Genomic DNA, 57,003 nt, shown 5'->3' with positions numbered 1-57,003 from the left:
CGCCGCTCGACGCCCATTAACGCACCCGAAGGATTGTTAGTGTCGTTTCCGCTCGACTTGCATGTGTTAGGCCTGCCGCCAGCGTTCAATCTGAGCCATGATCAAACTCTTCAATTTAAGATTTTGTGACTCAACGAATACTGACTTCAAAACTAATATTCATGTAAACATGAACATGTAATTCTAAAGCTATTACCATTCCAACAGAATGGTAATGAATTGACTGTGCCGCTTGTTGTTTTCACTTTTTAATAAAAAGCAAAACCAAAAAGCATTCGAACTTTTTCTAGTTCAGGTCACTCAGTTCATTGAAATCATTTTGTTACCGAAGTAACTGTTACTACCTAAGTAATAACGTTTTGATATTCATCAACGAGTGCCCACACAGATTGATAGGTTTAAATTGTTAAAGAGCTTTACTTATTGAGCGTTCCTTTTAGTAAGGAGCCTCTCTAAGTGGACGGCCATTCTAGCGAATTGGGTTCCAGTGTCAAACACTTTTTCCAGCTAATTTTTCAAAGCATCTTAAATGCTTAATGTCGTCTCGTTGCTTAGTTCAAACCGCTTAGTTATCCCTGGCAACGGAGGCGCATTATAGAGAGAATCCCCCTTTGCACAAGGCCAAAAACGAAAAAAGACCGCAGCAGGCGATCGTTCGGACACTATTCACACAAAGCGTTCAAAATAGGTACGATTACGTCTTAATTTCGACTAATCGTACCTATCGTTCTTACCTTGATTATTGGTGAGCAATAATTCGGTCGTTATTCACTAATAGCTGCACTTTCTTGTCCGGATTGATTTTCCCTGCAAGTATCGCTTTCGCTAATGGGTTCTCAACACTCTGCTGAATTGCTCTTTTAAGAGGCCTCGCACCATAGACAGGATCAAAACCGACTTGAGAGATCAACTTCAGTGCTTTGTCCGAAACTTCAAGCTCATAGCCATTGTCTTCCATTCGTTTCTTCAAATGCTCAAGCTGAATAGCGGCTATTGACTCGATGTGAGCTTGGCCTAATGGATGGAACACGACACTTTCATCAACACGGTTCAAAAACTCAGGGCGGAAATGCTTACCTACTACTTCCATCACCTCATTCTTTATTCCTTGGTAATCGAGCGTATTGAAGTTTTCTTGAATTCTCGAAGAGCCAAGATTAGATGTCATGATCACTACGGTATTTCTGAAATCGACCGTGCGACCTTGTCCGTCAGTTAATCGTCCATCATCTAAAACCTGCAATAGAATATTGAAAACATCAGGGTGCGCTTTCTCTACCTCATCAAGCAGAATCACAGAATAAGGTTTTCGACGAACAGCTTCAGTTAAGTAACCACCTTCTTCATACCCAACGTAACCTGGAGGAGCACCAACCAAACGAGCCACTGAGTGCTTCTCCATAAACTCAGACATATCGATACGAACCATGGCATCGTCACTATCAAACATGAAGTTAGCCAATGTTTTACACAGTTCGGTTTTACCTACGCCCGTTGGACCAAGAAATAAGAAAGAACCAATCGGCTTATTTGGATCGGATAAACCAGCACGACTACGACGAATCGCATTCGATACCACTTCTACCGCTTCGGCTTGCCCAATAACCCGCTTATGCAGAACACCTTCCATTTTCAGAAGCTTCTCTTTTTCTGCCTCTAGCATTTTAGAAACCGGAATGCCGGTTTGCTTTGAAAGAACATCGGCAATTTCAGCGTCAGTTACCTTATTACGTAATAAGGTCATTTCTTGCATTTCAGCTTGAGTCGCGAGGTCTAACTGCTTCTCCAACTCTGGGATTCGACCATATTGCAATTCAGACATTCGGTTAAGATCGCCAGCACGCCTTGCAAAGTCCATATCCATACGAGCTTGTTCTAACTCTGATTTGATATGTTGCGTCCCGGAAAGCGCCGCTTTTTCAGCGTTCCAAACTTCTTCAAGCTCAGCAAAATCCCGCTCCTTCTCAGAAAGTTCGCTTTGTAGCGTGCGCAGGCGCTTTTCACTGGCCTCATCATTTTCATTCGTCAGAGCTTGCTGTTCGATCTTCAATTGAATGATTTTGCGCTCGAGCTTATCTAGCGACTCAGGTTTTGAATCGATCTGCATGCGAATGCTCGAAGCCGCTTCATCAATGAGATCAATCGCCTTATCTGGTAACTGACGATCTGAAACGTATCGATGAGATAACGTTGCCGCCGCTACAATCGCTGGGTCAGTAATTTCTACATGATGGTGAAGTTCATAGCGCTCTTTCAAACCACGAAGAATCGCAACTGTGTCTTCAACGGTTGGCTCATCGACTATCACTTTTTGGAATCGACGCTCTAATGCAGGATCTTTCTCTATATACTGACGATGTTCATCGAGTGTCGTTGCGCCTACACAATGCAGCTCACCACGAGCCAATGCTGGTTTCAGCATATTACCGGCGTCCATAGAGCCTTCGCCTTTACCTGCTCCTACCATGGTGTGAATTTCATCGATGAAGAGAATAATGTTGCCCTCTTCTTTCGATAATTCGTTGAGAACTGATTTCAAGCGCTCTTCAAATTCACCACGATATTTAGCACCTGCAATCAAAGAGCCCATGTCTAATGAAAGAACTCGTCGCCCTCTCAAGCCTTCCGGTACTTCATTATTGATAATGCGCTGCGCTAAACCTTCAACGATTGCCGTTTTTCCGACACCAGGCTCACCAATAATGACAGGGTTATTCTTAGTACGGCGTTGAAGTACTTGGATAGTGCGACGAATTTCATCGTCTCGACCAATCACAGGATCTAGCTTGCCTTGCTCTGCTCTTTCGGTCAGATCAATGGTGAACTTCTCTAATGCTTGGCGTCTATCTTCCGCATTCGGGTCATCGACTTTTTGACCACCACGAACTTGCTCGATAGCTTGAGATAGTTTTTGCTCAGTAAGGCCTAACTCTTTAAGTAAGTTCCCTAAAGGACCTTTGTCTTCAATTGCAGCGAGTAGGAATACTTCTGAAGATATGTAACTGTCTTGGCGCTTTTGCGCGACCTTGTCACATAGGTTGAACAATGTTCCCATGGCATTCGAAAGCTGAACATCACCACCGATACCACTTACTTTTGGCACTCGGTCTAATATTTCGCTCAATTTAGAACGCAATTGAACAACATCAATGTTCAGCATAGTAAGCAATGGACGAATCGCACTGCCATCTTGATTAAGCAAAGACACCATTAGATGCACAGGTTCTATATATTGGTGATCACGACCTAATGCGAGCGACTGAGCATCAGATATCGCAATTTGGAATTTACTAGTGAACCGATCGAGACGCATGCCAACCTTCCTACTCTTAGATATGTTTATCTTATGGTTAGAAGATGGATACGGTAACGCGGATTTTCAAGGGATAAGAGTGAAGAATAGAGCTTATATGAAAATATAAATGAGCTGGATGAGTGGTTGTACTAGCCAGAGATTACTCTAACCAAATAAATGTAGCCTGACGCCCAGTAATGCCATCACGGCGATAAGAATAGAAAGCATCTGAATCTGCGTATGTACATAGATTCGAGTCTGTCACTGAAGTCACGCCAACTTTCATTAATCGTTGAGTCGCGAGTTGAGACATGTTTGCCAGCCATTTGCCCGGTTTAGCTTTGGCTTGAAATGCTAATTTAGCTTGAGGGTCAAAACGAACAAAAGCTTCCAACACATCGTTGCCAACCTCAAATGCATCTTTGCCAATTGCAGGGCCAAGCCAAGCCATGATCTGATTATCTGAATCTAGATTTGAAAACTTTGCGACGGCATTTTCAAGAATGCCACCAGCAAGACCACGCCAACCCGCATGAACAGCCGCGACTTGAGTGCCTTTGGTATCGGTAAGAAGTACTGGCAAGCAATCTGCCGTCATCGCTGAACACACAATACCCTTTGCAGAGGTAAATACACCATCAGCATCAAGAACATTCGTCACCGGTTCTAAAACTGTAACGATATCCGTTGAGTGAGTTTGATTTAGCCATACTGGAGCCGTGGGCATCTTAGATTGTTGCTTTAGCCATTCTCGATTGCTTTCAACAAGCGAAGTATCATCCCCAACGTGCATACCGAGGTTTAACCCTTGATAAGCACCTGTAGAACAACCATCGAAACGAGTCGAAGCAAATGCTTTCACGTTTTGAGGAGCGTTCCAGTCAGGGATGATCATTGACATGATTAAATGTCGTCTTCGTGATTTTCGCGAGCATCAACACGTAATGCTTCTGCCATCACAACCATGTCATTTGGAACAGGTGCGTGGAACTCAACTTCTTCACCAGTAATAGGGTGAACAAATTTAAGCATTACAGCATGCAGCGCTTGGCGATCAAAAGAACGAATCATTGTCGTCAGCTCTTCAGATGCACCTTTTGGAATACGTGCACGACCACCGTATGCAATATCACCTAACAGAGGGTGCTGAAGGTATGACATATGAACACGGATTTGGTGAGTACGACCTGTTTCTAGGCGTAGACGAATACGAGTATGTTCGCGGAAATGCTCCGCAACACGGTAGTGAGTTACCGCAGGCTTACCTAATTCATTCACGTCCATTAAAGTACGTTTAGTTGCATGACGGCTAATGCCTTTCTCAACCACACCACCCGCGGTCATTTTACCAATAGCAATTGCTTCATATTCACGAGTGATACGACGTTTAGCAAGAGCACGTACAAGGCGAGTTTGAGCTGGAACCGTCTTAGCCACAACCATAAGACCGGTTGTGTCTTTATCAAGACGGTGCACAATACCCGCACGCGGTACTTCTGCAATCTGAGGGTAATGGAAAAGCAATGCGTTTAGTATGGTTCCATCCGGCGTACCTGCGCCTGGGTGTACAACCAGATCGCGAGGCTTATTGATAACCAATAAATCATCATCTTCATAGACAATGTTTAACGGAATATCTTGTGCTTCCCAGCGCTCTTCATCTGCAAGCTCCGCTTGTAGGATGATCGCTTCACCGCCCAAAACTATGGTGCGCGGTTTAGTGATAACTTCGCCATCCACTTGGATTTTGCCGTCAAGAAGCCACTCTTTAATACGAGAGCGAGAAAAATCGGTAAATAGTTCAGCGACAGCTTGGTCTAAACGTTGACCTAACTGGCTGCTTTTTACTGTGTCTGTTAATGTTATCTGCTGAGCCATATCGAACTTTTTTAAAAACCGTGAGACTAATACCCATTAGTATGGATAAAATAGAATAATTGCATCATTGTATCTGTTACTGGTTAGAAAGTAACGGAAGCTTACGAAATATTTAATTCAAGGAATCGACGCCTGACATGAAACACCTTACTTTATCGGGTCTATTAGCCGTATCACTCTTAGTTGGCTGTTCAAGTACTGAAGAAATAGTACCGGATGTACCACCATCGGTTCTTTACTCTGACGCTCAAGAGTCCCTACAGAGCGGTAGCTGGCTTTCTGCAATCGAAAAGCTAGAAGCCTTAGACTCTCGTTACCCATTCGGCGCCTATTCGGAACAAGTACAGCTAGATCTGATTTACGCGTACTACAAAAATGATGACTTGGCGTTAGGCCTTGCCACCATTTCTCGATTCCTACGCTTAAACCCGACTCATGAAAAACAAGACTGGGTGCTTTACATGCGCGGCCTAACGCACATGGCACAAGACCGAAACTTCATGCACGACATTTTTAATATCGACCGTAGTGACCGAGATCCAGAACCAGTGAAACTCGCGTTTGCTGACTTCAAACGACTACTGGAACGCTTCCCTAGCAGCCCTTATGCGGAAGATGCGCAAAAACGCATGTTCGCACTTAAGAACCGCCTCGCAGAGTATGACTTAGCAACCGCTGATTTCTACCTACGCCGTGAAGCTTGGATTGCAGCTGTAAACCGAACACAAGAACTGCAGAAGACTTACCCAGACACAATTGCTGCACGTAAGTCTTTGGATATTCAGTTAGAAGCTTATAAACAACTAGGTTTAGAAGACGCAGCTTCAAGAACAGAAAAATTGATTGAGTTAAACCCACTGCCTTAATCAACGTTGTCATATTTATTCGAAAACGCGCTAATTTATTAGCGCGTTTTTTTTGAACTTAATTTCGTAAACTTGATGAATCGCATAATACACGGTATCTTCAAAAGATAACTTTTAACAAAACATCAACATGGAGTGTGGATGTGAGTAGGTTGTTATTATTTATCTGGATATCGCTATTTAGCCAATTATCCTACGCATTAGAACTGTCCCCGTTAAGCAACGAGCCTTACATGGGTGACTTAGATGTGCTCAAAACCAAAGGAACGGTTAGAGTGCTCGTGTCTGCTGATCTTGGTTTTTATTATATCGAGGATGGCAAACCAAAAGGCATCGTGGCTGAAATGCTCTACCACTTTGAGAAGAGCCTTCGTAAGAAACACCCTTACCTCAATGTTCAAATAATCCCAGTGCAGCGAGATGATCTACTTCCCTCATTAGAATCTGGTTATGGCGACGTCGCTGTCGCGAACCTGACGATCACCGACAAGCGATTACGAATCATCGATTTTTCCGACCCAATGATTAAAAATGGAAAAGAGCTGATTATCACAGGAAAGAACTCAGCCCCTATCACCGAAATCAAGCAACTGAGCGGTAAAGAGGTTTGGATCCGTGCAAGTTCGAGTTACTTCGAGAGTGTACAAAGAGTCAATAAAGAACTGAATGAATTAGACTTACCACCGCTGCATGTCCACTTTATTGAGGAGTCATTACAAGACTACGAGCTGATAGAGTTGGTCAACCAAGGCTATATACAAGGCACAATCCTAGATAGCCATAAAGCAAAGTTATGGACTGACGTAATGGAAAACATTCAGGTCCATCACGATTTACCCTTACGTGAAAATGGCCAAATAGCGTGGGCATTAAGAAAAAACAGCCCTCAACTAAAAAAAGAGATCAACAAATACGTCAAGACGGCACGAACAGGTACCCTACTTGGAAATGTTATCTATCAGAAATACATCGACAACACTCGCTGGTTAGGTAGAGCGCTCAACCCAAATAAAATAGACCGAGTGGCTAAGCTGTCAGATGTTTTTGAAAAGTATTCGAGTCAATACGAATTCGACCCTTTGATGATGTCTGCACAAGGATTCCAAGAGTCTGGACTGGATCAAAGCCGAGTTTCTCATCGTGGAGCTATTGGTGTGATGCAGGTGTTGCCAAGTACCGCCAAAGACAAAAACGTCAACATCAAAAACATACATAAGGTGGATAACAACATCCATGCGGGTGTGAAATACATGCGTTTCATTAAGGACAGGTATTTTGACGACCCTGCCATTACGGCAGATAACCAAATCTACTTCACTTTGGCTTCTTACAATGCTGGTCCTGCTAAGATCAGAAAGATGAGGCGCATTGCCAAGCAGAAAGGTTACAACCCAAACATCTGGTTTAAAAACGTAGAAATCATCACTCGTAAATACGTGAGCAAAGAACCGGTGACCTATGTCGCCAACATCAACCGTTACTTTGTAATCTATAAGCAGTTACAAGCTATCAATGCTATCCGAGAAAATGGGACAGCCAGACTACTCAAAACAAACGATTAGTTTGTCTTCAACCCTAAGAGCCAGGGGAGCTAAGGCACTAAGGCACTAAGGCACTAAGGCACTAAGGCACTAAGGCAAATTAAAAACACAAAAGCCGCATAAGAAAACTTATGCGGCTTTTGTTTATCTAATTCTGAAGAAGCTTACGTAGCGATCTAGAACGCGAGACCTATATCACAAAACACTATTGAGTAAATTTCAATCAAGCACTTTCCATAGGCTGTAGGACGCCCCTAAAAACTGGTTTAATTTTTAGCGAAGCCTTGCCTCCAAGTTATCGTTTTTCATAGAGATAACAAGCATTTTTCGCCAAAAAGATACTAAGATTTGCGTGAGATCACATTTGATTTTAATGCTTATCCCACCCAACCAAAACAAGATCTAGATCACATTCTTTATTCCTAGAAGTCGTAATCTGAAGTTAACCCATGAGGGATACAACAGAGGAAAACTTCTATGAAAATGAACATCACTGGTAAAAACATCGACATTACCTCTGCAATCCGTGATCACATAGAAAGCAAATTTAAAAAGCTGGATAAATGGCAAGTAGACATCATTGGCTGCCAAGCGAGCTTTAGCGAAGAACCAAACAAGAAGAAAAAATTTGAAGCGGTTCTAACCGTACCAAAAGGCCAACTTGTTGCTTCATCAATCCATGACGACCTCTACGTAGCTATCAACGAAGTAGAACAAAAACTAGAGCGTCAACTCAACAAGCTACGCCATAAACCTGAAGCGCGCCGCGCTGAAAAGCCTGAAATCGAAGAGCTAGAAGCTGAAGTAGAATAAGGAAAGAGAACAGATTAAAAAATAGCGCCTCAGGGCGCTATTTTTTTGCTTGACGCTCGTAGCTCGCTTGCTTATTGTGTTTAAACATTCATAAAACAATCACTTTTTATGCACACTCAATCTTTGTTTATTTTTGACTTCTTTTTTCTTCCGTAAATCGGAGGCTGAGTCGTTTTAGAAAAACAAGTCAAAAACGAACAAGAAGCCTCCCACACTAGGGAGGCTTTTTTATAAGGACACATTTATGACTGACCGCTCAATTTCACTGGATGATATCCGCCTTCGTCTTAATGATTTAGATGACGAACTGCTGAGTTTACTTTCCGAACGTCGCAAACTCAGTATCGAAGTTGCGAAAAGCAAGGTAGAAACATCAAAGCCTGTACGCGATGCCGTTCGTGAGCAGCAGCTTCTGGTTAAGCTGATTAACAACGGTAAAGATAAATATGAGCTTGATGCACAGTACATTACTAAACTGTTTCACACCATCATCGAAGATTCCGTTTTACTACAGCAGTCATACTTACAAAACCTAGCGAACCCGCAAAGCCGTAAACCTCTGGCTCGCGTTGCATTCTTAGGTTCTAAGGGATCATATTCTCATCTTGCTAGCCGTGAATATTTCAGCCGTAAGAATATGGAATTGATAGAGCTTAACTGCAATCATTTCAAAGAAGTGGCATCGACGGTGGAATCTGGTCATGCCGATTACGGTGTGTTGCCGATTGAGAACACCAGTTCAGGTTCAATCAATGAGGTCTACGACCTACTGCAACACACAACGCTTTATATCGTTGGTGAACTGTCTCAACCAATTGAACACTGCTTGGTTGCGAAAAATGATATTCGTTTAGAGGACATCAAAACCCTCTATTCACACCCACAACCTCACCAACAGTGCAGTGAGTTTTTGAGTCGTCTTAAAGGTGTCAGCCTTGAGTCTTGCGCAAGTACAGCTGATGCAATGAAGAAGGTTAAAGATCTGGAAGGCGATGATGTGGCAGCAATTGGCAATGCATCGAGCGGCAAGCTTTATGGGCTTCAGCCAATCCAAGGCAACATTGCAAACCAAACTGAGAACCACACTCGTTTCATCGTTGTGGCGCGTAAACCGGTAGAAGTATCAACTCAAATCCCAGCTAAAACGACACTGATCATGTCGACTTCTCAAGAGGCGGGTTCTTTGGTAGAAACTCTACTAATCCTACAACGCTTGGGCATCAACATGACTAAGCTGGAATCTCGTCCTATCATGGGCAACCCATGGGAAGAGATGTTCTACGTTGATTTAGAAGCACATTTGGATGCAGATAATATGCAGCAAGCGATAACGGAACTAACTGCCATTACTCGTCACCTTAAAGTGTTGGGTTGTTATCCAAGTGAAAACATCAAAGCCACGCAGGTTAAGTTGTCATAGCTTTTAACGAACATAAGCTTTTGGCGAACATAAGTTTTTAACGAACAAACGTTTAAAGCTGGCATAAGTTTAAATCTGCTATAACCACTTGGCCTACAGTAGGCCAAATGCTAAAACCAGCGGCTAGTGGAATAACTCGTACTCAGGAATACTCACACTACGTATTCCTGAGACATGACTCGATTATTTCACTGGCTGTACATGCCTTCTAACCCACACCATTCAACACCTTCTTAACAAAAAACTCATTAGTGGCTTTTTTATCAATAAAGACAAAACCTTACCCCCTTCACAGGAAATCATCGAACTACGTGTAATTAATAGCGAGTAAGTATTAAGTAACATAAACTTACGCGCTTAAATTATAAATAGTGTTGTCATTAACTATGAAGCTAAGTACTAAAATCTTACTACTGATAACCCCTGTGATACTGATCAGTACCGCAGCTTCTAGCTATATTATTTATTCAACGCAGAAAAGCAGTTTTATCAAACGCGAAGACAACGCACTTCAGCTAAACATGGAAAAGTTGGCAGGATATTTTCGACAGTCTCGCTCGTTCCTAAATAGCTACTCTTACACCTTGACCCAAAGTGACATGGTGAAGCGTTACTTTCTCACTGAACAAAACCTATCTCGCGATCTTGAACTGGTTAGTAACCTTAGAGAAGCCATACACTTCTTGCAAGATGACGATGAAAGCTATACCGGGTTAGCGCTTCTCAATAGTCAGCGAAAATTGAGTTATTACGCTGATAATAACAGCGACTCACGCACTCAGATTGACAGCAAAATATTGGATTTTGTGGATCAGTACTATCAAGACACCTTAGCAGCATCAAGTACCAACTATATTCAAAACTCTCAAGGTGAAGGGATGTTGGTTCACTACGAGAAGGTAGACAAGAAAACGATTTTCCCAACCGCAAACAATCACCCCGACGATGTGTTCTTTGTTGTTGTGTCAGTCTCTCTCGATAAATTTAATGCGTTGAGAAAACAGATAGAGTTCGACTACCAAACCAGCTTATTCTTCACATCTATAGCGGTTTCCCTGGAAAATAATGTCACCCACTCAGTCAAGCTTGCGCCAGAACTTTACGCCACAGTTGACCCGGCGCCATTCCTATTGGAAAACAAGCTCGAATCAATTTGGAATAAGCTGAGTTTGTCCTTTGCACTATCCGCGTTTGTGACGGTTGCTCTGCTACTCATGCTTTTGTCTCGCAGTGTGATATCCCCGATAACACGACTCGACCGACAACTGCAGCAAGTCGAAAAAAAACAACGTAAGAACATTGAGCGCTTAGGCACTCGTGATGAGCTTGGCCGCCTATCACAGCGTTTTTATGATATGTACCAAGAGCTAGATAACACCTACCAACAGACCAAGCTATTGGCCGAGAATGATCAATTAACCCAAATAGCCAATAGGCATCAATTTCAAACCTTCGTTCAGCAATCATTACCCAAGCCTAGCTCGAATACCGAAACCTGGGTTCTCTACTTTGACCTAGATAACTTCAAGTTTGTGAACGACAAATATGGACATCAAATCGGCGACTCCATTCTGGTCAGTTTTGCTCAGCGTATTTCCGATATTTGTAGCCACTATAAAACAGAATTTGACGCTCATTGTATGCCCGCCCGACTTTCTGGAGACGAGTTCGTTGTGTACATTAACGCCCCTACTCGCCAAGGGAATATCGCGCATAGATTCTCTGATAGCTTACTGACGCCACTACAAAAAGGCTTTATCACAGAATCAGGGAGCTTTCCGATCACGGTCAGTATTGGTATTGCGACCTACCCCAACGATGGCCATTCCATCGAAAAGCTACTGTCGAACGCTGATACCGCGATGTACCAAGCCAAACGCGCAGGTAAAAACCAATTTGCTGACTATTCACGAGATTTAGACAAAGCGATTCAACGCCAAGCAAATATTGAGCGCGCACTCAAAGACAAGAACTTTGATGATGAATTTAGGCTCGTTTATATGCCGTACATGGATTCAACAGGAACCCATGTTATTGGTGTTGAGGTGTTATTACGTTGGAATTCGGAGCAACTAGGCTTGGTTCCACCTGATGAATTCATTCCAATTGCCGAGCAAACAGGATTATTCGATCAGGTTGATCAGTGGGTCATTCAGAATGCATTTGCTTCTTTTCATCGACTTCAGGCTCAATTTGATCACTCAATTCAGTTGTCGATTAACTTATCTTCTGCTGGGATTGAAACGACTGATCTTGCTGACTTCATCAAAGAGCACGCCGATTTAAATCGAATTCCGCCAAGTTTGATTGATTTTGAAATTACCGAAACCTTTTACTCAAACTCTGAAGGTTTTCCGCTGCTTAACGAACTGTCTGATATGGGCTATCGATTAGCCATTGATGACTTTGGATCTGGCTACACCTCCATCACTCAACTGGTGCAGTATCCAACTCAAAAAATTAAGCTCGATAAAGCCTTTTTAGACACCTTAATTGAGACCGATAATCAGAACATAGTGAAACCGGTTATCGGGTTATGTCATGCTCAGGGTAAGAAGGTCACAGCCGAGGGCATCGAAACTGAAAGCATGCATCAGTGGTTGCAAGAAGCACAGTGCGATATGCTGCAAGGCTATTACTTCGGTAAACCTATGCCATTAGAAGAACTGAGTGATTGGTACCGACAACATCAACTCAATTTAATCGATAAAAAAAAGAATCCAATACATGAAATCTGTAATCATCGCATCGCTGAACCCAGCTAAAATTAACGCCGTTAAAAGTGCATTCTTATCTGCTTTTCCTGATACTGAATTTGATTTCAAAGGCATCAGCGTCCCTAGCGGTGTCTCTGATCAACCGATGAGCAACGACGAGACCTATCAAGGTGCGGTAAATCGCGTTCACAACGCAACTCAAGCTCAACCTGATGCGGATTTTTATGTTGGATTAGAGTCTGGAATAGAAGGAAAGGTTACATTTGCTTGGATGGTCGTTGAAGCAAACGGTCAGCGCGGAGAATCTCGATCTGCAAGCTTGATGCTGCCACCCGTTGTGCTTGATAAACTCCAGCATGCGAATGAGCTAGGTGATGTGATGGATGAAGTATTCGGCACCGACAACATAAAGCAAAAAGGCGGTGCGATTGGCTTATTGACACATAACCAACTATCTCGCAGTTCTGTATATAGCCAAGCTTTAATCCTAGCGCTGATCCCATTTGTTAACCCTAAGCACTTCCCTGCTTAGTCTTGTTTAAGAAACACGATATTTCGCCTCTCTAGAGGTAATATCATTGAGCGGGATAAAAACAAAAAACGCTAACCTATGGTTAGCGTGTTTATCAAGTTCTTAAGGCTTACTGTTTAAATGCTTACTTGAGTAACAGCTCTGCAATTGCCGCTTTCTCTTGCTCAGATTTAGCCTTTAGCTCATTAGAGCCTCGCGTGATCGTAGCCACACCCACACCTAACATTTGGCTCACCTGTCTTTGTGACATTTCCCCTTTCATGAGTTCGCAAAGAATATTCACTCGAGCAACCAAAGCATCTCGCTCATCAGGTGTCATCATCATGGTCAACAACAGTTCATGCTGATCTTTCTCAGCCGCTGTTTTTACCAAATCCATTAGTTGTTGCCAATTCTCATATTCAGGTTGTGATGCCATATCTCTACACTTACTTTTAAATTTTGGCTTGAAGTAGCCGCTTAATGATTGAAAGCGTTTAACACTTTATACCGAAACACTTGCTTTGATCCAATGTAAAAAGGCAGCAAGTGGAACTGGTTCGCACTCACTGCCTTTAATATTACTCAGTTTCGGAGAAAGTACCGACCCCCTAGTATTTCGTTTCGGCCTCATGGGGCGCTAAAAACATCCCTTTCTCGCCCAAGATATCTCGATAGTAAGTCTCAAACATCAAGATATTCTGAACGTAGCCACGAGTCTCTTTGAATGGAATCATTTCGATAAAAGCAAATGCATCGAGCTTTTCATCGCTGCGTGAACGCCATTGTTTCACACGACTCGGGCCTGCATTATAAGCAGCAAATGCAAAAATACGGTTGTTATCATATTGAGCTAATAGGCCATCTAGATAGTGGCTACCAATCTCAATGTTCTTGCCGACATCATAAAGATCATCGCTGCCCTGATATTTAATCTTATGTTTGTTCGCCGTATATTGCGCCGTCTTTGGCATAATTTGCATGATGCCACGCGCGCCAACTGGAGAGCGAGCTTCTGAATCCATCGCACTCTCTTGTCTCGCTAAAGACATTAAGGTAATCGGGTCTATATCGTGCTTTTCGGCGTAGAAGTTAAACCACCACTTATGAGCAACAGGGAAGCGTAGGTCTATGTTGTCCCACATCTTCGCAGAGATGCTCGCTGTCACTGTAAAGTGGTTCCAACGCTGCGTCGCAGCATGAGCTGCGAGCATTGATTTCTGATCTTTATCAGCATTGGTTAACAACCAACGCCACTCACTCTTCGCTGCCGCAATTTTATCTCGGTCAATCAGCTCGCCGATTCGAACCAAAGAGGTCTCAAATGGCTTTACTGTTTCAGCGTTGTATTTGAGTGTCGATGTTGGGTACTGAACTGGCTTACCTAACTGCTTAGCCGCAGCTACACTGTAGAAATTACGCTGACCCAAGATATCTGACAGTCGTTTGTTACCCTTAGCAGTATCACCGAGTGCTATCTCTGCTCTACCTTGCCAATACTGCCAGCGAAGCGAAGCCTGATGCTTATCATCTAAGCGCGCAATCCACTCTTTCAAGCCAGTCCAATCGGCATGCTGAATCGCTAAGCGAGCACGTCTTTCCAACAAGACTTGCTTTGATGAACTCGCGAGCATTTTGTCTCGCCACGCCATCAACTCTTCAGAGTCGGTATTGATCAAGCGGAACGTTAAGTAATCTGCTAGCTCTTGGGATTTTTCTTTCGAAAACTTTTGAGCTTTCACAACATCATCAAAAACCTCTTGAGCGCTGCTTGCTGATTTCCTTGCGAGCTTCTCGAAACCAAATTCGGTTTGAGCTTGGTAGAATTCATTCGCTGGGTGCTTCTTAGCAAACGCGAGTACATTTTCAGGTTTGTTGTACAACGCCTTCATCTGCTTAGCTTGAGCAATTGACTCATCATGATCCAATTGCTTGATCAGATAGGTCATTAACTTGCCGTTTCGTTTATCAAACGCCAATAGCATTCGCTGTAATATCAGCTCATCCGTTCTTAAACCCGCTTCATCCCAACTTTCGAAGAGCGGATCACAGCTATCATCGACACCACTGCCACTCAACCAAAGCTGCTTCGCACCTTTGAAGGCGAGCTCTTTGTTTCCTTGCTCATAATTCGCACGGTAGTAGATACATTGATATTTTTCACCAACAGGCTCTTTGGTTTGAAACTCAAAGATCGTCTTCCACTGTTTTTGAACCGCCAATAAATCTAAATAAGGCGCACGCATACGATTCGAAAATGGTAGGGCTTTATTCTCTTCAATAAAGGCATCCACTTCAGCAGGTGTGCGATCACCTAAGCCTAATAAGAAGGCGCGATAATCAGTGTAAGGCGTTAACGGATATGTTTGAATTTTGTTACGTAGCGCAGAGTAAGCTTCTAGATCACGGTTGTCTAAAACCTCTTGCGCTCTGTCATAAACATCACGCTGCATTTCAAGCTCGGAGGCATTGCTAGCCATAGCCATCGGAGCCAGTGAAAATGAAGACAAAATTGCCGATGCAGCCACAGCAATTTTCGTATTACCAATGCGGAAAAACATTCGCTCTTTCCTTAGTGCGTGTATGAATACGTGAAGTCTATTTACGCCCGACATCACATCAAATGTAAAGAGATTGAGTGTAAATATTATTAATATTTAACACTTCGCCTCAGAAGCTTATTAAATATAGTTTTAATGACCAATGTGACAATAATAGGTAAGGATTAGTTCAAGAATGGCTTTTCTGTCCTAGGAGTAACATCTTTGGGGATATTGGTATAAAATAGACGACAATTTTGAACAATAAATTAGGATCGATCGGCAATGGCTGAATACGTATATACCATGTCTCGGGTGAGCAAAACTGTTCCACCTAAGCGTCAAATTCTTAAAGACATTTCTCTTAGCTTTTTTCCTGGCGCTAAAATCGGTGTTTTGGGTCTAAATGGTTCAGGTAAATCTACCCTACTACGTATCATGGCTGGTATTGATACTGATATTGATGGTGAAGCTCGTGCACAACAAGGTCTTAAAGTCGGTTACCTACCGCAAGAGCCTGTACTAGACGAATCAAAAACAGTGCGTGAAATCGTAGAAGAAGCGGTTTCTGATGTTGCAGACGCACTTAAACGTATCGATGCAGTATATGCAGCTTACGCTGAACCAGATGCAGATTTCGATGCGCTTGCTAAAGAACAAGGCGAGCTTGAAGCACTGATCCAAGCGAAAGACGGCCACAACCTAGAGACAGCTCTAGAGCGCGCAGCTGACGCACTTCGTCTTCCTGAGTGGGATGCGAAAATCGAACTCCTATCCGGTGGTGAACGTCGTCGTGTTGCGATCTGTCGTCTACTTCTAGAGAAGCCAGACATGCTGCTTCTTGATGAACCAACTAACCACTTGGATGCAGAATCAGTTGCTTGGCTTGAGCACTTCCTTGTTGATTACAGCGGTACTGTTGTGGCAATTACCCACGACCGTTACTTCCTAGACAACGCTGCTGGCTGGATTCTAGAACTTGACCGTGGTGAAGGTATTCCATGGGAAGGTAACTACACATCTTGGCTAGAACAGAAAGATGAGCGTCTGAAACAAGAAAAATCAGGCGAAAGCGCACGTCAAAAGACAATCGAGAAAGAACTTGAGTGGGTTCGTCAAAACCCTAAAGGTCGTCAGGCTAAGTCTAAAGCTCGTATGGCTCGTTTTGAAGAACTCACAACTGGCCAATACCAGAAGCGTAACGAAACCAACGAACTGTTCATCCCGCCAGGTGAGCGTTTAGGTGACAAGGTACTTGAAGTTAAGAACCTAACGAAGTCATTTGGTGATCGCGTTCTTATCGATGACCTATCATTCAGCATGCCTAAAGGCGCTATTGTGGGTATCGTAGGTGCCAACGGTGCAGGTAAATCAACACTATTCAAGATGCTAAGCGGCGCAGAACAGCCAGATTCAGGTTCAGTTGAATTAGGCGAAACGGTTAAGCTTGCTTCTGTTGATCAGTTCCGTGACAGCATGGACGACACCAAAACAGTATTCCAAGAGATCTCTGAAGGCGCTGATATCATTAAGATCAACAACTTCGAAATCCCTGCACGTGCTTACTGTTCTCGTTTCAACTTCAAAGGCAACGACCAACAGAAAATCATCGGTCAGCTTTCTGGTGGTGAACGTAACCGTGTTCACCTTGCGAAACTGCTGAAAGCGGGCGGCAACGTACTGCTACTCGATGAACCAACCAATGACCTTGATGTCGAAACTCTACGTGCACTTGAAGAAGCGCTGCTTGAGTTCCCTGGCTGTGCAATGGTTATCTCGCATGACCGTTGGTTCCTTGACCGTATTGCGACCCATATCTTAGACTACCGTGATGAAGGTCAAGTTAACTTCTACGAAGGTAACTATACTGAATACACAGAGTGGCTGAAAAAGACTCTGGGCGCACAAGCGGCTGAACCGCACCGTATCAAGTACAAGCGTATTGCTAAGTAAATTAGCTTGTATTTTGAACAAAGGCCGCGATAATAGCGGCCTTTGATATATCTGGCTTACTATTTACCTATTGATATAGAGAAATTACCTATGCTTGAAAGACGTCAATTTTCACGAGTTATTTATCAAGTCCCGACTGAGATCTCACAAGGACAAGTAAATGTATCAGGCTCGGTGCAAGACTTATCTCTTCATGGTTTACTCATTCAGTGTGATAAATGGCAGCAACTCAGCCACGATGCTCCTGTTCAAGTCAGCTTTAAGCTCACCAACAGTGATATCAATATTCAGTTAGAAGCAACGATAGTCTCTACCATCAATACCTCAATGCGTTTACGCATAGAGCATTTAGATATTGATAGTATTAGCCACCTTAAGCGCCTTGTTGAGCTTAATGTCGGCGACGATGAACTGCTTTTCAGAGAGATTGAACACCTTACCGATTTGGGTAAGGAATAATATCTCCATTACCCTTTTTTCTATTCGAAGCATTTAGTTAATACAGAACCATGTCTAAAAAAATTTCCATTACTATTCCCTCTAACCAAGGGGAACAGACGTTTTACTTCGGCCGAAAAGCCGTGCTCATGTGCACCACTGCCATTTTTTCAGTGCCACTTTTAATTGGCGGAGCTGCATACATGCACTTCGAAGGTAAACAAGAGCTCGCGATGCAAGCAGGCGATGCACAACAGTTGATTGAAACGCTGATTGTTGAAAAAGAGCAAACCGAGTTTCTTTACGCTGAGCAGGTAGAAACCAATCACTCGTTATCGCAAACACTGACAGAAAAAGAAGGCACCATTCAACTGCTTGGTAAGCGTGTATTTGATGTGGAATCCGTGCTGGGTCTTGCTGATGAAGAACTGCTTACCGATGATATCTCTTTAGAAGATCGCATTGATGCTGCGGCGGTAGATTCAGCAGTAAGAGCGACGATGTTCCGTTTGATTCCAAACGACAGTCCTATGGCTTATCAACGTATCTCTTCTTCTTATGGTAGCCGCACTAACCCTATTTCAGGTAAACGCCATGTACATACTGGTATCGATCTAACGTGTAAGCGTGGTGAAGATATTGTAGCGCCCGCAGATGGAGTCATTGAAACGGTACGCCCAAGTAAAAAAGGCTTCGGTAACTTTATTACTATGCGTCACTCGTTTGGTTTCATGAGTTCTTACGCGCACCTACAAAAATTCAAAGTTCGCAGCGGTCAGTTTGTGAGTAAAGGTGATGTGATTGCAAGCTGTGGTAACTCAGGTAACTCAACCGGGCCACACTTGCATTATGAAGTACGCTTCCTTGGTCGTTCACTGAACCCTCAATACTTGATGGATTGGACACCTGAGAACTTCAACTACGTGTTCGAAAAAGAGAAAAAGGTTAAGTGGGGCCCACTGGTTCAATTGATTGATAATGTGGTTCGCTTGCAGATCAATCTGACGAATGTGCCTTACATTAGCTCGACCATCGACACGGTATCGAGTGAAGAGAGCAAAAAACCTATCACGACTAACTAGTTGTTAATAGATAAGATCTGTTAGTTTGGCCTATGATGATCTAATTGCTATTAGCCTACTGTAGGCCAAATGTTTTCATAGCGTTCAGCACAAACAAAAAGAGCGACCAGATGGTCGCTCTTTTTTATGATTTCAAATCAGTATTAGCCACGATGAATCGAGTCATGCGCTTGCTTTAAAAGATTTTGGCTCTCTTGCAAGAACTGCTGCGAGTAGTCGCCAAACCAATCACTGACTTGATTAAAGCTATCAACGAATTTGGCTTTATCTTTCCCATCCAAGATTTCTAATGCTTCACCGAAACGACTATGGAAACGTCGAATCATCTCAATATTCTCATCCGAAGAAAGAATGATATCACCGTATAAGTTCGGGTCTTGAGCAAACAGACGGCCAACCATCGCAATCTCCAGTCGGTAGATTGGCGAACTTAGCTTCAGAAGCTGATCAATGTTTGGATTCTCTTTACTCAGGTGCAAGCCGTAAGCAAAAGAGGTGAAGTGACGAAGTGCTTGAATTAAAGTCATGCCATGATCGTGTTCCGCAGCATCCATCTGGCAAAGGCTCGCGCCCCAAATACCAAATTGATTCAGCAACCATTGGTAGCTTTCAGAACCACGTCCATCACTGTAAACAATCACTTGCTTCGCAAGGCTTGGAACATCAGGACCAAACATTGGGTGTAACCCAACCACTGGGCCTTGGTGCATGTTCATCATTGCTTGTAGAGGCTTTGATTTAATCGACGTCAAATCACAAAGAATACAATCGCTTGGTAGGTTACCCAGCTTCGCAATCACACCTTCTGTCAGGTGAATTGGAACCGTTACAACTACAAGGCCAGCATTATCTAAGATCTCATCGGCTTTATCCCAATCTTGGCTGCCAAGGATTTTCACTTCGTAGCCAGAAAGCTTGAACATACGTCCAAACAGACCACCAAGCTGGCCATTACCACCAACGATAACCACTGAACGCAACTCTGGGTTAAGGCACTTAAAACCAGAATCTTTCTCACTGGCATAAGACTCACGCATAGTACGACGCAAAATATCTTCGATTAACTGTGGCGGAACCCCTATTTTCTCGGCTTCTTGACGACGAGATGCCAACATCGCAGCTTCGCGCTCTGGTACATAAATAGGTAAACCATGTTCACTTTTTACTTCTCCGACTTTCTCTACTAGAGCCAGTCGTTGAGCCAGTAAATCCAACATTTGTTTATCGACAGCATCGATTTGGTCGCGTAATTCGTTCAGTTCAACGGCCATTTTATTCCTTACTAATCTATAAGCCCGTGCTAATCTAAAAGCCCGCACTGATGCAGGTTCGTTAGCAACAGATCTTAAAATGCCCCATTAGATGAGGCACTTAAATTTAAACTCTGACTAACCTTTCAGGCGGTTCTCTAAGAACGGGACTAACTCCGTATGTGCATGTTTCAATAGTGCCTCAGTTGACTCCCAATTGATACACGCGTCGGTAATAGATACACCGTATTTCATCTCATTGAGAGGTATATCTGAAGATTGGTTTCCTTCGTTAATATGGCTCTCAATCATCAGGCCGATAATCGACTTATTACCTTCACGAATCTGATGGATGACATCTTCAGCCACCAGCGGTTGGCGACGGAAATCTTTACGAGAGTTCGCATGGCTACAGTCAACCATTAGTGCCGCCTCTAAGCCAGACTTACCCAGCTCTTGCTCACATTCGTGTACAGATACTGAATCGTAGTTTGTCTGCTTACCGCCACGTAAAATTACGTGACCATTTGGGTTACCTTGCGTCGTTAGTAGTGCAACTTGACCCTCACGGCTGATACCCATGAAACGGTGGCTAGAAGAAGCCGCCTGCATTGCATTGATTGCAGTACCTAGATTGCCGTCTGTACCATTCTTAAAGCCGATTGGCATTGAAAGGCCACTCGCCATTTCGCGGTGGGTTTGTGATTCAGTCGTACGTGCGCCGATTGCTGCCCAGCTGAATGTATCTGCTAGGTATTGCGGGCTGATTGGATCTAGCGCTTCTGTCGCTAGTGGAATTTCCATCTCAGCGAGTTCAACAAGTAGCTCACGACCAACATGCAGACCATGCTCAATATCGAACGTACCATCTAGATGTGGGTCATTGATCAAGCCTTTCCAACCAACAGTGGTACGAGGCTTCTCAAAGTAAACACGCATTACAATATACAGTTGGTCGCTAAGCTGCTCAGATAAATCTTTTAAGCGTTTCGCGTACTCTTTTGCAGCTTCAATATCATGGATAGAACATGGGCCACATACTACAAGCATGCGATGATCTTTCTTATGAATGATATTTGCTATAGTTTCACGAGACTCTTGAATGAAACGACGAGCATTATCACTCAAAGGCAGTTTTGCTTTTAACTCCTCTGGAGTAATCAGTACCTGTTCGTCGATGATATTGACATTGCTTAATTCACTTTTCTGCATAACTCAACCTGTATATTTATTTTTACACCCAACATTTCCATTTGGGCTAACAATCTTTAAAAACACAATAACAGCTACAAAAACGATTGCAAGTGTAAACAATAAAAAACATTTACTGTAAATTAAAATTTACACACCCTCTTTAATTCACTCTGATACACAAACCAGTTTAAACCGCGCCCCACACATACAAAAAAGGCGATATTTCTCATATCGCCTTCTTCAAACTTATAGAGTGTTTATTTATCACCCAGCGTTTAACATTCGCTTAATTTGCTCTGAGGCCTTTTTCCATCGACTATCCGAGTGAAGCGTCGATAAATCAAAGCTGTGCTTTTTAAGCAATGAATTGGCTAAAGGCACCTCTTGAATCGCTAAGTGATCAAGAGCCTCAATTTGTGCATCTCGCTTATTACACATCAGCACCATGTCACACCCTGCATTCAGAGCAGCCTTCGCTCTATCGGCTGGCCCACCCATAATCGCAGCACCTTCCATAGTTAGGTCATCAGAGAACACCAAGCCTTTAAATCCAAGCTGTTGCTTCAATACTTTCTGTAACCAATACTCAGAGCCACTCGCTGGCTGATCATCATAGTGCGAAAAAACCACGTGCGCAGGCATCATCGCATCTAATATTCCAGCTTCAATTTGAGCCTTGAAGATGGCCATGTCGGTTTCAAAGATGTCGTCTCTAGGATCGTAAGGCGTTTCAAGGTGCGAATCAGCAATCACACCGCCGTGTCCTGGGAAGTGCTTGCCTGTTGTCGCCATTCCAACCGATTTCATGCCCTTAATAAAAGCACTACTGTGGCGAACGATGGTATCAATATCTTCACCAAACGCCCGGCTACCAATCGCTTTACAGTCGTGACCTTTATCTAATACAGGCGCAAAGCTCAGATCGATATCATGGGCAATCAATTCCGCCGCCATCAACCAACCGGCTTGTTCTGCTAACTGCTCACCATTATTCTTAGTCGCGAATTCTTGAGCGGCAGGGATAATTGAAAATCCATCGCGGAAGCGCTGAACTCGGCCACCTTCTTGGTCAACACCAATCAAAAGAGGACGTTTCGCTACCTTGCGGATCTCTTTGTTTAACGCCGAAAGCTGTTTGCTATCGTGGTAGTTTCGAGCAAATAAGATGAGACCACCAACAGTTGGATGATCTAAAATTTCTCTGTCTTCAGCTGTTAGCTCATAGCCCGCAACATCTACCCACAACGGTCCCATATTTATCCCTTATTAAACCTAATTTCATAAACTTCCCGAGATTATTCTCTTTAAATTTGCTTTACAATGTTTTTAAACCAATCTGTGGAAGACTTTAAGAATGCAGGGCAAGAGCTTAGGAATGGATCATAAAGAACTGTATATCGGTGTGATGTCGGGAACGAGTATGGACGGCGTTGATACGGCCTTAGTTTCGATAGAAGACACTGGTATCACATTACTCGCTCATGATGAGTTCCCTATGCCAGAGGATATCAAAGCCCGTCTGCTTGAGGTTTGTATTGGTCAGAAAACGGATTTGATTGCCATTGGTGAACTCGACCACCAGCTTGGTCATCTATTTGCTGATGCGGTTCTGCAACTTCTCGACAAATCAGGTACACCTGCATCCTCTGTGACTGCGATAGGTAATCATGGCCAAACGGTATTCCACCAGCCAACGGGTGATTCACCATTTACCATGCAGTTGGGTGATGCCAATATCATTGCCGCTAAAACACAGATTCAAACAGTCGCTGATTTTCGACGTAAAGACATGGCGCTTGGCGGGCAAGGTGCGCCATTAGTGCCAGCGTTTCACCATACGATCTTTCACCCGCAAGACAGCTCGGTTGTGGTGTTGAATATTGGTGGTATCTCGAACATTTCGGTATTGCGCCCTAATCATCCTACGCTTGGCTATGATACTGGCCCGGGCAATATGTTAATGGACGCTTGGGTAGATAAACACACGGGTGAGAAGTTTGACCGTGATGCACTGTTCGCGCTAACAGGCCAACTGAATCAAGCCTTTCTCGAACAGCTTCTAAGTGAATCTTACCTATCTCAAATACCACCGAAAAGCACTGGCAGAGAGCTGTTTAATCTACCGTGGCTAGAGCAACAATTAACAGAATTTAAAGACCTTGCAGCGGAAGATGTTCAGCACACACTTTGTGAATACACCGCATTGACGATAGCCAATGAAGTAGAGGCTTATCGCTTGGGTAACCAACCTGCGCTGTACGTATGTGGTGGCGGGACGAGAAACCCATTGTTGATGAAAAGGTTGGCAGAACTGCTTCCGAGTTGGGACGTTGATTCAACGACCAGTAAAGGCGTTGATGCCGACTACATGGAAGCGATGGCCTTTGCGTGGCTTGCCCAACGTCATGTTCATCAACTGCCAAGCAATTTACCAGAAGTGACTGGCGCAAGCAGAGCGGCCTCTCTAGGCGTTCTCTATCGTGCTGTCTAAACAATTTTAGAACCATCATTTTAGAATTATCATTTAAGGATCATTATGAGTAACGACGCTCTCATATCAGCACTCTCGCACCTCGTTTCGGAGGGGAGAAACCCTGACACTATGGATATTGATCTGCTCACCTCTCTCGAAGTGGTTGAAAAGATTAACCAACAAGATAAACAAGTGCCTTTAGCGATCGAAGCGGAACTGCCACAGATCGCGAAAGCGGTTGATAAGATCGCTCATGCCTTTCAAAACGGTGGCCGACTGATTTATATGGGTGCAGGTACCAGTGGTCGATTAGGTGTGTTAGATGCCTCAGAATGCCCACCGACTTTTGGCGTTTCAGACAAGATGGTTATCGGTCTCATCGCTGGCGGGCCCGAAGCGATTTTAAAAGCCAAAGAAGGCGCTGAAGACTCGCTGACTCTCGGTATTGAAGATCTGAATGCAATTCAGTTTTCAGAAAATGATGTCGTGGTAGGCATCGCGGCTAGTGGCCGCACACCTTACGTAATTGGTGCACTCAACTACGCCAATCAGATTGGCGCGGTGACGGTTGCGCTGTCTTGTAACCCTGGCTCTCCGATTGCTGAGATTGCTCAAATCGCGATAAGCCCAGTGGTTGGCCCAGAAGCCTTAACCGGTTCCACACGCCTCAAATCAGGTACCGCGCAAAAATTGGTGCTCAACATGCTGACCACTGCCAGCATGATTCGTATTGGTAAGAGCTACCAGAACTTGATGGTCGACGTAAAAGCGACCAATGAAAAATTGGTTGCCCGCGCAGCTCGTATCGTAATCCAAGCAACGGAGTGTGACAAAGCCCTTGCAGTTTCGACACTTAAAACCACCGATTATGATGTGAAGCTATCTATTTTGATGATTCTAACAGGGCTAGATTTAGAACTGGCCAAGGCTCAACTTGATCAACAAAATGGCTTCTTGAGAAAAGCAGTCGAGAATAATCAGTAATCTCAGTTTGGTTTGTCGCATCTCATTTAGACAGCTACTTTAACGACATACAAAAAGACCAGTACACATGCGGCACTGGTCTTTTTATTTTCTAATCGCTAATTTGAGCTTAGTAGTCGTTAGAAAACTCATCCCAGCCGCGCTGCCATTCCATACGGAAACGTTGAGCGTCTTCCGTACCTGAACAAACGCCTTCATAAACCTGGCCAGATAAGCCAATTTGATAAGCATGGTTTGGGTTGCAGTATTCAGCAACACCTAGATAGTATCCTTTGCTGTAGCTTGATTGGTCTACCGTTCCAAGCTTAGTCATCTCTTGGTAAGAACGTTGAGTGTTACCTTTGATACCGTCACGATAGCCAATCTCTTGCCAATTGCCTTCGGCCGCTAAATCTTGAACATTGGCGCTGCATCCTGCAAGGCTAAATGCCACGGCGAATAGTGCTATTATTTTTTTCATTTCAATCCTTTATATTGTTACTTCACCACTTCCTGACGAAGCGCTGCCTTTGTGGCGATTCTCCGCTGAACACGTACTGATGTCCACTCATTGTATGTTGTTGTCCTCTCAAGTAAGAGAGCAAACCGCTCAATCAGTTATAACACCACTTAATTAGCTATTCGACCACTCACTCTGATAGCGGAAGTTTCTTCTCATACACTCCTTTAATATACACCCTGACTTAATTAATACATTCAGGGATAACAAATTATGATGTGGTTTCTTACCTGTGTTGCAGCACTCATTGGTGGCTACTTTATTTACGGTGCCTTTATCGAGAAGATTTTCGGTATCAATGAAAAGCGTCAAACACCCGCTCACACCAAGCAAGACGGCGTGGACTTCGTTCCAATGTCGACGCCAAAGGTTTACCTAGTTCAACTGCTTAACATTGCAGGTGTAGGTCCAATCTTCGGCCCTATCATGGGTGCCCTTTACGGCCCAGCAGCAATGCTTTGGATCGTGCTAGGTTGTATCTTCGCAGGTGCCGTACACGACTACTTCTCAGGTATGTTATCTATCCGCAATGGTGGCGCTTCGGTTCCAACCATCACTGGACGTTACCTAGGCAATGGCGCAAAACACTTTATGAACATCTTTGCCATTGTTCTACTGCTTCTTGTTGGTGTGGTATTCGTTTCTGCTCCAGCAGGCATGATCACTAACCTAGTGAACGACCAAACTGATTTCGTAATGTCTACGAGCACCATGGTTGTCATCATCTTTGCTTACTACATCATCGCAACGATTGTCCCTGTCGATAAAATCATTGGTCGCTTCTACCCACTGTTCGGTGCACTGCTTATCTTTATGTCTGTTGGCCTAATCACTGCGATTGGTCTGTCTGACGAGCACCAAATCATGGGTGGCTTCGAGATGAAAGACATGTTCACTAACATGAACCCTAACGATCTACCGCTTTGGCCTGCTCTATTTATCACCATCGCTTGTGGTGCTATCTCTGGCTTCCACGCAACTCAGTCTCCACTAATGGCGCGTTGCATGGAAAACGAGAAAAACGGCCGCTTCGTATTCTACGGTGCAATGATTGGTGAAGGCATCATCGCTCTAATCTGGTGTGCGCTTGCTCTGTCATTCTTCGGTTCAGTTGAATCTCTATCTGACGCGATTGCAAACGGCGGCCCTGGTAACGTGGTATACAGCGCTTCATTTGGCCTACTGGGTGTATTTGGCGGTATCCTTGCTTTCCTTGGCGTGGTTATCCTACCTATCACTTCTGGTGACACAGCGTTCCGTTCAAGCCGTCTTATCCTTGCTGAATACTTCAACATGGAACAGAAAACACTGCGTAACCGACTACTAATGGCTCTACCGCTATTCGTTCTTGGTGGCATCCTGACTCAAGTAGATTTCGGTATCATCTGGCGCTACTTCGGTTTTGCTAACCAATCAACAGCAGTCATGATGCTGTGGACAGCTTCAGCTTACCTACTTCGTCACAACAAACTGCACTGGGTAACAACGGTTCCAGCTATCTTCATGACGTCTGTGTGCATCACATTCATCTTGAACAATAGCCAGCTGGGCTTCGGTCTACCAATGCAGCTTTCAACCATCATCGGTGTGGTGAGTGCATTCGGTGTTGCGGCTTACGTTATCAAAATTTCAAAAGGCAAAGGCGATATCGACCTTGCTGATGAAGAAGAAGAAGAAAAAGAAGCAAAAGGCGTCACCAAAACCGCCTAGTTCTTTCAGACTCTTGAGAACAAGAGACACGTCTTCATAGAGAGACAAAAGAACAAGCCAAACACACTTCGCTTGCTCCCGTAATCACCCAGTGATTCGTGGAAATTAAGACTAAAGCCCGTCCTCTGTGATGGGCTTTACTGTATCTCAGCATTGGTACATCAACATTAGTACATCAATATTGGTATCTCCGCCTGAAAAGCAATCGCAACTCGATATAACCAATGAAAACACAAGCAAAGCTACCGTTACTACGCAATGAGCTTTACACTTAACCAGCGTCTCAATAGGTGAAAATATGGAACTCATTCTCTCTCTGCTGCAACAAACCTGTGTCTACTTAGTGATTGCTTACATGCTCAGCAAGACTCCACTGATTCTTCCTTTGTTGAGCATCTCTTCACGCTTAAGTCATAAGATAAGCTGCTACGTTCTGTTTTCCCTGTTCTGTATTATGGGCACCTATTTTGGACTGCAGATTAATGACGCGATCGCCAACACTCGTGCGATGGGTGCCGTTATGGGTGGCCTATTTGGTGGTCCGGTTGTCGGCTTTGCGGTCGGTTTTACTGGCGGAATCCATCGTTACTCTTTGGGTGGATTCACCGATCTAGCTTGCGCGATTTCAACAACAGCAGAAGGCTTGATTGGCGGCCTATTACACGTTTACCTAGTGAGAAAGAACAAAGCCAGCCAGCTGTTTAATCCATTGGTGGTTTTCTCGGTAACCCTGTTTGCAGAGATTATTCAGATGCTAATTCTGTTAGCGGTCGCGAAACCATTCGAGCAGTCCTATGCTCTGGTTTCTGATATTGCCGCGCCAATGATCATTGCTAACTCGGTCGGTGCGGCGCTGTTCATGAGCATCATCCAAGATCGGAAAACCATCTTCGAGAAGTATTCGGCAACTTTCTCACGCCGCGCATTAACCATCGCCGAGCGTTCAGTGGGTATTTTGCATGGAGGATTCAATTCGGATAACGCGCAAAAAATAGTGCGGATCATTTACGAAGAGACCAACGTTGGTGCGGTGGCGATCACCGACCGAGAAAAAATCCTCGCGTTCATCGGCATTGGTGATGAACACCATATTCCGAACACCCCTATTTCATCGCAGAGCACGCTCACTTCGATGGAACAGAACGACATCATCTACCTTGATGGCAAAGAGAATCCATACCAATGCTCCCTTTCGCAGGATTGTAAGTTAGGCTCCGCGCTAATTATCCCGTTAAGAGCAGGAAACGAAGTCATCGGAACCATCAAACTGTATGAGCCAAAGCTGAAACTATTCTCGACCATCAATATGTCGATGGGTGAAGGTATCGCTCAGCTCTTATCGAGCCAGATCCTGTTTAGTAATTATCAACAACAGCAAACGCTGCTCACCCAAGCGGAAATCAAACTGTTGCATGCACAGGTGAACCCACACTTCTTGTTTAATGCACTTAACACCATCAGTGCCGTTACACGTCGTGACCCTGATAAAGCACGTGAGCTCATTCAACATCTGTCTCACTTCTTTAGAAGTAACCTGAAGCAGAACATCAACACTGTAAAACTCAAAGACGAACTGGCACACGTTAATGCGTATCTAACCATAGAGAAGGCACGCTTTACCGATCGATTAGAAGTGGAATGGGATATTGACCCACAACTGTATGAGTCGCAACTGCCAAGCTTTACCCTACAACCGCTAGTCGAAAATGCCATCAAACATGGGATTTCTAACATGCTGGAAGGTGGCAAAGTGAAGATCTATAGCGAGGCTTTCAAGGGTGGGGTCAAGTTGACCGTTGAAGACAACGCGGGCAATTATCAAAAGCCATCGAAAGATCATGTTGGACTAGGCATGGAAATTGTTGATAAACGACTCACTAATTTCTTTGGACAAGATTCAGCACTAAAAATAGAATCTCAACCACAGCAATTTACTCGAATGAGCTTTATCATACCTATACTAAAATAATGGTATTTTCGGAGACAAATAGCTCCGAGTTGAAACATTTAGAAGCAGATATTTAAAAGATAAGCGTGAACCAAGCAGGGATAGAACCAAGATGAAGATTGTAGGATGTTAAAGGCATTAGTTGTCGATGATGAGCTTTTTGCTCGCGAAGAGCTGATTGAACTGCTGACCGAAACCGGAGAAGTGGAAATCATTGGCCAAGCGAGTAACGCGATCGAAGGACTGAAACAGATCAATCTACTCAAGCCTGATGTGGTGTATTTGGATATCCAAATGCCGCAGGTTACCGGAATTGAACTGTTAAGCATGCTTGATCCAGACACCATGCCTTACGTGGTATTCGTCACTGCCTACGACCAATATGCGATTCAAGCCTTTGAAGATAACGCTTTTGACTACCTACTTAAGCCAGTTGAACCTTGTCGATTAAACAAGAGTGTTTGTCGTCTGAATAAGGTCATCAAGCAGAACCATAAAGCGCCGGAGCAAGACATCTCTGCCATTGCTCCATGCCGTTTAGAGCAGATCCCGTGTATCGGCCACAACCGCATTGTGATCATGGCAAGCCAAACGGTCGAGTGCGCTTATTCAGATATCAGTGGTGTGCATGTTCGTAGCTCCTCACAAACGGCGACCTCACAGTTAACGCTAAAGATCTTGGAAGAAAAAACCGATTTGATCCGTTGTCATCGACAGTATTTGATCAACATAAAATCGATCCAAGAGATCAAACTGTTAGAAAATGGATTAGCGGAGATCATCACTCTGACTGGCTTTGAAGTGCCTGTCAGCCGCCGCTACCTCAAGACACTGAAAGAGCTACTCGGTCTCCAGTAACCTGTTAGAAATTCGACGCCTTGTTCCAAAGCACGATCAAAAAAGCCAACGCATCAACGTTGGCTTCCTGCTGTTTACAAATCAATAGTGTTTACAAATCGATAGTGTTTGCGAATCAATAGAGTTACGAATCGATCTTGTCACAAATCAATAGCGATTAGTCGACTTGCTTAATCTGCAGCTCTTTTGGTACTTCGAAGAACATGTTCTCTTCACGACCTTGAATCTCTTCAACCTCGGTAGCACCCAGCTCACGAATACGATCTAAGATTTGGTTTACCAACTCTTCAGGAGCAGAAGCACCGGCTGTTACACCGATTTTCTTTTTCCCTTCAACCCATTCAGTTTGAATGTCTTCAGGGCAATCGGTTAGATAACCTGGCGTGCCTAGCTTTTCAGCCAGCTCTTTCAAACGTGTTGAGTTCGATGAGTTCTTAGAACCAACAACTATCACGACATCAACATCACCGGCCATCTCACGAATTGCGTCTTGACGGTTTTGAGTCGCGTAGCAGATGTCGTCTTTACGTGGGCCTTGGATCTCAGGGAACACTCGACGCAGCTCTTCAATCACATCCGCCGTTTCATCAACTGACAAAGTGGTTTGGCTAACATAATGCAGGTTACTTGGATCATTCACCACGAGGTTCTGTACATCCTCTGGTTTCTCAACCAAGTACATACCACCAGTTTGGCTAGCGTACTGACCCATGGTGCCTTCAACCTCAGGGTGACCCGCGTGACCAATCAGTACCACTTCCATATGTTTGCGGCTCGCACGAGCAACTTCCATATGGACTTTGGTTACCAAAGGACACGTTGCATCAAATACCGTGAGTTCGCGCTCTTTCGCTTCTTTACGAACAGCTTGAGAAACACCGTGAGCAGAGAAGATCACGATGTTATCGTCTGGCACTTCACTTAACTCTTCGACAAAAATAGCACCACGTTGCTTTAGCCCTTCAACAACAAAGCGGTTGTGTACCACTTCATGACGAACATAGATCGGTGGCTGGTACATTTCGAGTGCACGCTCAACAATACTGATCGCACGATCGACACCGGCACAAAAGCCACGAGGGTTAGCTAACATTATTTTCATTTCATTGCTCATCATTTACCGCGGTACTAAGGTTGTTTCTATAGAGTTCGCTGTCAGCGAGGTTCGCATTCTACAGTGAAGCGCCTAGACAGTGAAGCTCTGGGTTGTGCCACACCTGTAAGGCGATGTTATTCTATCGTTATTCCACCGCTAAGATGTTAACGTCAAACGTAACGTCTTGGCCTGCTAATGGATGATTAAAATCAACCGTCACTGAATCGCCCGCGATCTCAGTGATAATACCTGGAATTTCCATACCATCAGGACCAGAGAAAGCCATAATAGTGCCAACTTCGACTTCAGAGTCGCCAACAAACTTAGCACGATCCATATGATGAATGTGATCTGGATTTGGCATACCAAACGCGTCTTGCGCCTTCAATTCGATAGACTTTTCAGTCCCCGTTTCAAGACCAATCAGGCACTGTTCAAAGTTCTCACTTAGGCTGCCATCACCCATAACGAACTTCGCAGGCTTACCCATATTTTCGGTGCTATCGGCAACTGAACCATCCTTCATTTTAATCGTAAAATGTAGAGTTACTGCTGAATCATTTTTAATTGCTGCCACGTTACTTTCCTTAGATTTCTTTATTATTTGAGGATGCGCTGTGCTTTGCTTCCTTGTTGACTGAAGCATAAAAAAAAGCGCCGCCGGAATCAACCGACAGCGCTTAGGGCTATTCCATTCTGTGAGTCATAGACTGACTTTAGGGCAATCTAATTCAAAGCGATTTAGTTAATACTCATTAATACCTGAGTCGCCTATTTGCTTTCATCTTTCTTGCGGAAGCCATCTAGGATGATCATCGCAGCACCGATACAGATCCCCATATCAGCCAAGTTGAATGCAGGCCAATGGTAAGTACCCCAGTAGAAGTCTAGGTAATCAACCACAAAACCATGTACAACACGGTCGAACACGTTACCTACCGCGCCACCAATGATGATCGCATAAGCAATGTTATTCCACTTTTCTGCTGCAGGTAGTTTGCTCATCCAGTATGTCAGCATACCCGTTACCGCAAATGCGATACCCGTAAACAACCAACGCTGCCAGCCGCTCTGATCGCTCAGAAAGCTAAATGCCGCACCATAGTTATGAACATACAAAAAGTTAAAGAATGGCAACACCTCAATACGGTTTGCCCAGCCATAACCCATGTTGTCCATGACAAAGAGTTTGATGCCGATATCAGCAAGGAAGACCAACAGAGCCAGCCATAACCAACGCACACCAGATTGTTTTAACGAAACTTCACTCATTTCTATTCCTAGTATTTACGAAGCCAGTACCCATTTAATCATCCTGTTTAAGGGATGATGAGCACTCAACTCGGTTAAACACATTTCCTATAATTAAAAATAACCCCAGTTGATACTGGGGCTATGATTTTTACAAAAAGTTCAGTCTTTCTCTGAGTCGTTATGCGTATTTACGCACTTCGCCTTCACCGTCGATGTTCGACACACAACGACCACAAATTTTCTCGTGACCTTCGATTGTGCCTACATCTGGAGTGTGGTGCCAGCAACGGTCACACTTCTCAGCTTCAGTTGCTGCAACTTCAACGTATAAACCTGCAACGTCTGTCGCTTGAGCTGTATCAGACTTGTCGCTAAGCGGCTTAACAACAGCAGCAGAGGTGATAAGTACGAAACGTAGCTCATCTTCTAGCTTGTTGATTTTAGCAGCCAGTGCGTCGTCAGCGTATAGAGTCACTTCAGCCTGCAATGCACCACCGATCGTTTTCTCTTTACGAGCATCTTCAAGAAGCTTGTTCACTGCGCCACGAACTGACTGGATTTCAGTCCAGAATTCGTTGCTTAGTTCTTCGTCGTCAGCAAGACCAAATAGGCCTTCGAACCACTCGCCAGTGAATACAAACGTGTCGCGCTCGCCAGGCATCTCGTTCCAGATTTCATCTGCAGTGAACGACATGATAGGCGCCATCCAACGAACTAGAGCTTCTACGATGTAGTAAAGCGCCGTTTGACAGCTACGTTGAGCATGGCTGCCCTGTTTCGCTGTGTACTGACGGTCTTTAATTACGTCTAGGTAGAAAGAACCCATTTCAATAGAACAGAACTGCATTAGACGTTGAGTCACACCGTGAGTGTTGTACTCACCGTATGCTTTAACAATCTCTTCTTGTGCAGCTTGAGCACGGCCAACAGCCCAGCGATCAAGTGCGACCATTTCTTCAGCAGGCACTAGGTCAGTTTCAGGGTTGAAACCGTTCAAGTTCGCTAGGAAGAAACGAGCCGTGTTACGAATACGACGGTATGCATCAGCAGAACGCTTAAGGATCTCGTCGGAAACCGCAACTTCGTTAGTGTAATCCGTAGAAGCAACCCATAGACGTAGGATATCTGCGCCTAGCTTGTTGGTTACATCTTTAGGAGCAACAACGTTACCGATAGATTTAGACATCTTACGGCCGTTACCATCAACCACGAAACCGTGCGTTAGCACTTGCTTGTATGGTGCTTCGTCTTTCATCGCGATAGATGAAATCAAAGATGACTGGAACCAGCCACGGTGTTGGTCAGAACCTTCAAGGTAAAGATCAGCACTGTGCGTTCTTTCTTCATTCGGGAAGTTGTACTCTTCACGAGAATCCACAACAGAGAAGTGCGTTACACCTGAGTCGAACCATACGTCTAACGTATCAAGTACTTTCTCGTACTTGTCAGCGTCTTCAGCACCCATCAGTTCAGCAGCATCTACATCCCACCAAGCTTGAATGCCTTTTTCTTCCACAAGCTTCGCTACTTTTTCAATAAGAGCTGGGCTATCTGGGTGAAGTTCTGATGTTTCTTTATGAACGAACAGAGCAATTGGCACACCCCAAGTACGTTGACGAGAGATACACCACTCAGGGCGACCTTCGATCATACCTTCGATACGGCTTTGACCCCATTCTGGCATCCATTCAACACTCTTCGTTGACTCTAGTGCTTTTGCACGTAGGCCAGCTTGATCCATAGAGATGAACCACTGCGGTGTTGCACGGAAGATGATTGGAGTTTTATGTCTCCAACAGTGTGGGTAGCTGTGCTCGTAAGCGTGGTGATGCAATAGTGCACCTTTCTCTTTTAGAACTTCTAAAACAGAATCGTTCGCTTTGAATACATGCTGACCAGCAAATAGCTCAGTATCTGGCAGGTAAACGCCGTTTGAGCCTACTGGGTTAGCGATTTCTAGGTCGTACTTCTTACCAACCACGAAATCCTCTTGACCATGACCAGGCGCAGTGTGAACCACACCAGTACCTGAATCCGTTGTAACGTGGTCGCCAAGAACAGCAGGAACAGTAAAGTCGTAGAACGGGTGGTTGAACTGAGAAAGCTCAAGATCAGCACCAGTCGCAAAACCAAGGTTATGAAAGTGCTCGATACCTGTACGATCCATTACGTCTTTTGCTAGTTCAGAAGCAACAACGATACGTTGAGCTGGCTGTTCGCCATTCGCTTCAACTTGGATAAGTACGTATTCAAGATCATCACGTAGACATACTGCGCGGTTAGCAGGCAGAGTCCACGGTGTTGTCGTCCAGATAACGATAGAGATTTCGCCCTGACCCGCGTGACCTTCCGCTAGAGTAAATTTCTCTAGAAGCGCCGCTTCGTCAGCTGCTGTAAATTTCACATCGATAGATGGAGAAACTTTATCTTTATATTCAACTTCAGCTTCAGCCAAAGCAGAACCACAGTCAGTACACCAGTGAACGGGTTTGAAACCTTTAAGAAGGTGACCTTTGTCTGCGATTTTGCCTAGAGAACGAATGATGTTCGCTTCAGTGCCGAAATCCATAGTGCGGTAAGGTTTATCCCACTCGCCCATGATACCAAGACGTTTGAAGCTCTCTTTCTGACCTTCAACTTGGCCCGCAGCGTACTTACGACACTCTTCGCGGAATTCAGCAGCCGAAATCTTCTGACCAGGCTTACCTTTCTTCTTCTCAACCATTAACTCGATTGGAAGACCGTGACAGTCCCAACCTGGGATGTACGGTGCATCAAAACCAGAAAGGGTCTTAGATTTGATAATAATGTCTTTAAGAATCTTATTCAGCGCGTGGCCAATGTGAATGTCGCCGTTCGCGTATGGAGGGCCATCATGCAGCACGAAAGATTTTTTACCTTTCTTTGCCTTACGGATTTCGCCGTAAAGATCTTCTTTGTACCAACGCTTCAGCATTTCTGGTTCACGATTTGCCAGATTGCCGCGCATTGGGAACCCTGTTTCTGGTAAGTTCAGGGTATCTTTATAATCACTCATCGATTCTTAATTCCGTTATATTGGGCGAAGTTAGACATTATGTTAATCGGTGGAATCATCCGACTAATTCTTTAGCTGAAGCAGCCACACCCTTGCGGCTTCAGCATCCAATTCTATTTGATTCTTTAGTGCGTCGAACGATTCAAATTTTATCTCGTCGCGCAGTTTGTGCAAAAGTCGTACTTCTAACTGTTTACCATATAAATTGGCTTTAAAGTCAAAAAAGTGCACTTCTAATTGCTGCCTTACACCATTAACCGTTGGTCGTTGTCCAATATTAGCAACGCCACCGACAGGAACACCGTCGATATCCAATGCTTCAACAACATACACTCCCGATACAGGAGAAACACAACGCTTTAATGGAATGTTAGCGGTAGGGAAACCGATAGTTCTCCCTAGTTTTCGACCATGAGACACACGACCACTAATACTGTAGTCACGGCCTAACATGGTAGCACTTGCAGCCAAATCATCGACCGCTAGTGCATTCCGTATCTCAGTGCTGCTTACCCGTAATTGATTTAAGCAATAGCTTTGGGTGCTTACCACCTCAAAACCATATTTTTCGCCCGCTTCTTTAAGCATCGCGAAATTACCTGTTCGACCTTTGCCAAAGCAAAAATCGTCACCAACCACCAAGAATTTCACACCAAGCTTATCAACCAAAAGATCCTTAATGAATGCTTCTGCGGATAAGCTTGCAAAATACTGATTGAAATTCACACACAACAACCGACTGATATCTAGCTTACTCAGTTGCACATATTTATCTCGTAAGCGAGTTAAACGTGCTGGCGCTTTACCTCGGGCAAACAGCTCCATAGGCTGTGGTTCAAACGTCATGACAACAGAAGGGAGCCCTAATGCTGCAGCTTGTTTAGAAACCTGACTCAGAACCTCTTGATGTCCTAAATGAACACCATCGAAGTTACCTATGGTTAATACACAGCCATGATGCTGCGCTTTAATATTGTGTATACCTCGGATCAGTTCCATTATGATCAGCTAAAACCTGTTATTTGCATCATTTATTGTGTGAAACCGACGGATTATATACTAATCAGTATTAATCTGTCGCTGCTTTTAAATGTTTTACTCGGATACCTAAAATCAGTACCGAAACAATATAAACAAAGCCACCAAGTCCAATCAAGCCTGTTAATGTTAGTGCTCTCTGGCTAAAGCTCCATTCAAGCCAATGTTGCATATTATCCAACTGCCATAAAATCGCCGCAACCATCACTACGCCTGAGATAATCAATTTGGCACTGAACAACAAGGTTGTCTTAGATAATTGATACACACCTGCAAGATGCAATCCACGATACAACAAGGCCATATTCACAAAGGCAGACAATGCCGTCGCTATCGCCAAACCAACATAACCATAGAAATACGCAAAAATCGCGTTGAACACCATGTTGGTGACCATGGCGATAATGCCGTACTTCACAGGAGTTTTAGTATCTTGGCGAGAGTAATAGCCCGGAGCTAACACTTTAATCAGCATGAAGTTAAGCAAACCCGATGCGTAAGCAACCAATGACATTGATGCCTGCTGTACATCATGTGGCGAAAACTCACCACGCATGAAGAGCACCATCAGCATCGGCTTAGCTAAAACTATCAAGCCTAACATCGCAGGAATACCAAGCAGCAACACCATACGCACACCCCAGTCCATGGTGTGCGCAAACCCTTCACCTTGAGCTTCAACATGTTTACGAGACAAAGCAGGAAGAATGACAGTCGCAATCGCAATACCGAATAGACCTAGTGGGAATTCAAGCAGTCGGTCTGAATAATACAACCAACTGATCGAACCGGTCGCTAGGAAGCTAGCAATAAAGGTATCAAACAATAAGTTAATTTGGCTGACAGATACACCGAACAGAGCTGGGATCATTAGCGTACGGATCTTTACAACGCCCGGATCTCTCCAGCCCCACTTCGGCTTAACCAGAACACCCGCTTTTATCAAGAAAGGCATTTGGAAAAGAAACTGGACTAAACCACCAAGAAACACACCGATTGCCAAGCCAATTTCAGGCTGTTCTAAATTAGGAGCAAGAAACCAAGCACAAGCAATGATCATTACGTTCAAGAAAACAGGTGTAAATGACGAAACCGCAAATTTACCCATGGTATTGAGGATTGCACCAGATAAGGCAACAAAGGTAATAAACCATAAATAAGGAAAGGTAATCTTGAGCATAAAGCTCGCCAGCTCAAATTTAGGGGCTGCTGGGCCGTCATTCAACCAGTCGATAAACCAACCTGCACCAAACATCGCAGTGATCACACCCGAGCCCAAAACTCCGATAACGGTCACTATAGACACTAAAACCCCGAGCGTACCCGACACTTTAGCAATTAAATCTCGTGTCTTATCTTTATCACCTGCGGCGTGATATTCTGTTAATACAGGAACAAACGCTTGAGAGAACGCACCTTCTGCAAAAAGTCGACGTAAGAAATTAGGAATTTTATTAGCGAAGAAAAATACGTCGGCACTCGCTCCTGCTCCCATCAAATTTGCTACTACTACATCACGTACTAGCCCCAACACACGGGAAACAAAAGTCATTGCACTGACAATCAGGCCTGACTTTAATAGTCGTTTACTCACAGAAACCTCTGACACTGGTTGATTACTTTCAAGCAAGGATAAATACTATCCTGTCCTTAGAAGCATAATTATTAGCATTGGTCTAAAAATGCTGTTAGAATCCCCGCCATCTTAACCGCGATGACCTTTCCATACCAAAATTTGTTTTGGCTGAGATTGGTTTTTGCACAAATCATTTGACAATTAAGCGCCTATGAGGGATAGTCCTCGCCCTTAAATTGTCACCGAACTAAGTTTTTGGGAGTTAGACCTTGGCAAACAGTAAATCTGCTAAGAAGCGCGCTATCCAAGCTGAGAAACGTCGCCAGCACAATGCTAGCCGTCGTTCTATGATGCGCACTTACATGAAAAAAACTATTGCAGCTATTGAAGCTGGCAATAAAGAAGCTGCAACTGCTGCTCTTGTAGAAGTTACACCTCTTCTAGACCGCATGGCGACTAAAGGCCTTATTCATAAGAATAAAGCTGCACGTCATAAGTCTCGTTTCGCTGCTGCAATCAAAGCTCTTTAATAGAAATTTGATTACAACGCAAAACGAAAAAAACCGGCCTCGGCCGGTTTTTTTATATCTAAATTTTGAGTAACACAGCGATTTTTCTTGCTGAACATTACTTAGCTTACTTAAAAGCACGTGGTTTGCCGGCAGATACTTGCTTACTAAAAGGCATTTGGCTAACTGACACGCATTTGCTTACTAAAAGGCATATCGCTGACCGATAGACAACTAAGCATATAAAAAATAGACAACGAGAAAATAAACAGACAAGAAAATAGATAGGTTGGTAAATAGATAGGCACTAACATTCGACATGAAATACTGACACTTCCTTGTGTCATTCTATCACTGATAAGAAATCCCCCTCCCACCAGCAATAAGCTACTTGCAGTAAATACCATGCAGTAGGTTAATCATCGCTTTTACTTCTTCACTGCTCAATGTGTAATACACAGTTTGAGCTTCTTTGCGAGTTTCGACCAAACCATCTCTTCTCAACCAAGCAAGATGTTGAGATAAAGCAGACTGACTCAGTTCCAACTTGCCACACAACTCCCCAACTGACAGCTCAGTACCATGTAATAGGCACAAAATCTGTAAGCGACGCTCGTTGGCCATGGCTTTGAGTAGAATCACAGCTTGCGCTGAGTTCTTCTCCATCTCTTTTAAGTTCATAGTTTGGCTCCCTACAACCTTTACACCAACTACGGCTATTAGTATTTCCGGCATATGGTGGCGTTATGATAATCGATATCAATTCATTAACAAACCGCCTCACTCGAACAATTTGCTAAAATCTGCGTCACATACATTTTTTACTGCTGGATGTTGGATCATCCTCTCAGCAAATATGACGTAGTACTCCTCTTTTAATTCTTCAATACCAACCAATAATTGCAGTGATGAATCCTCTTCAACTTCAGACATATAAAGCGTAGGCGCTAAGAAGATAGCGTCATCGTGATAACGAGCAAAGGCCTTCATCAATGCCGCGTCATCAAACTCACCCAAAATATCGGGTTTAAGTCCTTGTCTATCAAACCATTGCAGCACTTTACGCCCCATCGAGGTTCGACTTCCTGGGATCAAAAGCTTTCTTTGCTCTAATACAGCCGGGAAGCTAACACCTTCAACCTTACCCGAACTGAAAAAACTCATTCCACTCTCACCCAACTTCTTACTAAACAGGCCAGGACTTTGACTCGAATCCACCGGACAGTCAGACAAGATCATATCGAGCTTATGTTGAGACAGTTGCTCAAGTAGCATTTCATGGGTCGATTCAAAGCAGCGTAAATGAATACTGTTATCTGGGGGAATAGTCGACATCAGTATCTTGCTGACAAGCCTTTTAGACAGCGCATCTGCAACACCAACATCAAACAGAATATTGGAGTGCTGGCTGTAATTCACGATATCCAGCATCTCGTAGCTCAGGCCAAACATACGGTCGGAATATTTAAAGACTAGCTGTCCAAGCTCTGTAGGCTCAACACTGCGACCATTGCGCTTGGTCAACTTGCCATCCATACGCTCTTCTAACGCTTTTATCTGACCTGTTACCGTTTGTGGTGTTAGGAATAGGGCTTCTGCTGCTTTAGTAACAGAGCCTTGCTTGCAAACCATCCAGAAGTAATAAAGGTGGTTATAGTTGAGGTGCGACATAGATGTGCCGTAGTAAAAGAGTAGATACCCTTTTATATCAAATATGACACCTTCGCTCAACAAACTCGGAAAAACCTAACCAAACTAGTTATTACCACTTATTTTTTCGAAGTGTCTGATTTCATAATGTAATATTTCAGCAATTATTTTCAATTTTTCTCTAACTTTTAAGATCTATATCACCTATCAAAAATACGAATAAAATCCCATAAAAACAACAAGTTAAACCATCACCATTTCAAGACCAAATATTTAAAGGGCAAATCATCACAAAAAAGTCTCACCTAAACCAAAATGTAATATTACTGAAATATTTGTTCTCTAACATCACGCTCAGATTAAACAAACAGACCAAACACAGACTTAAACGGTCCAATGGAGAAAACATTATGAACCAAGCTACTACTGCAGCAGCGCCTATCTCGAGCACAACTCGTTGGCTACGCTGGGCTAACTTGGCATTCATGCTTTACCTACTATTACTTTCAGTTTCAATGGTTGGTACAGGCTTCAAATGGGCAACAGGCGAGCAAGCAAAGGTTCTTTTCGAATTTGCTTCACACCCAGTTGCAGGCTTAATGATTGGTTTAGTGGCAACAGCACTTATTCAATCATCAAGTACAGTTACTTCAATTATCGTTGGCCTTGTGGCAGGTGGTTTACCTGTTGAGCTAGCAATCCCTATGATCATGGGTGCGAACATTGGTACGACAGTAACCAATACGCTAGTTAGTCTTGGTCATGTTCGTTGTAAAGATGAGTTCAAACGTGCATTCGCAAGTGCGACGATTCACGACTTCTTTAACCTATTAGCCGTTGCTATCTTCCTACCACTAGAGATGGCGTTTGGTATTCTAGAGAAGATTTCTCACTGGTTGGTATCACCGATGCTAGCAACAGGTGATATGAGCATGGGTGGTCTTAACTTCATCAAGCCAATCACTAAACCAGTAGTCAGTGCGATTAAAGAGCCACTATCGACGTTTGGCGACACTGTTGGCGGTATCATGCTTATCGTTCTAGGTATCGCGACTATCTTCGTAGCTATCACGGTAATGGGTAAGCTAATGAAGAGCCTGATGGTGGGTCGTGCTCGTGAGATTCTAAAGAATGCAATTGGTCGTGGTCCTATCCACGGTATCGCTTCTGGCTCTATCGTTACTATCCTTGTTCAGTCATCTTCTACGACAACAAGCTTGATGGTTCCACTAGTAGGTTCAGGTGTCCTTAAAGTACGTGACGTTTACCCATTCACTCTGGGTGCAAACATCGGTACGTGTATTACCGCTCTATTAGCAGCAACAGCAGTATCTGGTGAGTTCGCAGTATTCGCACTTCAGATTGCTCTAGTACACTTGGTGTTCAACATCATGGCAACGGTATTCATCTTTGGTATTCCGTTCCTACGTGAACTACCAGTAAAAGCCGCTGATATTATTTCTGACATGGCTGTGAAGAATAAATCTGTAGTGGCTGGTTACCTTATTGCGGTATTCCTTGTACTGCCTGGTACCGTGTTAGCACTGACGGCTTAATCGCTAAATAATTAGATGCTTAACCGCTAACAAGACACATCGCTTATAACAAAGCCCGCAACCTCCTAGGTTGCGGGCTTTTTCTTTTCTGAAAGGCAGATGTGGGAAACAAAAAAAAGATACGGGATGCGAGTGAACGAGTAACGAAGAGCTAAAAGAAGATACGAGATTCGAGTAGAGAGTGACGAAAAGCGACTTCCTCTCATTATCTGCGTTTGGTACTCAGTACCTCACTGACTCAAATCTAAACACGCTCTTCGTATCTCGCATCTCGTTTACTCGTATCTAGCTACCCTTCGTATCCCGCATCTAAAAAAACACTTACTTACCTTGCTCATTACGCAGATACATAATGGCAACCATGCCAAAGCCGATAAGTTGCCATAGATACTGCCCATCGCTTGCGCCTGTGATGGTTTGAGTGAAAGCCATACAAGCAGTCACAAATAAAGAAGCAAAGGCTGCATAGAGTAACCACGGACGCTCCTTGCCAGACATGAACTCACCTGCAAATACCGAACGGATAACCAGTAAAAACGGCACACATTGCAAAGCAATCAGAATAGGGAACATAAAATCGAATGTTGGACTCAGTAGAGCATGACCGATTTGGCTCTTATCCCAAGTTCCTACAATATAGCCTTTCCAGCCAGCCCAAGTATCACCTGAATAAGCGGTATCTGGCGTAATAAAGCCAAGCACAACGCCCATCACTTTATCGACAAAGCCATTTTTGAACCAAAAGACGAATAAGAAGATCTGAATTGGAATGATCTGAAAAGCAAACTTCTTCAACATGTGTGTACCCCAAATAATTAATGATTTGGTTACCAGTATGTGGAAGTCGATGTTTTTACGCTTGATGCAAGGCAATCGAGCCTAAGTCCAAACAATAATCAAACATGTTGAGAAGCCTGTTGGCACAAGAAAACCTTGCGGAAGAGCCGTTACTATTAGCGGTAGCTCAACGTCTTCACTTCAAAGAGAATTATGTGGTTTAGGAAAGGTTTGTTTTTTATAAAGATTCAATAAGATCAAACAGTTGGCCATTATACTCTTTTTTCACTTCGGTATAACGCTGATAGTTGTATTGCGAACCTTCAGGGTTATCCGACAGCTTGTCAGCCACACTAAGTAGATAAAAACTGATTGGGCTAGGTGTACTTTCGGCAGCATAAAAAAGGTAAGGGAAAGCTTGATTGGCATGTTGGTTGATTAACAATGCAAGACCCAACGTAAGGTTGGCAATATCACAACGTGGGTTCATCTCAAAGGCTTGCTTTGCCAGTTGCAGTGCATGTTCGCGATCTTCTTGCTCATGACTTTGCAAATAAGCCAAAGATTCCGAATACGACAATAAGGCATTGACCAAATAATTGTCTCTTCCTTGCTGTTGAATCGTATCCAACTGAAGTGCGATCTCTGTAAATGGCTGTCCACCTTTGCCTTGGTAGAAAAGCGATATCCCCTCTGAAATAACCTTCCAGTCATCGTAGTTATCAATAGAGGTCACTCGATGACTTGCCACACCGTATTCTGAGCTCATTGGGGCAATAATGGCTTTAATCTCAAGAATCACATCCCCAATGGCATCAAAGAAGTTATCTTGGCTAAAGCTCTTTTCCACTTTCTGACTTTGATTGGGCTGGCGGTTGTTTTGTATCAACACGCTCAGTACATAATCATTGCCCTTTTGCTTGAGCCAACCTTTGAGTTCGACACCATTATTGGCAAGTGATTGCTTGCCCTGTTTCGATAGCTGAGAGAAGTGGTAACCCGATAAATTTCTTGCTGAGTTCAGCCCGTAGAATAGGTAGTTGTACACGCTTTCCGACATCTCATAATCGTCTGCAGAATCGAGTGTTATGTCATGGATATAAACGGGAATCACATCACTTTGAGGCGCAGAAATAACAGCTGTGTCATTGGTTGAGACATCAATTTGCCACGCCCAAGTTGCTATTAAGCCAACAGAGAATACTGCGGTTGTAATCAGGGCGATGGTTTTCTTTTTCGAATTAGCAACAAAAGGTTTAGGCTCAGATTCAGGTAGAGAGGCGTCATCAACGGAAGTTGGTTCGACACTCTGCTGAGTCACCTCAACATCGAACAGGTAACCTTGCTTAGGAATGGTCTGAATGATGCGATACGGGCGTGACTTATCCTGAAGCTGACTGCGCAGTAAGCTGATGACCTGTCTAACCAAGTTGTCAGACACTTTTTGCCACACATCCGCCGCTATCTGCTGCGTACTAACCACTTGCCCGCGCTTGTCTATGAAATAGCTGAGCAGCCTTGCTTGCAGTGGCTCTAAATGAATCTCTTCACTATCAATCACCAACTGGTTTTTATCAGGGTAGAAAGAAATAGGAAAGTCGTGTTGCAATACAAAGCAATGCGAGCGAGTCATAGTAGTTCTGTGGTTAGAAAAGACCACTCAAGATTATTGGTTTTACGAATAGTAAGCAAGCCAAGCATCAGAAATAAAAAAGGCTGCGCAGAGGCAGCCTTTCGATCAATCAGTCAATCAGTCAATCAGTCAATCAAAGCAGATTAGATTAAACCGAGAATGGGTACTTAATCGCTTCGTGGCATTCGTAGCCTTCAACCCAGAAGTCATCCATCGTCACCCACGTTTCCAAATCTTCTAGAGACTTAATCTCAGGATTGATATGGAATGTTGGCCCCGCTAAAGGCTCACGCTTCAACTGGATATCACGCATAGGTGCGAGTTGATCTTCGTAGATATGAGCATTAACCAGCTTGTGGTAAGCCACACCCGCTTTTTTGCCAGTGATTTGCGCCATGATTGCTAGGAACACATACACTTGAACCATGTTGAAGTTCAGGCCTAATGGAACATCACAAGAGCGCTGAGTACTGTTTAGGTACAAAGTGTCACCAAGTAGAGAGAAGTGGTGGCTGTACATACACGGACGCAAACAACCCATGTGGAACTCACCTGGGTTATAGAAGTTTAAGATCTCGCCGCGGTCATCAATACCGTTTGTTAGATCATCAACAATCTTCTTCAGTTGGTCGATATGACCGCCGTCAGGTTTTGCCCATGCACGTCCTTGAACGCCATAAACACGGCCCATGTCGTCTTCACCCTTGCGGTAAGGGTTATTTAGCCATGCTTCATTCAGGTTAGAATTCGCATCCCAAGTTTTAGTCCCTAGCTTACGAAAATCTTCAGCATTGTCGTAACCACGTATATAGCCAAGCAGCTCGGCAACTGCGGCTTTCCAAAAACTTTTACGTGTTGTTACCAGTGGGAATTGGTTATTACCTACATCATATTCAAGGTCAGCATTGATTACGGTTAGGCAGCGCTTGCCTGTGCGTTCATTTTCAATCCAAGTACCGTCATTAACGATACGCTGACAGAGATCTAAATACTGTTTCACACCAATTCCTTACTTCGTTTGTTGTGGTAATTCATCTTTGTAGTGACCACGCTTGTATGCCCAAACCATCATCAGCACACCGATGATAACCATTGGCAGTGACAAAATTTGTCCCATAGAGATAAATCCACCGAACAAACCTAGCTGAGCATCAGGTTCACGTACGTATTCAACTAGGAAGCGGAATGTACCATATCCTGCTAGGAATAACCCTGATACAGAACCAAGAGGACGAGGCTTTTTGATGAACCAGTTCAAGATGAAGAACAGTACAATACCTTCAAGCGCCATTTCATAAAGCTGAGATGGGTGACGAGGGAGTGGACCACCGTTAGGGAATACAATCGCCCATGGCACATCAGTCACACGACCCCAAAGCTCACTGTTCATGAAGTTGCCCATACGGCCCATACCTAAACCAAATGGAACCAATGGTGCAATCATGTCTGCGACACCAAAAAAAGTTCGACCGTTCTTTTTGGCATACCAAAGCATCGCGGTGATCACACCAAGCAAACCACCGTGGAAAGACATACCGCCAGTCCATACCTTAAATAGGTAGAGTGGATCATCAATGAAAAGGCCAAAGTTGTAGAAAAGTACGTAGCCAATACGACCACCAAGCACCACACCTAGAAAGCCAGCAAACAGTAGGTCTGATACTTGCTCTCGAGTCCAACCACTACCGGGTTGATCAGCTCGGCGATTTGCTAACCAAAGAGCAAACATAAAACCGACAAGGTACATTAAGCCGTACCAACGAACTGAGATTGGTCCTAGTTCAATAAGAACAGGATCGATATTTGGGAATTCGATAAAACCCTGAGACATACTTGGCTCTCTATCTAAAATTGAATAACGGTTAACTCAACAGCTAACAGAAAAGACACTACAGCAGCATAGTGGCTGCTATAAACATTAAAAATACCGCAAAGAATTTCTTCAGCACGGGGGTTGGCAATTGAGTGGCCAGTTTAGCGCCAACTCGTGTGGTCAGTACTGAGGTACAAGATATCGCTATCAAAGCCGGTAGATAAACATAACCTAAGCTATACGCCGGAAGATCATCGACAGAAGAGCCATGCCAAATAAAGCCTAGCATTCCCGAAATCGCGATAACACAACCACATACAGAGGATGAGCCTACAGCTTTACGCATTTCCACACCGTGATGGTTAAGGAAAGGCACCGATAAAGAACCACCACCAATACCAGCCAAGCTTGAAACCAAACCAATACCGCCACCACACAGCACGGTTTTAGCTGAACCCGGCATCGACTTTTGACTCTTAGAGCGGATCGACAACAGCATCTGCAACGCCAATACCAAGACAATCACACCAAAGACTTTTGGCAGATATTGAGCAGGAATAACGTCGGCGACAAAAGAACCTAGGAAACCACCAATCACCACACCAGGCATCAACCACTTAACGACAAAAAGCTCCACATTACCCAATTTTAAATGGTTAATCGCAGACGATCCTGAGGTAACAATAATGGTTGATAACGAGGTTGCCAATGCCATTTGCATCGCAAACTCTTGAGGAATGCCCGCTTTAGGAAGCAAAAACAGCAAGGCGGGAACGACCAGCAAACCACCACCAATGCCTAGCAAGCCCGCTAAAACACCAACAATAGCACCAAGGCCCGCTAACAAGCCTATCAGTTCATATGACACGTTAAATCCTATTTTTTACCTGCTCGAATGAAGCCTGTAAATTCACGCTCTTCGAAATAGTTCAGCATCATACTATAGATGTCACTACCATATGGTTTTGAAAGCGCTCTATTTGCCAAATCCTGTAATTCACTCAAGTTAGATTGGCGAATCAAATATTTAGTCCTCGCGACATTTGAGGTATTCATACTTAACGTCTCATACCCCAACCCAATCAGTAACAACGCGCCCATAGGATCACCGGCTAGCTCGCCACAAATACACACAGGTAATTGATGTTGCTTACAAGTATCATGAATTTGTTTTAATGCCATGATCACCGCAGGGTGCATTGATTCATAGACATCGGATACTCGTGAATTGTTCCGATCAACCGCTAATAAATATTGAGTTAAGTCGTTGGTACCGACGGAAACAAAGTCGACCTTATCAGCAATCAGCGGCAGTATGTAAAGCATTGATGGCACTTCAATCATGATACCAACGCGAGGCATACGCACTCGGTTATCAAGCTCATGCACTTCGTCATACGCTTGTTCAATAAGTTGTAGCGCGTCATCCAGTTCCTGAGCACCAGAGATCATCGGCAGTAAAATACTCAAGTTATGGCTTTCACAGCTCGCACGTAGCATGGCACGTAACTGAATAATAAAGATGTCAGGATGATCGAGCGTAAAACGAATACCACGCCAGCCAAGGAATGGGTTGTCCTCTTCGATAGGAAAATAAGGTAAGGCCTTATCGCCACCGATATCGAGTGTACGCATCACCACTTGCTTCTCAGGGTAGCTCGCGAGTACAGAACGGTATTGCTTGAATTGTTCGTCCTCTGACGGAAACCTCTGCTGTAACAAGAAAGAAATTTCGGTTCGATACAGCCCCACCCCATCAACGCCTTGGTTGATAGCGATATTGGTGTCGGCACTCAAGCCCGCATTAAGCAGGATCTCGATTTGCTGGTTGTCTTGCGTTTTTGCCGGTAAGTATAATTCTCGATTGACCATCGAAGAGAGCTCACTCTCTTCTAGAATCAGCCCTTGATATTCTTTGAGCAGGTTTTGAGTCGGCTCAATAAAAATCTCGCCACTATACCCGTCAACAATCGCTTGCTTACCATTCGCTTGAGCAAGATTTAGGTTAACCCCCATAACAGAAGGAATACCCAAAGCTCGAGATAAAATCGCGGCATGTGAGTTCGCCGCCCCTTCCAAAGAAATAACCGCTAATAGTTTTTCTTTGGGAATAGAGGCCAATACCGAAGCCGTTAGCTCTCGAACCACCAAAATAATTGGCTTATCTAGCGTGCGAAGTTCATGTTCAGAATTGTGAAGGAAATAGAGCAATCTTTGACCAAGCTCTCGGATGTCTTGTGCCCTCTCACGAAGGTACACGTCTGACATACGAGCAAAGCGATTCGAGTAACTCTCAACAACCTGCCTTAATGCCCAATCGGCCTTATCGCCTTTCTGGATTTGGCTCTTAAGATCCTTACGTAACATTGGATCGTTGAGTAAGTGAGTAAACAGGTCAAAGATCGCCAACGCGTCTTTATTGATTTCACTGTCTAGGCGCTTTCGCATTCGCTTAAAGTCATTGAGAGCATTTTCGACGGCGACTGCCAGCATTTCATGCTCTCTTTCAACATTAAGCGTCGATGCTGGATAAACATCGGTGAGTTCAGGCTGAGTGTTGTCCCACCATAAATCACCAATCGCAACGCCCGATGAAGCTGCAATACCTTTAATCTTAGGTAGCTTCTGTTGCTCTAAAAGCCAGTGGCCTTGAGTTTGAGCGTGCGCCACAATAACCGCAAGTTGTGCTGAGAGAGTGACAAGGAAGGATTCTTCCATCTCACTGAATAAACGAGGAGACTTCTGTTGAATGACCAATACGCCAAGCACTTGCTTGCGATGGATAATCGGAGTGCCGAGAAAAGAGTGATAAACCTTTTCTCCAAGCTCTGGAAAAAACTTATAAGCAGGGTGAGCAGACGCTTGTGCAAGGTTGATAGGTTCAGCACTTCTTTTGACAAGGCCAACCAGACCTTCGTCAAAACCAATGTGAATGCTATTGCCTTTGAAGATCAGGCCTTGAGTTGCCATCAACTCAAGGCGCTGCATATCATTATTTGCCAAATACACGGTGCAACATTCCGTCTGCATCGCACTGCATGTCTCTTTAACCAAAATATCAAGAGCCGTCGACACATCTTCAACTCTTGATACGTGTTCAACTATTTCCCTTAGTTGACTGAGCATGCTTAACCTCTACGCAATTTGCGTTTTCCTTTTGTTTTTCGCTCTTTAAACGGCATTGCTAAAGATGCGAATTCTTTCATCGCTCGACGGTAAACATCTCGCTTGAAAGAAACAACTTGTCGAACTGGGTACCAGTAACTCACCCAACGCCAACCATCAAACTCAGGTGTACTTCCACGCTGCATATTGATCTGCGATTCATCGCAATCTAAGCGTAAAAGGAACCACTTCTGTTTTTGTCCAATACAGACAGGTTTAGAATCCCACCGAACCAGTCGTTTGGGCAGCTTATAGCGTAACCAATGACGACTTGTCGCGACGATCTTTACATCCTTTTTAGTAAGGCCAACCTCTTCATACAACTCGCGGTACATTGCCTGTTCCGGAGTTTCACCTTCATCTATTCCCCCTTGAGGGAATTGCCATGAATGTTGCCCGTATCGTTTAGCCCAGAAGACCTGACCATGGTTGTTACAGATTACAATACCAACATTTAATCGGTAACCATCGCCATCTATCACTGGCCAACCTCTATCTAAATTTTTAATTACTCTGATTTTTCCACATATCCCCAATCGGAGCAAACTTAGTGACGTGACAAGCGCTATATTTATGAATATTAACTAAGAATATGGATAAGTTTTGCTCAAATTCTAGTTACCCACACAATAGTGAGACATAGACCACATTTATTCACCTTTTCTGTGAATAACTATGTGAAGAATTACCCGCAATCGTTTTTTTTAATCCATAGATTCATCAACACCAAAAACACCAAGCCGAAAAAATATAATTTATTCCATTAAAAATCAATGAATTAAAATTAATTTTTCATTTTAAAAAACATTAGAAAAGTAAAAGATCTTTCAAAAACAGAACATGGTTAAAGATCAACCACTCCGATGTTTATCCACACTAGTAAGTGAAAGATTCATTTTGAACCCCATTTGGCAAGCATTTAATCCACCATAAAACCCTGTTTATTTATCCACTAAATTAATATTTCAATTAATTACCTTTATGTCCTGTGGATAACCATGAGTTTGATCCCTTTCCTAACAAGGAGATCATTTCTTAACCAGTCGTCATATGGTGATAACTTCTGGTAAAATCATTTTTTTGATCATGCCTTTTATTATGAAACCAGAACCACAAACACAACAAGAGCTGCTAGACAGAGCGTATGCTATCGCGGGAATGACCTTTAAAGAGCTCGCCGATGAAGCCGAGATGGTGATGCCAAACGACCTCAAGCGCGATAAAGGCTGGGTTGGACAGCTATTGGAATGGCACTTGGGTGCGCCCGCTGGCAGTAAACCAGAACAAGATTTTGCCAAACTCGGTATCGAGCTTAAAAGCATCCCGATTGGCTACTCTGGAAAGCCACTCGAAACCACCTTTGTTTGTGTCGCTCCATTGATGGGCGTGCAAGGCATAACTTGGGAAACCAGTCACGTTCGAAACAAGCTGTCTAAAGTGTTGTGGATCCCTGTTGAGGGAGAAAGAGAGATCCCGCTGGCAGAAAGGCATGTTGGCTCCCCATTACTCTGGACACCAAGCCTAGCTGAAAACGAACTCCTGAAAAGAGATTGGGAAGAGCTGATGGAGTTGATCGTGTTGGGTAATGTTGAACAGATAACAGCAAGACACGGCGAAGCACTGCATTTGCGACCAAAAGCGGCCAACAGTCGCGTGTTAACAGAAGCTTACGGTGCAAGTGGAAAACCAATCAAGACTAAGCCACGTGGTTTCTATCTACGGACTCAATTCACCCATAAATTGCTGACAACCCATTACGCATAGAGCTTTTATCTAGCATAGATGGACCAAACTATCAGTATGTTACAAACCGCCAGTAACTCGAATCAATCTCTAGCTACGAACGCTCTCTAATGAGGTTTGAGCGCCAATTCAATATCGCAGTAGCTTTGGCTTGGCTCATTACCAAACTCGTCATAGGCGTTGTGTAAGCGAAGATACGCCTTTTCAAAACCGAGCCGGAGCAACTCTTCTTTCACTTGATCCAAGGATCCAAAGTGAAGCGGCTCACCGTCTTGCTTTACCGGTTCTAGCTTGTGTTTATATTCCACTGCTAATAGATATTCCGAGATATCGGAACAGCCAATAACGTATACCTTTGGTGTTTGATAAGAGTCTTTGTGCTCTCCATGTAACCACATGTCTAATTGATGCTTTTGCATAGCCAGCCTCCCTTGCTCTATAAAGCGTAGTAGAACTCTTTTTCTTTACTAGATAACGACTTAAAAAAGCACACATAACGGCTTAAAAAAGCAAAAAAGAGAAGCAAGTGCTTCTCTTTTTTGGCCAGTTCTAGTTCAAAAGCTTGCACTTCCGACGCCACAACTATCGCTGATATTTATCTTAAGGGGTGAAAGGCGCTATCACCCCACAAGATTACGTCGGTATTCGCGCGCTTAAGACTCGACGAAGGTGACGAACTCGACGTTCAATCGTAACGACTTCAGGTTCAGAAAAACCAATTGGTCGACCATCGGCTTCAAGGCCAATATCTCTCAATAAATGAGTATTGTTCCATGGTAGATCGTATGAACTACGACGAACTTTTCGTTGCCATTCACGTTCTTCACGACGAAGGTCTGCACGGATAAGGACTGTTGCTAGTTTTAAGTATACTGAGTGACGCATAATAACTCTCCAGTTGTAAAATAAACTGAGGAAAAATAGCGTGTTAGATAGTATGAGGGCTTCTCACTTAGCTGCTATTTTTCCGCAGCCAAATAAGGGTACGGATCTATTAGTTAGGTTTATCTTGGGTGTTTCGATCGGCCATGGCTGATGTTTGTGACATAACAGTCACCATGTCAGTACACGGATCAAACGACGCGCAAATATGCTGTATAAAATCGAAATGTTTCATTTGCGCCTCCAAACTAACTAAAAAATCCAAAAAGAAATGAGATAATAAAAGCAAATAAGTCTTTGTTAAACCATTGCTTTCACGGTTAAAGTCTAACCAAGTGAGTATATTATTCAACCGATAATTGATTAACAATTTCAAAACAAATGATTCACCCAAAATATTAGTTGCATATCACTTTATATATAACATATTCACTATGATTATATAAAATCACAGAACATCTCTCTTAAAGACCGAGCCTCCAATAGCTCAATCTATCAATCTATCAATCTATCAATCTATCAGCAGTCAACGATCAACGATCAATTGTAGCAATGTATATAAAAAAACCACGCATCATGCGTGGCTCTTAGATTGACACTAACTGGATAGAATCAATGAATAGAGAGCTCTAAACAACACCTTCAGAAATCAGGCTATGTTTATTCAGCAATCGGTACATGGTTGCACGCGAAACTCCAAGCTCCTTAGCGGCCAACGATACTTGACCACCATAAGATTCTAGAACAATCAGCAACGCATCTCTCTCTGAACGCTCACGGATACTTTTGAGACTGCGGCGCTCATCATTCTGTTTTGGTAAATCCAGTTGTTGATCGTCAATGATCACCGCATCCGACATCAGCACGACACGCTTAATTTGATTCATCAACTCACGCACATTGCCCGGCCAGTGATAACGATTCATCGAGCGGATAGCATCGTCTGAAAAGCTCTTCGCTTGAGCATTAAACTCTTTTGAATACTCACGTAGAAAATGATTAGCCAATACTGAAATATCACTCACTCGCTCTTTTAAGCTCGGAACGTGAATGCGCAGAACATTGATGTAATGATAAAGCTCTTCATTGAAGTCGCCCTCGATCAATGCCTTTTCGATATCAGAAGAGTTCGCGGCCAGAATACGCACATCGACAGGTTTAGGACCATCCGCAGTTTCAATTTTACCTTCTTGTAAGAAACGCAGCAGGTTCAACTGCTGATTACGTGGCATCGCCAATACATCATTGAGTAAGATGGTTCCGCCGTCGGCTTCTTCCAACAGACAAGGTGCTGCAGCGGGCTGTGCAGAGATACCAAATACCTCGGCCTCTATTCTCATTTCAGATAAGGCACGACAATTGACCGTTAAAAATGGCTTTTGCGCTCGCGAAGAGTTTTGATGAATTGAGCGTGCAACCGTCTCTTTTCCTGCTCCACTCTCTCCGTAAATCAGGATACTGACATCAGTCGGCCCAATGCGCTTTACTTGGTCTCTCAAACGCTTCACAGCCACAGAGTCGCCAAGCAAACCCATATTGTTGTTGATGCCGTAGTTTGGCCATACTTTCTGCTCAAGCTTGAGCATACCCAATTGGTGACCAATGGTACTCAATAACTGGGCATCTGGGATTGGCGCCGTGAAAAAGTCGATACAGAAGTTCACGATAAATTGGCAAATGGTATCAGAGCTCAATTGTGATTCACGAATAAAAGCGAGCCATCTTACTTGCTTGTTGTTGCTCACGAGATTAGCGATACCGTTAAGGCTAAACTCATCATGACTAAGATCCACAATGCCAATGCATGGGCCAATGTCAGCAATCAAGGCATCGGCTTTTCGTAAATCAGCACACTGGGTACATTGCCAACCCACTTGCTCTAACACTGATAACCAGGGTTCGTACGCACCACCAACGACGATAAGAGAACCTGGTAAGGAATCCATCTTAAATTGAGTTCCCATCCTTCTTCCTTATTCTATTTTTATTTAAATCAAGCTAATACGAGTCACTGCTTCATCGTTCGACAAAATGCCACGAGATCGTATTCAGCGCAGGACGTATAGTAGTGAGACTATCTTAGATTTTATGTCTCAATAGTAAGACTATGTCAGAAATAATGGTTTTTCGAATCAAGAGTGCGGTACAGGCTAGGTTTTGCAGCCTAAAAACAGAAAAAGCCACCCGAAGGTGGCTTTTTTAATTAGATGGGCTGTTACATCCCATAAGCGAGTATTACGCTTGTGGACGCATTGCCGGGAACAAGATCACGTCACGGATTGTGTGCGTATTTGTAAATAGCATCGCTAGACGATCAATACCAATACCTTGACCCGCTGTTGGCGGTAAGCCGTGCTCTAGTGCAGTAATGTAGTCTGCATCGTAGTACATCGCTTCGTCATCACCTGCGTCTTTTGCGTTAACTTGCGCTTTAAAACGCTCATCTTGGTCTTGTGCATCGTTAAGCTCAGAGAAACCATTCGCTACTTCACGGCCACCGATGAAGAACTCAAAGCGGTCTGTGAAGAATGGGTTGCTGTCGCTACGACGAGCCAGTGGAGAGATGTCCGCTGGGTAACCCGTGATGAATGTTGGTTGAATTAGCTGAGGCTCAGCCGTTTCACCAAAGATCTCTTCAAGAAGCTGACCACAAGTCCAGAATTTCTCAACGTACAGACCTACTTCTTCTGCAATTTTAACCATCAATTCTCTGTTCTGAAGATCATCTTCAGTCAGAGCTTGAATGTTTGCATTTTCAGGTGTGTAGTGTTTGATTGCATCGAACATGCTCATGCGAGCGTAAGTGCCACCGAACTCAACCGTTTCGTCACCGTAAGGCATAGAAGTAGAACCAAGAACGTCCATCGCTGCTGTGCTTAGCATCTCTTCCGTTAGATCCATTAGATCTTTGTAGTCAGAGTACGCTTGGTAGAATTCCATCATTGTGAATTCTGGGTTGTGACGTGGAGATAGACCTTCGTTACGGAAGTTACGGTTGATCTCAAATACACGGTCAAAACCACCAACCACTAGACGCTTAAGGTAAAGCTCAGGTGCAACACGTAGGTACATGTCGATGTCTAATGCGTTGTGATGAGTGATAAATGGACGTGCTGTAGCACCGCCCGGGATCACGTGCATCATTGGCGTTTCAACTTCTAGGTAGCCTTTTGAGCTCATGAAGTTACGGATTGAAGACACAAGCTTAGAACGCACGATGAATGTGTTACGAGAGTCTTCGTTCACGATTAGGTCAACGTAACGCTGACGGTAACGCATCTCTTGGTCAGTTAGACCGTGGAACTTCTCTGGTAGAGGACGAAGTGCTTTAGTTAGCAGTTCAAACTCTTCCATGTTCACGTAAAGGTCACCTTTACCAGATTTGTGAAGCGCACCTTTAACACCGATGATGTCACCGATATCTAGGCCTTGGTACTTCTCTTTCAGTACTTTTTGTACGTCTTTCGCTGCGTATGCTTGGATACGACCAGAAGTTTCTTGAATCGCAAGGAATGGACCACGCTTCGCCATAACACGACCAGCGATCGCAACGATGTGGTTAAGCTCTTCTAGCTCTTCCTTAGTCTTCTCACCGAATTCCGCTTGAAGATCGCCAGCTAGGTGCTCGCGACGGAAATCATTTGGGTGACCGTTCGCTTTGCAGTTCAAGCGGATGTGATCCAGCTTGCTACGGCGTTCAGCGATTAGTTTGTTCTCTTCAGGTGAAGAAGCTTCTTGTGCGTTTTCGTTTTGAACAGCATCAGTCATTAGAGATGTACCTTGCTTTTATAATTTGGACAGCTATATTTTTGAAAATATAGGCATTTTTACCAATATTATTGGTAAAGCTTAATAGTTGGTAAAGCTTACAGACCTGATTTCAGGCTAGCTTCAATAAACTTGTCTAAGTCACCGTCAAGAACCGCTTGAGTATTGCGATTTTCGATGCCGGTGCGCAAATCTTTGATACGAGAATCATCCAGTACGTAAGAGCGGATTTGACTGCCCCAACCGATGTCTGATTTCGTTTCTTCGCTCGCTTGTTTTTCAGCATTTTGTTTTTGAATCTCAAGTTCAAAAAGCTTAGCACGTAGCTGCTTCATCGCTTGGTCTTTGTTCTTATGCTGCGAACGGTCATTCTGACATTGAACCACGGTGTTGGTTGGAACGTGAGTAATACGTACCGCCGATTCCGTGGTGTTTACGTGTTGACCACCAGCACCAGAGGCACGGTATACGTCAATACGTAAGTCAGAAGGATTAATATCGATCGTAATGTTGTCATCAATCTCTGGGTAGATAAACGCAGATGCAAATGAAGTATGACGACGGCCACTTGAATCAAATGGTGACTTACGAACTAGACGGTGAACACCTGTCTCTGTACGTAACCAACCATAAGCGTATTCACCAGAAATACGTACCGTTGCGCCTTTAAGGCCAGCAACATCACCATCAGACACTTCGATCACTTCAGTCTTGAAGCCTTTCGAATCTGCCCAACGTAAGTACATACGCAACATCATTGAAGTCCAGTCTTGAGCTTCTGTACCGCCCGAGCCTGACTGTAAATCGATGTAGCAATCTGATGCGTCGTGATCGCCAGCAAACATACGACGGAATTCCAGTTTTTCTAGCTTAGCTTCTAGCTCTGCCAGTTCTGGTTCGATTTCGTCAAACGTTTCTTGGTCTTCTTCTTCAACCGCAAGCTCTAATAGACCCTCAACATCCTCAACACCTTGGTCAAGTTGGTCGATCGTTTCTACTACTGCTTCCAATGCAGAACGTTCTTTACCTAGCGCTTGAGCACGCTCAGGTTCGTTCCATACATCCGGTTGTTCTAATTCTGCGTTTACTTCTTCTAGACGCTCTTTTCTAGCGTCATAGTCAAAGATACCCCCTCAGGATATTTGTGCGTTCAGACACATCCTGCAGACGGTTTTTAATAGGATTGATTTCAAACATTTTAGCTCATCATTTATGAGTAGAATTTAACCGAAGAATTGTACTCAAAAGTGTGACGGAGATACAGAATTTTTTAGAGCGGAAAGCCAAGATTCAACAACTTAATGGAATATAAAATTGACAGACAGAAAAAACACGTGAAATTTGTAAGGGAAATAAAGAAAACAAGCCCTGTTATTGAACAGAGCTTGTTGAATTTGGGGCTAAATGATGAACATCATTCAGTGAACGATAACGCTATTTGGCTTCAACTATTTGGCTTCAATATGGTCAACCATCAACTGCAACGATTGGTTGCCACGAAACTCGTTGATATCAAGCTTAAATGCAAGGTGAACC

The 57,003-nt window shown here is 43.8% G+C and carries 47 protein-coding genes, 1 rRNA gene and 1 other annotated feature (1 of these 49 running past the window's edge); of the genes, 17 read left to right on the top strand and 31 right to left on the bottom strand.

The genetic code is table 11. The annotated features are described in order from the left end of the window. From L3V36_RS11690 to rluD, 4 genes are all read right to left on the bottom strand, one after another. Positions 1–117, bottom strand: a 16S ribosomal RNA gene (locus L3V36_RS11690); the annotation flags it as partial. Between the two features lie 622 nt (positions 118–739). Beyond that, positions 740–3,313, bottom strand: a complete 2,574-nt coding sequence (gene clpB / locus L3V36_RS11685; RefSeq protein ID WP_017077748.1) for an ATP-dependent chaperone ClpB — start codon at positions 3,311–3,313, stop codon at positions 740–742. Positions 3,314–3,455: 142 nt separating this feature from the next. Next, on the bottom strand, positions 3,456–4,196 hold the full coding sequence (gene pgeF, locus L3V36_RS11680) for a peptidoglycan editing factor PgeF (RefSeq protein ID WP_017084812.1): 741 nt from the start codon (positions 4,194–4,196) through the stop codon (positions 3,456–3,458). 2 nt (positions 4,197–4,198) lie between these two features. Next, positions 4,199–5,173: a 23S rRNA pseudouridine(1911/1915/1917) synthase RluD gene (gene rluD / locus L3V36_RS11675; RefSeq protein ID WP_017077746.1), complete on the bottom strand. Its 975-nt coding sequence runs from the start codon at positions 5,171–5,173 to the stop codon at positions 4,199–4,201. A 137-nt stretch (positions 5,174–5,310) separates the two neighbouring features. Here rluD and L3V36_RS11670 point away from each other — a divergent pair, with 137 nt between their 5' ends. The 6 genes from L3V36_RS11670 to yjjX all read left to right on the top strand — a co-directional run bounded on the left by L3V36_RS11670 (position 5,311) and on the right by yjjX (position 13,062). After that, positions 5,311–6,039, top strand: coding sequence for an outer membrane protein assembly factor BamD (locus L3V36_RS11670; protein WP_004735032.1), 729 nt, complete (start codon positions 5,311–5,313; stop codon positions 6,037–6,039). Positions 6,040–6,176: 137 nt separating this feature from the next. After that, positions 6,177–7,601, top strand: coding sequence for a lytic transglycosylase F (locus L3V36_RS11665; protein ID WP_338117436.1), 1,425 nt, complete (start codon positions 6,177–6,179; stop codon positions 7,599–7,601). Between the two features lie 456 nt (positions 7,602–8,057). Next, entirely contained in the window at positions 8,058–8,393 is a 336-nt protein-coding gene (raiA, locus tag L3V36_RS11660) for a ribosome-associated translation inhibitor RaiA (protein WP_004735034.1), read from the top strand. Positions 8,394–8,503: 110 nt separating this feature from the next. Further along, positions 8,504–8,625, top strand: a sequence feature (Phe leader region). A gap of 12 nt (positions 8,626–8,637) precedes the next feature. After that, positions 8,638–9,813, top strand: coding sequence for a prephenate dehydratase (pheA, locus tag L3V36_RS11655; RefSeq protein ID WP_004735035.1), 1,176 nt, complete (start codon positions 8,638–8,640; stop codon positions 9,811–9,813). A gap of 386 nt (positions 9,814–10,199) precedes the next feature. Continuing rightward, on the top strand, positions 10,200–12,578 hold the full coding sequence (locus tag L3V36_RS11650; protein ID WP_102447143.1) for an EAL domain-containing protein: 2,379 nt from the start codon (positions 10,200–10,202) through the stop codon (positions 12,576–12,578). Further along, entirely contained in the window at positions 12,541–13,062 is a 522-nt protein-coding gene (gene yjjX / locus L3V36_RS11645; protein WP_017087561.1) for an inosine/xanthosine triphosphatase, read from the top strand. The genes L3V36_RS11650 and yjjX overlap by 38 nt, the downstream gene beginning before the upstream one ends. Positions 13,063–13,186: 124 nt before the next feature. On the opposite strand, the gene trpR is transcribed toward yjjX, so the two are convergent. After that, positions 13,187–13,480, bottom strand: coding sequence for a trp operon repressor (gene trpR, locus L3V36_RS11640; RefSeq protein ID WP_065681757.1), 294 nt, complete (start codon positions 13,478–13,480; stop codon positions 13,187–13,189). 172 nt (positions 13,481–13,652) lie between these two features. After that, on the bottom strand, positions 13,653–15,602 hold the full coding sequence (locus L3V36_RS11635; protein WP_102450942.1) for a transglycosylase SLT domain-containing protein: 1,950 nt from the start codon (positions 15,600–15,602) through the stop codon (positions 13,653–13,655). A 264-nt stretch (positions 15,603–15,866) separates the two neighbouring features. On the opposite strand from L3V36_RS11635, the gene ettA reads away from it, so the two are divergent. The 3 genes from ettA to L3V36_RS11620 all read left to right on the top strand — a co-directional run bounded on the left by ettA (position 15,867) and on the right by L3V36_RS11620 (position 19,054). Beyond that, on the top strand, positions 15,867–17,534 hold the full coding sequence (ettA, locus tag L3V36_RS11630; protein ID WP_004735040.1) for an energy-dependent translational throttle protein EttA: 1,668 nt from the start codon (positions 15,867–15,869) through the stop codon (positions 17,532–17,534). 90 nt (positions 17,535–17,624) lie between these two features. Then, the gene (locus L3V36_RS11625; protein ID WP_102447141.1) at positions 17,625–17,993 is read left to right on the top strand and encodes a PilZ domain-containing protein; all 369 of its coding nucleotides are present in this window, start codon (positions 17,625–17,627) and stop codon (positions 17,991–17,993) included. Between the two features lie 50 nt (positions 17,994–18,043). Further along, positions 18,044–19,054 (top strand): M23 family metallopeptidase, encoded by a 1,011-nt coding sequence (locus tag L3V36_RS11620; protein WP_017072893.1) that lies wholly within the window; start codon positions 18,044–18,046, stop codon positions 19,052–19,054. Between the two features lie 143 nt (positions 19,055–19,197). Here the strand turns inward: L3V36_RS11620 and tyrA are convergent, their stop codons facing one another. The 3 genes from tyrA to nagZ form a co-directional block, all read right to left on the bottom strand. After that, positions 19,198–20,325 carry a bifunctional chorismate mutase/prephenate dehydrogenase gene (gene tyrA / locus L3V36_RS11615; RefSeq protein ID WP_017072892.1) on the bottom strand — a complete coding sequence of 376 codons (1,128 nt, stop codon included), beginning with the start codon at positions 20,323–20,325 and terminating at the stop codon, positions 19,198–19,200. A 117-nt stretch (positions 20,326–20,442) separates the two neighbouring features. Then, positions 20,443–21,516 carry a 3-deoxy-7-phosphoheptulonate synthase gene (locus L3V36_RS11610; RefSeq protein ID WP_102447140.1) on the bottom strand — a complete coding sequence of 358 codons (1,074 nt, stop codon included), beginning with the start codon at positions 21,514–21,516 and terminating at the stop codon, positions 20,443–20,445. Positions 21,517–21,762: 246 nt separating this feature from the next. Further along, a complete protein-coding gene (nagZ, locus tag L3V36_RS11605) occupies positions 21,763–22,752 on the bottom strand; it encodes a beta-N-acetylhexosaminidase (RefSeq protein WP_102447139.1) in 990 nt (329 codons plus the stop codon). 121 nt (positions 22,753–22,873) lie between these two features. Here nagZ and L3V36_RS11600 point away from each other — a divergent pair, with 121 nt between their 5' ends. Then, positions 22,874–23,989 (top strand): anhydro-N-acetylmuramic acid kinase, encoded by a 1,116-nt coding sequence (locus tag L3V36_RS11600; RefSeq protein ID WP_208774802.1) that lies wholly within the window; start codon positions 22,874–22,876, stop codon positions 23,987–23,989. Between the two features lie 45 nt (positions 23,990–24,034). Then, positions 24,035–24,955 (top strand): N-acetylmuramic acid 6-phosphate etherase, encoded by a 921-nt coding sequence (gene murQ / locus L3V36_RS11595; protein WP_017077730.1) that lies wholly within the window; start codon positions 24,035–24,037, stop codon positions 24,953–24,955. Positions 24,956–25,064: 109 nt separating this feature from the next. On the opposite strand, the gene L3V36_RS11590 is transcribed toward murQ, so the two are convergent. Beyond that, positions 25,065–25,415: a DUF2799 domain-containing protein gene (locus L3V36_RS11590; RefSeq protein ID WP_017091341.1), complete on the bottom strand. Its 351-nt coding sequence runs from the start codon at positions 25,413–25,415 to the stop codon at positions 25,065–25,067. Between the two features lie 252 nt (positions 25,416–25,667). Between L3V36_RS11590 and L3V36_RS11585 the strand changes: the two genes are divergently transcribed. The 3 genes from L3V36_RS11585 to btsR all read left to right on the top strand — a co-directional run bounded on the left by L3V36_RS11585 (position 25,668) and on the right by btsR (position 29,970). Further along, positions 25,668–27,164 carry a carbon starvation protein A gene (locus L3V36_RS11585; RefSeq protein ID WP_102481730.1) on the top strand — a complete coding sequence of 499 codons (1,497 nt, stop codon included), beginning with the start codon at positions 25,668–25,670 and terminating at the stop codon, positions 27,162–27,164. A gap of 298 nt (positions 27,165–27,462) precedes the next feature. Next, positions 27,463–29,133 (top strand): sensor histidine kinase, encoded by a 1,671-nt coding sequence (locus L3V36_RS11580; RefSeq protein WP_017091340.1) that lies wholly within the window; start codon positions 27,463–27,465, stop codon positions 29,131–29,133. Between the two features lie 105 nt (positions 29,134–29,238). Next, positions 29,239–29,970 carry a two-component system response regulator BtsR gene (gene btsR / locus L3V36_RS11575; RefSeq protein ID WP_004735051.1) on the top strand — a complete coding sequence of 244 codons (732 nt, stop codon included), beginning with the start codon at positions 29,239–29,241 and terminating at the stop codon, positions 29,968–29,970. Between the two features lie 157 nt (positions 29,971–30,127). Here the strand turns inward: btsR and ispH are convergent, their stop codons facing one another. The 6 genes from ispH to murJ form a co-directional block, all read right to left on the bottom strand. Then, positions 30,128–31,084 (bottom strand): 4-hydroxy-3-methylbut-2-enyl diphosphate reductase, encoded by a 957-nt coding sequence (gene ispH, locus L3V36_RS11570; protein ID WP_029222310.1) that lies wholly within the window; start codon positions 31,082–31,084, stop codon positions 30,128–30,130. Positions 31,085–31,211: 127 nt separating this feature from the next. After that, positions 31,212–31,643 (bottom strand): FKBP-type peptidyl-prolyl cis-trans isomerase, encoded by a 432-nt coding sequence (gene fkpB / locus L3V36_RS11565; RefSeq protein WP_017088633.1) that lies wholly within the window; start codon positions 31,641–31,643, stop codon positions 31,212–31,214. 194 nt (positions 31,644–31,837) lie between these two features. Beyond that, the gene (gene lspA, locus L3V36_RS11560) at positions 31,838–32,338 is read right to left on the bottom strand and encodes a signal peptidase II (RefSeq protein WP_004735054.1); all 501 of its coding nucleotides are present in this window, start codon (positions 32,336–32,338) and stop codon (positions 31,838–31,840) included. A 160-nt stretch (positions 32,339–32,498) separates the two neighbouring features. After that, positions 32,499–35,357, bottom strand: a complete 2,859-nt coding sequence (ileS, locus tag L3V36_RS11555; protein WP_004735055.1) for an isoleucine--tRNA ligase — start codon at positions 35,355–35,357, stop codon at positions 32,499–32,501. A gap of 63 nt (positions 35,358–35,420) precedes the next feature. Then, entirely contained in the window at positions 35,421–36,356 is a 936-nt protein-coding gene (gene ribF / locus L3V36_RS11550) for a bifunctional riboflavin kinase/FAD synthetase (protein WP_017077722.1), read from the bottom strand. Between the two features lie 70 nt (positions 36,357–36,426). Further along, entirely contained in the window at positions 36,427–37,989 is a 1,563-nt protein-coding gene (gene murJ, locus L3V36_RS11545) for a murein biosynthesis integral membrane protein MurJ (protein ID WP_050546228.1), read from the bottom strand. A gap of 251 nt (positions 37,990–38,240) precedes the next feature. Between murJ and rpsT the strand changes: the two genes are divergently transcribed. After that, positions 38,241–38,501, top strand: coding sequence for a 30S ribosomal protein S20 (rpsT, locus tag L3V36_RS11540; RefSeq protein WP_012603273.1), 261 nt, complete (start codon positions 38,241–38,243; stop codon positions 38,499–38,501). A 366-nt stretch (positions 38,502–38,867) separates the two neighbouring features. Here rpsT and L3V36_RS11535 read toward each other — a convergent pair whose 3' ends face one another. Continuing rightward, complete coding sequence (locus L3V36_RS11535; protein ID WP_004735028.1) at positions 38,868–39,161, bottom strand: metalloregulator ArsR/SmtB family transcription factor; 294 nt, start codon at positions 39,159–39,161, stop codon at positions 38,868–38,870. 99 nt (positions 39,162–39,260) lie between these two features. Further along, positions 39,261–40,151, bottom strand: coding sequence for a transcriptional activator NhaR (gene nhaR / locus L3V36_RS11530; RefSeq protein WP_004735027.1), 891 nt, complete (start codon positions 40,149–40,151; stop codon positions 39,261–39,263). Positions 40,152–40,540: 389 nt separating this feature from the next. On the opposite strand from nhaR, the gene L3V36_RS11525 reads away from it, so the two are divergent. Continuing rightward, positions 40,541–41,686, top strand: coding sequence for a Na/Pi symporter (locus tag L3V36_RS11525; protein WP_004735026.1), 1,146 nt, complete (start codon positions 40,541–40,543; stop codon positions 41,684–41,686). Positions 41,687–42,007: 321 nt separating this feature from the next. On the opposite strand, the gene L3V36_RS11520 is transcribed toward L3V36_RS11525, so the two are convergent. From L3V36_RS11520 to rppH, 7 genes are all read right to left on the bottom strand, one after another. Then, positions 42,008–42,484: a hypothetical protein gene (locus L3V36_RS11520; protein WP_102447136.1), complete on the bottom strand. Its 477-nt coding sequence runs from the start codon at positions 42,482–42,484 to the stop codon at positions 42,008–42,010. A 217-nt stretch (positions 42,485–42,701) separates the two neighbouring features. Beyond that, positions 42,702–44,096 carry a winged helix-turn-helix domain-containing protein gene (locus tag L3V36_RS11515; RefSeq protein ID WP_102447135.1) on the bottom strand — a complete coding sequence of 465 codons (1,395 nt, stop codon included), beginning with the start codon at positions 44,094–44,096 and terminating at the stop codon, positions 42,702–42,704. Between the two features lie 148 nt (positions 44,097–44,244). Continuing rightward, positions 44,245–45,096 (bottom strand): thymidylate synthase, encoded by an 852-nt coding sequence (locus tag L3V36_RS11510; protein WP_009848438.1) that lies wholly within the window; start codon positions 45,094–45,096, stop codon positions 44,245–44,247. A 9-nt stretch (positions 45,097–45,105) separates the two neighbouring features. Beyond that, positions 45,106–45,927 carry a prolipoprotein diacylglyceryl transferase gene (gene lgt / locus L3V36_RS11505; RefSeq protein ID WP_004735021.1) on the bottom strand — a complete coding sequence of 274 codons (822 nt, stop codon included), beginning with the start codon at positions 45,925–45,927 and terminating at the stop codon, positions 45,106–45,108. 58 nt (positions 45,928–45,985) lie between these two features. Then, positions 45,986–46,777, bottom strand: a complete 792-nt coding sequence (locus L3V36_RS11500; RefSeq protein ID WP_102447123.1) for a sulfite exporter TauE/SafE family protein — start codon at positions 46,775–46,777, stop codon at positions 45,986–45,988. Positions 46,778–46,785: 8 nt separating this feature from the next. Then, a complete protein-coding gene (gene ptsP / locus L3V36_RS11495) occupies positions 46,786–49,035 on the bottom strand; it encodes a phosphoenolpyruvate--protein phosphotransferase (RefSeq protein WP_102447122.1) in 2,250 nt (749 codons plus the stop codon). 2 nt (positions 49,036–49,037) lie between these two features. Further along, entirely contained in the window at positions 49,038–49,556 is a 519-nt protein-coding gene (gene rppH, locus L3V36_RS11490) for an RNA pyrophosphohydrolase (RefSeq protein ID WP_004735018.1), read from the bottom strand. 616 nt (positions 49,557–50,172) lie between these two features. On the opposite strand from rppH, the gene mutH reads away from it, so the two are divergent. Then, positions 50,173–50,838, top strand: a complete 666-nt coding sequence (gene mutH / locus L3V36_RS11485; protein ID WP_086027492.1) for a DNA mismatch repair endonuclease MutH — start codon at positions 50,173–50,175, stop codon at positions 50,836–50,838. Between the two features lie 86 nt (positions 50,839–50,924). On the opposite strand, the gene L3V36_RS11480 is transcribed toward mutH, so the two are convergent. From L3V36_RS11480 to recJ, 6 genes are all read right to left on the bottom strand, one after another. Beyond that, positions 50,925–51,236, bottom strand: coding sequence for a DUF6482 family protein (locus tag L3V36_RS11480; RefSeq protein WP_004735016.1), 312 nt, complete (start codon positions 51,234–51,236; stop codon positions 50,925–50,927). Positions 51,237–51,450: 214 nt separating this feature from the next. Further along, positions 51,451–51,702, bottom strand: coding sequence for a hypothetical protein (locus tag L3V36_RS11475; protein WP_004735015.1), 252 nt, complete (start codon positions 51,700–51,702; stop codon positions 51,451–51,453). 626 nt (positions 51,703–52,328) lie between these two features. Beyond that, complete coding sequence (gene vpsR / locus L3V36_RS11470; protein ID WP_004735014.1) at positions 52,329–53,663, bottom strand: cyclic-di-GMP-binding transcriptional regulator VpsR; 1,335 nt, start codon at positions 53,661–53,663, stop codon at positions 52,329–52,331. Positions 53,664–53,934: 271 nt separating this feature from the next. Next, the gene (gene lysS, locus L3V36_RS11465) at positions 53,935–55,467 is read right to left on the bottom strand and encodes a lysine--tRNA ligase (RefSeq protein ID WP_004735013.1); all 1,533 of its coding nucleotides are present in this window, start codon (positions 55,465–55,467) and stop codon (positions 53,935–53,937) included. A 98-nt stretch (positions 55,468–55,565) separates the two neighbouring features. Continuing rightward, positions 55,566–56,664 (bottom strand): peptide chain release factor 2 gene (gene prfB, locus L3V36_RS11460; protein ID WP_099426155.1). Its coding sequence is split into 2 segments (ribosomal slippage): positions 55,566–56,588 and positions 56,590–56,664, totalling 1,098 coding nucleotides; the frame shifts between segments, so codons are not numbered across the junction. 251 nt (positions 56,665–56,915) lie between these two features. Further along, positions 56,916–57,003 carry the final stretch of a single-stranded-DNA-specific exonuclease RecJ gene (recJ, locus tag L3V36_RS11455; protein WP_004735011.1) on the bottom strand. It continues 1,649 nt past the right edge of the window, so 88 of the gene's 1,737 nt are visible here — the last part of the coding sequence; its start codon lies off the right edge, out of view; it ends in the stop codon at positions 56,916–56,918.

It is taken from the genome of Vibrio sp. G-C-1 (assembly GCF_021728015.1).
GTDB lineage: Bacteria > Pseudomonadota > Gammaproteobacteria > Enterobacterales > Vibrionaceae > Vibrio > Vibrio splendidus.
Note: the sequence above shows the minus strand (reverse complement) of the source record. Positions and strands in the feature narration are given on the sequence as shown.

Coding starts and splice junctions, on each gene's coding strand:
- L3V36_RS11600 (WP_208774802.1), top strand. CDS start 22,874: ATGGATCATAAAGAACTGTATATCGGTGTGATGTCGGGAACGAGTATG.
- L3V36_RS11515 (WP_102447135.1), bottom strand. CDS start 44,096: ATGACTCGCTCGCATTGCTTTGTATTGCAACACGACTTTCCTATTTCT.
- L3V36_RS11590 (WP_017091341.1), bottom strand. CDS start 25,415: ATGAAAAAAATAATAGCACTATTCGCCGTGGCATTTAGCCTTGCAGGA.
- L3V36_RS11650 (WP_102447143.1), top strand. CDS start 10,200: ATGAAGCTAAGTACTAAAATCTTACTACTGATAACCCCTGTGATACTG.
- nagZ (WP_102447139.1), bottom strand. CDS start 22,752: ATGGGACCGTTGTGGGTAGATGTTGCGGGCTATGAGCTAACAGCTGAA.
- L3V36_RS11580 (WP_017091340.1), top strand. CDS start 27,463: ATGGAACTCATTCTCTCTCTGCTGCAACAAACCTGTGTCTACTTAGTG.
- ispH (WP_029222310.1), bottom strand. CDS start 31,084: ATGAGCAATGAAATGAAAATAATGTTAGCTAACCCTCGTGGCTTTTGT.
- btsR (WP_004735051.1), top strand. CDS start 29,239: ATGTTAAAGGCATTAGTTGTCGATGATGAGCTTTTTGCTCGCGAAGAG.
- yjjX (WP_017087561.1), top strand. CDS start 12,541: ATGAAATCTGTAATCATCGCATCGCTGAACCCAGCTAAAATTAACGCC.
- L3V36_RS11480 (WP_004735016.1), bottom strand. CDS start 51,236: ATGCAAAAGCATCAATTAGACATGTGGTTACATGGAGAGCACAAAGAC.
- lspA (WP_004735054.1), bottom strand. CDS start 32,338: ATGAGTGAAGTTTCGTTAAAACAATCTGGTGTGCGTTGGTTATGGCTG.
- raiA (WP_004735034.1), top strand. CDS start 8,058: ATGAAAATGAACATCACTGGTAAAAACATCGACATTACCTCTGCAATC.
- L3V36_RS11520 (WP_102447136.1), bottom strand. CDS start 42,484: ATGTTGAAGAAGTTTGCTTTTCAGATCATTCCAATTCAGATCTTCTTA.
- L3V36_RS11625 (WP_102447141.1), top strand. CDS start 17,625: ATGCTTGAAAGACGTCAATTTTCACGAGTTATTTATCAAGTCCCGACT.
- L3V36_RS11535 (WP_004735028.1), bottom strand. CDS start 39,161: ATGAACTTAAAAGAGATGGAGAAGAACTCAGCGCAAGCTGTGATTCTA.
- lysS (WP_004735013.1), bottom strand. CDS start 55,467: ATGACTGATGCTGTTCAAAACGAAAACGCACAAGAAGCTTCTTCACCT.
- L3V36_RS11610 (WP_102447140.1), bottom strand. CDS start 21,516: ATGCAGAAAAGTGAATTAAGCAATGTCAATATCATCGACGAACAGGTA.
- L3V36_RS11475 (WP_004735015.1), bottom strand. CDS start 51,702: ATGCGTCACTCAGTATACTTAAAACTAGCAACAGTCCTTATCCGTGCA.
- murQ (WP_017077730.1), top strand. CDS start 24,035: ATGAGTAACGACGCTCTCATATCAGCACTCTCGCACCTCGTTTCGGAG.
- mutH (WP_086027492.1), top strand. CDS start 50,173: ATGAAACCAGAACCACAAACACAACAAGAGCTGCTAGACAGAGCGTAT.
- trpR (WP_065681757.1), bottom strand. CDS start 13,480: ATGGCATCACAACCTGAATATGAGAATTGGCAACAACTAATGGATTTG.
- lgt (WP_004735021.1), bottom strand. CDS start 45,927: ATGTCTCAGGGTTTTATCGAATTCCCAAATATCGATCCTGTTCTTATT.
- clpB (WP_017077748.1), bottom strand. CDS start 3,313: ATGCGTCTCGATCGGTTCACTAGTAAATTCCAAATTGCGATATCTGAT.
- ileS (WP_004735055.1), bottom strand. CDS start 35,357: ATGAGTGATTATAAAGATACCCTGAACTTACCAGAAACAGGGTTCCCA.
- ptsP (WP_102447122.1), bottom strand. CDS start 49,035: ATGCTCAGTCAACTAAGGGAAATAGTTGAACACGTATCAAGAGTTGAA.
- tyrA (WP_017072892.1), bottom strand. CDS start 20,325: ATGGCCGTTGAACTGAACGAATTACGCGACCAAATCGATGCTGTCGAT.
- L3V36_RS11585 (WP_102481730.1), top strand. CDS start 25,668: ATGATGTGGTTTCTTACCTGTGTTGCAGCACTCATTGGTGGCTACTTT.
- ribF (WP_017077722.1), bottom strand. CDS start 36,356: ATGGAACTGATCCGAGGTATACACAATATTAAAGCGCAGCATCATGGC.
- L3V36_RS11620 (WP_017072893.1), top strand. CDS start 18,044: ATGTCTAAAAAAATTTCCATTACTATTCCCTCTAACCAAGGGGAACAG.
- ettA (WP_004735040.1), top strand. CDS start 15,867: ATGGCTGAATACGTATATACCATGTCTCGGGTGAGCAAAACTGTTCCA.
- pheA (WP_004735035.1), top strand. CDS start 8,638: ATGACTGACCGCTCAATTTCACTGGATGATATCCGCCTTCGTCTTAAT.
- L3V36_RS11525 (WP_004735026.1), top strand. CDS start 40,541: ATGAACCAAGCTACTACTGCAGCAGCGCCTATCTCGAGCACAACTCGT.
- rluD (WP_017077746.1), bottom strand. CDS start 5,173: ATGGCTCAGCAGATAACATTAACAGACACAGTAAAAAGCAGCCAGTTA.
- L3V36_RS11670 (WP_004735032.1), top strand. CDS start 5,311: ATGAAACACCTTACTTTATCGGGTCTATTAGCCGTATCACTCTTAGTT.
- pgeF (WP_017084812.1), bottom strand. CDS start 4,196: ATGTCAATGATCATCCCTGACTGGAACGCTCCTCAAAACGTGAAAGCA.
- vpsR (WP_004735014.1), bottom strand. CDS start 53,663: ATGGGAACTCAATTTAAGATGGATTCCTTACCAGGTTCTCTTATCGTC.
- nhaR (WP_004735027.1), bottom strand. CDS start 40,151: ATGTCGCACCTCAACTATAACCACCTTTATTACTTCTGGATGGTTTGC.
- L3V36_RS11635 (WP_102450942.1), bottom strand. CDS start 15,602: ATGTTTTTCCGCATTGGTAATACGAAAATTGCTGTGGCTGCATCGGCA.